This window comes from Natrinema pallidum DSM 3751 (assembly GCF_000337615.1).
Classification (GTDB): Archaea; Halobacteriota; Halobacteria; order Halobacteriales; family Natrialbaceae; genus Natrinema; species Natrinema pallidum.
In genome coordinates, this window is record NZ_AOII01000081.1 from 1 (window position 1) to 54,090 (window position 54,090).

At 66.0% G+C, this 54,090-nt stretch carries 55 protein-coding genes, 1 tRNA gene and 2 pseudogenes; 33 read left to right on the forward strand and 25 right to left on the reverse strand.

From position 1 onward, the window contains the following. The 8 genes and pseudogenes from C487_RS12910 to C487_RS12945 form a co-directional block, all read right to left on the reverse strand. A pseudogene (locus tag C487_RS12910) lies at window positions 1–516 on the reverse strand (hypothetical protein); the annotation flags it as partial. Window positions 517–609: 93 nt separating this feature from the next. Continuing rightward, complete coding sequence (locus tag C487_RS12915; RefSeq protein ID WP_006186230.1) at window positions 610–1,794, reverse strand: fibronectin type III domain-containing protein; 1,185 nt, start codon at window positions 1,792–1,794, stop codon at window positions 610–612. 102 nt (window positions 1,795–1,896) lie between these two features. Further along, the gene (locus C487_RS12920; protein WP_006186231.1) at window positions 1,897–2,661 is read right to left on the reverse strand and encodes a hypothetical protein; all 765 of its coding nucleotides are present in this window, start codon (window positions 2,659–2,661) and stop codon (window positions 1,897–1,899) included. A 3-nt stretch (window positions 2,662–2,664) separates the two neighbouring features. After that, the gene (locus C487_RS12925) at window positions 2,665–5,283 is read right to left on the reverse strand and encodes an alkaline phosphatase PhoX (RefSeq protein WP_006186232.1); all 2,619 of its coding nucleotides are present in this window, start codon (window positions 5,281–5,283) and stop codon (window positions 2,665–2,667) included. Window positions 5,284–5,538: 255 nt separating this feature from the next. Beyond that, window positions 5,539–5,961: a hypothetical protein gene (locus C487_RS12930; RefSeq protein ID WP_049908144.1), complete on the reverse strand. Its 423-nt coding sequence runs from the start codon at window positions 5,959–5,961 to the stop codon at window positions 5,539–5,541. Window positions 5,962–6,091: 130 nt separating this feature from the next. After that, window positions 6,092–7,612 (reverse strand): 2,3-bisphosphoglycerate-independent phosphoglycerate mutase, encoded by a 1,521-nt coding sequence (gpmI, locus tag C487_RS12935; protein WP_006186234.1) that lies wholly within the window; start codon window positions 7,610–7,612, stop codon window positions 6,092–6,094. Between the two features lie 117 nt (window positions 7,613–7,729). Continuing rightward, the gene (locus tag C487_RS12940) at window positions 7,730–9,283 is read right to left on the reverse strand and encodes an HTTM domain-containing protein (protein WP_006186235.1); all 1,554 of its coding nucleotides are present in this window, start codon (window positions 9,281–9,283) and stop codon (window positions 7,730–7,732) included. A gap of 211 nt (window positions 9,284–9,494) precedes the next feature. Then, a complete protein-coding gene (locus tag C487_RS12945; protein ID WP_049908145.1) occupies window positions 9,495–9,773 on the reverse strand; it encodes a hypothetical protein in 279 nt (92 codons plus the stop codon). A gap of 125 nt (window positions 9,774–9,898) precedes the next feature. On the opposite strand from C487_RS12945, the gene C487_RS12950 reads away from it, so the two are divergent. Then, window positions 9,899–11,176 carry a DNA double-strand break repair nuclease NurA gene (locus C487_RS12950; protein WP_006186237.1) on the forward strand — a complete coding sequence of 426 codons (1,278 nt, stop codon included), beginning with the start codon at window positions 9,899–9,901 and terminating at the stop codon, window positions 11,174–11,176. A gap of 76 nt (window positions 11,177–11,252) precedes the next feature. Here the strand turns inward: C487_RS12950 and C487_RS12955 are convergent, their stop codons facing one another. Next, window positions 11,253–11,597, reverse strand: coding sequence for a DUF7113 family protein (locus C487_RS12955; protein ID WP_049908141.1), 345 nt, complete (start codon window positions 11,595–11,597; stop codon window positions 11,253–11,255). Window positions 11,598–12,018: 421 nt separating this feature from the next. On the opposite strand from C487_RS12955, the gene C487_RS12960 reads away from it, so the two are divergent. The 3 genes from C487_RS12960 to C487_RS12970 all read left to right on the forward strand — a co-directional run bounded on the left by C487_RS12960 (window position 12,019) and on the right by C487_RS12970 (window position 15,550). Next, window positions 12,019–12,639 (forward strand): DUF7344 domain-containing protein, encoded by a 621-nt coding sequence (locus C487_RS12960; RefSeq protein WP_049908142.1) that lies wholly within the window; start codon window positions 12,019–12,021, stop codon window positions 12,637–12,639. A 167-nt stretch (window positions 12,640–12,806) separates the two neighbouring features. Next, on the forward strand, window positions 12,807–13,601 hold the full coding sequence (locus C487_RS12965; protein ID WP_006186240.1) for a cohesin domain-containing protein: 795 nt from the start codon (window positions 12,807–12,809) through the stop codon (window positions 13,599–13,601). 56 nt (window positions 13,602–13,657) lie between these two features. Then, complete coding sequence (locus tag C487_RS12970) at window positions 13,658–15,550, forward strand: ATP-binding protein (protein WP_006186241.1); 1,893 nt, start codon at window positions 13,658–13,660, stop codon at window positions 15,548–15,550. 112 nt (window positions 15,551–15,662) lie between these two features. Here the strand turns inward: C487_RS12970 and C487_RS12975 are convergent, their stop codons facing one another. Together C487_RS12975 and C487_RS12980 are read right to left on the reverse strand one after the other, a co-directional pair. Continuing rightward, a complete protein-coding gene (locus C487_RS12975; protein WP_006186242.1) occupies window positions 15,663–16,277 on the reverse strand; it encodes an alpha/beta hydrolase in 615 nt (204 codons plus the stop codon). Between the two features lie 152 nt (window positions 16,278–16,429). After that, window positions 16,430–17,950, reverse strand: coding sequence for a hypothetical protein (locus C487_RS12980; RefSeq protein WP_006186243.1), 1,521 nt, complete (start codon window positions 17,948–17,950; stop codon window positions 16,430–16,432). A 237-nt stretch (window positions 17,951–18,187) separates the two neighbouring features. On the opposite strand from C487_RS12980, the gene C487_RS12985 reads away from it, so the two are divergent. From C487_RS12985 to C487_RS13000, 4 genes are all read left to right on the forward strand, one after another. Further along, window positions 18,188–18,853, forward strand: a complete 666-nt coding sequence (locus tag C487_RS12985) for a hypothetical protein (RefSeq protein WP_006186244.1) — start codon at window positions 18,188–18,190, stop codon at window positions 18,851–18,853. Between the two features lie 101 nt (window positions 18,854–18,954). Further along, a complete protein-coding gene (locus C487_RS12990; protein ID WP_006186245.1) occupies window positions 18,955–19,500 on the forward strand; it encodes a helix-turn-helix transcriptional regulator in 546 nt (181 codons plus the stop codon). A gap of 67 nt (window positions 19,501–19,567) precedes the next feature. Continuing rightward, window positions 19,568–20,404, forward strand: coding sequence for a PspA/IM30 family protein (locus C487_RS12995; protein WP_006186246.1), 837 nt, complete (start codon window positions 19,568–19,570; stop codon window positions 20,402–20,404). A 147-nt stretch (window positions 20,405–20,551) separates the two neighbouring features. Next, window positions 20,552–20,899 (forward strand): CBS domain-containing protein, encoded by a 348-nt coding sequence (locus C487_RS13000; protein ID WP_006186247.1) that lies wholly within the window; start codon window positions 20,552–20,554, stop codon window positions 20,897–20,899. Between the two features lie 60 nt (window positions 20,900–20,959). Here the strand turns inward: C487_RS13000 and C487_RS13005 are convergent, their stop codons facing one another. Then, complete coding sequence (locus C487_RS13005) at window positions 20,960–21,460, reverse strand: FxLYD domain-containing protein (RefSeq protein WP_006186248.1); 501 nt, start codon at window positions 21,458–21,460, stop codon at window positions 20,960–20,962. 216 nt (window positions 21,461–21,676) lie between these two features. Between C487_RS13005 and C487_RS13010 the strand changes: the two genes are divergently transcribed. The 4 genes from C487_RS13010 to C487_RS21075 all read left to right on the forward strand — a co-directional run bounded on the left by C487_RS13010 (window position 21,677) and on the right by C487_RS21075 (window position 24,945). Then, window positions 21,677–22,726, forward strand: coding sequence for a hypothetical protein (locus C487_RS13010; protein WP_006186249.1), 1,050 nt, complete (start codon window positions 21,677–21,679; stop codon window positions 22,724–22,726). 89 nt (window positions 22,727–22,815) lie between these two features. After that, window positions 22,816–23,844, forward strand: coding sequence for a hypothetical protein (locus tag C487_RS13015; protein WP_006186250.1), 1,029 nt, complete (start codon window positions 22,816–22,818; stop codon window positions 23,842–23,844). 302 nt (window positions 23,845–24,146) lie between these two features. Beyond that, on the forward strand, window positions 24,147–24,461 hold the full coding sequence (locus C487_RS22245; protein ID WP_449406435.1) for a DUF7344 domain-containing protein: 315 nt from the start codon (window positions 24,147–24,149) through the stop codon (window positions 24,459–24,461). A 316-nt stretch (window positions 24,462–24,777) separates the two neighbouring features. Further along, window positions 24,778–24,945, forward strand: coding sequence for a hypothetical protein (locus C487_RS21075; protein WP_006186252.1), 168 nt, complete (start codon window positions 24,778–24,780; stop codon window positions 24,943–24,945). A 302-nt stretch (window positions 24,946–25,247) separates the two neighbouring features. Here C487_RS21075 and C487_RS13025 read toward each other — a convergent pair whose 3' ends face one another. The 3 genes from C487_RS13025 to C487_RS13035 all read right to left on the reverse strand — a co-directional run bounded on the left by C487_RS13025 (window position 25,248) and on the right by C487_RS13035 (window position 28,307). Next, entirely contained in the window at window positions 25,248–26,126 is an 879-nt protein-coding gene (locus C487_RS13025) for a hypothetical protein (RefSeq protein WP_006186253.1), read from the reverse strand. Window positions 26,127–26,233: 107 nt separating this feature from the next. Beyond that, the gene (locus C487_RS13030; RefSeq protein ID WP_006186254.1) at window positions 26,234–27,286 is read right to left on the reverse strand and encodes a dipeptide epimerase; all 1,053 of its coding nucleotides are present in this window, start codon (window positions 27,284–27,286) and stop codon (window positions 26,234–26,236) included. 1 nt (window position 27,287) lies between these two features. Next, window positions 27,288–28,307 carry a DUF1611 domain-containing protein gene (locus C487_RS13035; protein WP_006186255.1) on the reverse strand — a complete coding sequence of 340 codons (1,020 nt, stop codon included), beginning with the start codon at window positions 28,305–28,307 and terminating at the stop codon, window positions 27,288–27,290. A 482-nt stretch (window positions 28,308–28,789) separates the two neighbouring features. Here C487_RS13035 and C487_RS13040 point away from each other — a divergent pair, with 482 nt between their 5' ends. The 13 genes from C487_RS13040 (at window position 28,790) to C487_RS13100 (ending at window position 42,430) form a co-directional block, all read left to right on the forward strand. Beyond that, complete coding sequence (locus C487_RS13040) at window positions 28,790–30,226, forward strand: sulfatase (protein WP_006186257.1); 1,437 nt, start codon at window positions 28,790–28,792, stop codon at window positions 30,224–30,226. Between the two features lies 1 nt (window position 30,227). After that, on the forward strand, window positions 30,228–30,653 hold the full coding sequence (locus C487_RS13045; protein WP_006186258.1) for a GtrA family protein: 426 nt from the start codon (window positions 30,228–30,230) through the stop codon (window positions 30,651–30,653). A 93-nt stretch (window positions 30,654–30,746) separates the two neighbouring features. Next, a complete protein-coding gene (locus tag C487_RS13050) occupies window positions 30,747–31,316 on the forward strand; it encodes a YqaA family protein (RefSeq protein WP_006186259.1) in 570 nt (189 codons plus the stop codon). Between the two features lie 114 nt (window positions 31,317–31,430). Continuing rightward, entirely contained in the window at window positions 31,431–32,810 is a 1,380-nt protein-coding gene (locus C487_RS13055; protein ID WP_049908146.1) for an MFS transporter, read from the forward strand. A 56-nt stretch (window positions 32,811–32,866) separates the two neighbouring features. Beyond that, window positions 32,867–34,039, forward strand: a complete 1,173-nt coding sequence (gene coaBC, locus C487_RS13060) for a bifunctional phosphopantothenoylcysteine decarboxylase/phosphopantothenate--cysteine ligase CoaBC (protein WP_006186261.1) — start codon at window positions 32,867–32,869, stop codon at window positions 34,037–34,039. A gap of 115 nt (window positions 34,040–34,154) precedes the next feature. After that, the gene (locus C487_RS13065; RefSeq protein WP_006186262.1) at window positions 34,155–34,793 is read left to right on the forward strand and encodes a DUF7344 domain-containing protein; all 639 of its coding nucleotides are present in this window, start codon (window positions 34,155–34,157) and stop codon (window positions 34,791–34,793) included. A 167-nt stretch (window positions 34,794–34,960) separates the two neighbouring features. Next, the gene (gene hpt, locus C487_RS13070) at window positions 34,961–35,530 is read left to right on the forward strand and encodes a hypoxanthine/guanine phosphoribosyltransferase (protein ID WP_006186263.1); all 570 of its coding nucleotides are present in this window, start codon (window positions 34,961–34,963) and stop codon (window positions 35,528–35,530) included. A gap of 106 nt (window positions 35,531–35,636) precedes the next feature. Then, window positions 35,637–37,283, forward strand: coding sequence for an ABC transporter substrate-binding protein (locus tag C487_RS13075; protein WP_006186264.1), 1,647 nt, complete (start codon window positions 35,637–35,639; stop codon window positions 37,281–37,283). 11 nt (window positions 37,284–37,294) lie between these two features. After that, entirely contained in the window at window positions 37,295–38,242 is a 948-nt protein-coding gene (locus tag C487_RS13080) for an ABC transporter permease (RefSeq protein WP_006186265.1), read from the forward strand. A gap of 2 nt (window positions 38,243–38,244) precedes the next feature. Continuing rightward, complete coding sequence (locus C487_RS13085) at window positions 38,245–39,390, forward strand: ABC transporter permease (RefSeq protein WP_006186266.1); 1,146 nt, start codon at window positions 38,245–38,247, stop codon at window positions 39,388–39,390. Continuing rightward, the gene (locus C487_RS13090; RefSeq protein ID WP_006186267.1) at window positions 39,390–40,493 is read left to right on the forward strand and encodes an ABC transporter ATP-binding protein; all 1,104 of its coding nucleotides are present in this window, start codon (window positions 39,390–39,392) and stop codon (window positions 40,491–40,493) included. Before C487_RS13085 ends, C487_RS13090 begins: the two co-directional genes overlap by 1 nt. Beyond that, a complete protein-coding gene (locus C487_RS13095) occupies window positions 40,490–41,830 on the forward strand; it encodes an ABC transporter ATP-binding protein (RefSeq protein ID WP_006186268.1) in 1,341 nt (446 codons plus the stop codon). Before C487_RS13090 ends, C487_RS13095 begins: the two co-directional genes overlap by 4 nt. Window positions 41,831–41,902: 72 nt before the next feature. Beyond that, window positions 41,903–42,430 carry a hypothetical protein gene (locus tag C487_RS13100; protein ID WP_006186269.1) on the forward strand — a complete coding sequence of 176 codons (528 nt, stop codon included), beginning with the start codon at window positions 41,903–41,905 and terminating at the stop codon, window positions 42,428–42,430. A 190-nt stretch (window positions 42,431–42,620) separates the two neighbouring features. Here the strand turns inward: C487_RS13100 and C487_RS13105 are convergent. From C487_RS13105 to C487_RS13115, 4 genes are all read right to left on the reverse strand, one after another. Beyond that, window positions 42,621–42,695: transfer RNA gene (locus tag C487_RS13105), tRNA-Met, on the reverse strand. 66 nt (window positions 42,696–42,761) lie between these two features. Then, complete coding sequence (locus C487_RS13110) at window positions 42,762–43,208, reverse strand: GtrA family protein (RefSeq protein ID WP_006186270.1); 447 nt, start codon at window positions 43,206–43,208, stop codon at window positions 42,762–42,764. Continuing rightward, window positions 43,201–43,323, reverse strand: coding sequence for a hypothetical protein (locus C487_RS21720; RefSeq protein ID WP_275039945.1), 123 nt, complete (start codon window positions 43,321–43,323; stop codon window positions 43,201–43,203). Before C487_RS21720 ends, C487_RS13110 begins: the two co-directional genes overlap by 8 nt. 80 nt (window positions 43,324–43,403) lie before the next feature. Next, complete coding sequence (locus C487_RS13115) at window positions 43,404–43,682, reverse strand: HAH_0734 family protein (RefSeq protein ID WP_006186271.1); 279 nt, start codon at window positions 43,680–43,682, stop codon at window positions 43,404–43,406. A 146-nt stretch (window positions 43,683–43,828) separates the two neighbouring features. Here C487_RS13115 and C487_RS13120 point away from each other — a divergent pair, with 146 nt between their 5' ends. The 5 genes from C487_RS13120 to C487_RS13140 are packed head-to-tail and all read left to right on the forward strand — an operon-like array spanning window position 43,829 to window position 46,039. After that, window positions 43,829–44,110 carry a 50S ribosomal protein L44e gene (locus C487_RS13120; RefSeq protein WP_006186272.1) on the forward strand — a complete coding sequence of 94 codons (282 nt, stop codon included), beginning with the start codon at window positions 43,829–43,831 and terminating at the stop codon, window positions 44,108–44,110. A gap of 5 nt (window positions 44,111–44,115) precedes the next feature. Continuing rightward, entirely contained in the window at window positions 44,116–44,289 is a 174-nt protein-coding gene (locus C487_RS13125; protein WP_006186273.1) for a 30S ribosomal protein S27e, read from the forward strand. After that, a complete protein-coding gene (locus C487_RS13130; RefSeq protein ID WP_006186274.1) occupies window positions 44,286–45,086 on the forward strand; it encodes a translation initiation factor IF-2 subunit alpha in 801 nt (266 codons plus the stop codon). The genes C487_RS13125 and C487_RS13130 overlap by 4 nt, the downstream gene beginning before the upstream one ends. Then, a complete protein-coding gene (locus tag C487_RS13135) occupies window positions 45,086–45,265 on the forward strand; it encodes an RNA-protein complex protein Nop10 (RefSeq protein ID WP_006186275.1) in 180 nt (59 codons plus the stop codon). Before C487_RS13130 ends, C487_RS13135 begins: the two co-directional genes overlap by 1 nt. 6 nt (window positions 45,266–45,271) lie before the next feature. Further along, on the forward strand, window positions 45,272–46,039 hold the full coding sequence (locus C487_RS13140) for a proteasome assembly chaperone family protein (RefSeq protein ID WP_006186276.1): 768 nt from the start codon (window positions 45,272–45,274) through the stop codon (window positions 46,037–46,039). Between the two features lie 117 nt (window positions 46,040–46,156). On the opposite strand, the gene C487_RS13145 is transcribed toward C487_RS13140, so the two are convergent. Beyond that, entirely contained in the window at window positions 46,157–46,936 is a 780-nt protein-coding gene (locus C487_RS13145) for a DUF7839 domain-containing protein (protein WP_006186277.1), read from the reverse strand. Window positions 46,937–47,066: 130 nt separating this feature from the next. Here C487_RS13145 and artA point away from each other — a divergent pair, with 130 nt between their 5' ends. The 3 genes from artA to C487_RS20830 are packed head-to-tail and all read left to right on the forward strand — an operon-like array spanning window position 47,067 to window position 49,160. Further along, the gene (gene artA, locus C487_RS13150) at window positions 47,067–48,143 is read left to right on the forward strand and encodes an archaeosortase A (RefSeq protein ID WP_006186278.1); all 1,077 of its coding nucleotides are present in this window, start codon (window positions 47,067–47,069) and stop codon (window positions 48,141–48,143) included. Then, window positions 48,136–48,852: a metallophosphoesterase gene (locus C487_RS13155; RefSeq protein WP_006186279.1), complete on the forward strand. Its 717-nt coding sequence runs from the start codon at window positions 48,136–48,138 to the stop codon at window positions 48,850–48,852. The genes artA and C487_RS13155 overlap by 8 nt, the downstream gene beginning before the upstream one ends. Then, window positions 48,849–49,160 carry a hypothetical protein gene (locus tag C487_RS20830; RefSeq protein WP_162471317.1) on the forward strand — a complete coding sequence of 104 codons (312 nt, stop codon included), beginning with the start codon at window positions 48,849–48,851 and terminating at the stop codon, window positions 49,158–49,160. The genes C487_RS13155 and C487_RS20830 overlap by 4 nt, the downstream gene beginning before the upstream one ends. A gap of 109 nt (window positions 49,161–49,269) precedes the next feature. Here C487_RS20830 and C487_RS13165 read toward each other — a convergent pair whose 3' ends face one another. The 5 genes and pseudogenes from C487_RS13165 to C487_RS13185 all read right to left on the reverse strand — a co-directional run. After that, a complete protein-coding gene (locus C487_RS13165) occupies window positions 49,270–50,625 on the reverse strand; it encodes an NAD(P)/FAD-dependent oxidoreductase (RefSeq protein WP_006186282.1) in 1,356 nt (451 codons plus the stop codon). A gap of 137 nt (window positions 50,626–50,762) precedes the next feature. Then, entirely contained in the window at window positions 50,763–51,482 is a 720-nt protein-coding gene (locus tag C487_RS13170; protein ID WP_006186283.1) for an ABC transporter ATP-binding protein, read from the reverse strand. Beyond that, on the reverse strand, window positions 51,482–52,210 hold the full coding sequence (locus tag C487_RS13175) for an ABC transporter ATP-binding protein (protein WP_006186284.1): 729 nt from the start codon (window positions 52,208–52,210) through the stop codon (window positions 51,482–51,484). The genes C487_RS13170 and C487_RS13175 overlap by 1 nt, the downstream gene beginning before the upstream one ends. Beyond that, window positions 52,207–53,364, reverse strand: a complete 1,158-nt coding sequence (locus C487_RS13180; protein ID WP_006186285.1) for a branched-chain amino acid ABC transporter permease — start codon at window positions 53,362–53,364, stop codon at window positions 52,207–52,209. Before C487_RS13180 ends, C487_RS13175 begins: the two co-directional genes overlap by 4 nt. After that, window positions 53,357–54,001: pseudogene (locus C487_RS13185) on the reverse strand (branched-chain amino acid ABC transporter permease); the annotation flags it as partial. The pseudogene C487_RS13185 and the gene C487_RS13180, both read right to left, overlap by 8 nt. Window positions 54,002–54,090 lie beyond the last annotated feature (89 nt).

A 54,090-nucleotide genomic window follows, 5' to 3' on the forward strand; every position in this document is an offset into this window, starting at 1 on the left:
GGCGTGGAACGCAGTCGTTCCTGCTTTGGCCTCGTTGTAGTAGAGGCCGTCTGTCTCGTCTTCGTCACCGTAGTAGGGCCGCAGGTGGAGGGCAGCAGCGACCTCCACCTGCTCAGGGAGGGTTTCGAGAACATCCTGTTGGAGGAGCGTGTTCCCGGTAGATTCGACGGTTTCGAGGTCGAACTTGGTCCGGAGATGATGAAGAACACCGTTGCCAGAGGGAGCGTCTTCGCTCTTCTCGCAGAGGGTGGATATCGAGGTCCCGTCGGCGGTCGCGCCGACGAGGACCTCGAAGATGTCCTCTGGGTCGATTTCTGCGTTCTCACCAAGATCTAGCGTGAATGCGCTGGNCCCGTCGGCGGTCGCGCCGACGAGGACCTCGAAGATGTCCTCTGGGTCGATTTCTGCGTTCTCACCAAGATCTAGCGTGAATGCGCTGGTGAGAACGTTGACGAGAAAGTTAAGGAGCTGGTCTTCGTGGATTTCACTGTCCGCTTGCTCTGTTTGTTTGGTCACAACTCAGCAAGCGGACTTCTCAACTAACGGCTTTGTGAAGTACTGANCTTCGTGGATTTCACTGTCCGCTTGCTCTGTTTGTTTGGTCACAACTCAGCAAGCGGACTTCTCAACTAACGGCTTTGTGAAGTACTGATACTGGATTGTGACGGTCGCCGCGTCGGCACCGCCGAGAGCGACCAGATCGCCGGCGACCGTCGCCGACTCCTCGTCAACCCCGACGACGCCGCCGGTCTCGACGACGGGATCGGCGATCGTCTCGACCGTTTCGATCGCACCGACGGCCGAATCGCCGTCGGCCGCCTCGCCGACGATGCGGAACTCGTAGTTCGTTCCTGGCTCGAGGCCGTCGACGGTCGTCCTGACTCGGCCCGCGGACCCGCTGTCGACCGCCTCGGTCGTCATCCAGTCGGCGGCACCGAGCCGTCGGTACTCGAACCAGGCGGTCGCCGAGGCCGCGTCGCCGAGGGCAACGATATCGCCGGTCAGCGTCGCGTTCGTTTCCGTCACGTCCGTCGCCGTGCCGGTCTCGACGGCGAACCGGGGCTCCGTGGTGAACCGCTCGTACCCGGTTGACAGCCCGTGTTCTTGCTCGGTGCGAACGTGCGAGGTGAACTCGTACTCGGTTCCGGGCTCGAGACCGGTCACCTGCCGGGTCGCCGGGCCGGTCGCGGTGACCGTCCGCGTCGGCGTCTCGGTCCACTCCGAGAGCGGTTCGGAGTCGGCGGTCGGACTGTACGAGAACCACACCTCGGCTGACGGCTCGCCGCCGAGATCGGTCACGTTCGTGCCGAGCGTCGCCTCGGTTTCCCCGACGGCCGTCGCCCCCGTCGTCGTCGCCTCCGGTCGATCGGCCGGGGTTTCGATCGTTCGGACGTCACCGCGGTCGACGCCCACCGCCGTCTCCGCGACGGCGCGGTACGCGTACACCGTGCCGGGCTCGAGACCGGTCAGATTGGCCCTGAACGCGCCCGTCGAGCCTGTCGGTTCGGCCGCTGTGGTCGACCACGCGTCGCTCGAGTCGTTTTGGCGGTATTCGAATCGGACGGTCGCGTTCGTCGCGTCGCCGAGAGCGGTAAGATTCCCGGCGACGATGACGGCGGAATCGGTGAGCACGTCGGCCCAGGTGGTGTCGACCGACGGTGCTCCTTCAGTCGCCGAGTCGGTCGCCGCCACAGCACCCGTGGCGGGCACGACTGCAGCGGACAGTACGAGGACGGCGACGAGACACGTCCACGATCGCGTTCGAACGTCGGCTGAATCAATAGCAGTTCGCATGCGGAATTTCGTTCACAATCTCATAGTAATAACGTTACCATGATTCGAAACCGAACCGACCGGCACGCCGAACGCCGCGGCGGGCCGACCGCGCCGGACGGGTCAGCGGGACCGTGCGAGCAGGGCCACACCGGCGGCGATCGCGACGAGTGCGGCTCCGCCCGCGAAGCCGGGCACCGAGTCCGAACTCGAATCGGCGTTCGAGTCGCCGGAGTCGGTGCCGTCGCCTCCCGCGGTCGCCGATGGGGAGCCTCCCGTCCCGTCGTCGACGGTGAGCGTCCCCGCCTCGAGCGCCGGTTCGATGCGGGACCCGCCGTCGGCGTCGACCTGCAGGTCCGTTATCTCGAGGGTCGTCGAGCCGGTATCCGGTCCGGTCACTGCGACCGTCGCGAGCGTGACGTCGGTCGCACCGGGCGTCACCTCATCGGTGAGATCGGCGGCCTCGACGGTCACCGACTGCCCGTCGTCACTCACGATCGGGTCGGACGTCTTCCCGTACACCTCGGGGTAGCTGGCGTTCGAGATCGTCGCGTCGTCGGTCGATAGCTCGAGGGTGAGCTCGAAGCCGGCGAGCCCGTTCGGGGCGTCGGTGAGCGCGAGGCGATGGGTCGCCGTCTCCCCGGGTTCGACGGTCGCGTCGGCGACGACGAGGCTACTGTCGGCCCCCGCGGTGGTCGTGACCCCGGTCACGAGGGGCGATCCACTGCCCGCAGTTGCCACCGCGATCCCCGGGCCGACCGCCACACCGACCGCGAGGGCGACGACGGCGACCGCGACGATCGTCCGCCGCCACGGTCGCCCCCGGCGATCCACTTCTTTCGTCCGCGTTCGCGCCACGGGTTCCGAATCGGCGTCGTATCGATCCATCGGTCACTGCTCGTCGTACAGTTCGTCGATGTCGTCGTAGTCGATGCGACCGTTATCGTTGAAGTCGTAGGCGTCGGCGTTGAGCGTGACCGAGTCGTCCTCGATGTGTTCGAAGAGGAGAGTCACGTCGTCGTAGTCCAGCCGACCGTTCCCGTTGAGGTCCTCGAAGTGCCCGTCGTTGTCGGGGTCGGTCGGCGCTCCGCCGCCGGAGCCGCCGCCGATCGGTGGCGGGCCAGTGACGACCACGCCGGGCCGCGGGTGGGCTTCGATCGCGATGCCCTCGTCATCATCCAAGGCTTGCACGTCGGTCACGATGTCGGTCGTCCCGCTACCCACGCCCTCGATTTCGACGGTCGCCAGCGTGACATCCATCGCGCCGGGTTCGATCTCGTTTTCGATATCGGCGAACTGGAACTCGACCGTCGACCCGTCGTCGCTGATCGTCGGGTCCGCGGTGAGTTCGAGCGCGTCGTGATAGCTCGCGCCCGTGATCTCGGCGACAGCGGTGTGCTCGAGGGTGACGGAGATGCGCCCGCCTGCGAGGCCGTCCGGAACCGACGAGAGCGTCAGTTCGGCTTCGCCGGTCGCCTCCTGGCTGACCGCGACGGAGTCCACGTGCAGCGATGTCGGCGGTTCGTAGACCCACAGCGCGTCGTTGGTGTACGACCGGCCGAAGTTGCCCTTGTCCTCACAGAGGAGGACCCGACCGTCCTTGAGGACCAGCACGTTGTCCACGTTGATCGGGGCCGCGTCGACGATCGATTCGCGGTCGGTGGCGTCGGGGCCGACAACCACCGGCTCGAGCGTCGAGACGTCGTAGTCGGACTCGAGTTCGGCGCGGTAGACGACGCCGCCGTCGACCCGCTCCATTCGGACAGCGCCCTCGTCGTCGGCCATCCCGTCGTTGAGTTCCGAAATGCCGACGTAGAGGAAATCGCCCGGCTTGGCGTCGTCGAGCGAGTCGATCCCCTCCGCCTTGCGGAACTCGATGCTGGCACCGATTTCCTTCGCCGCGGCGCGCGTCTCGAGGAACGGGACCCGGCGCAGGTCCTCGTCGACCCCGTCGGGACCGTGGGTCTCGTACTGCCGGGCCCACTCGAGGATCTCCGCGTCGGTGATGTAGTCCTGATTGCCGTTGATCGCGACTTCCTCGTCGGCCTCCGCCAGTGCGGTCTCGAGGTCCGCCTGCCAGTCGGTTTCGGCGTGGGTCTCGAGGTAATCGACCTGCGTCACGTCGTCGTACTCGGCGATCCAGGACGCGACCTCGGCGTTGCTCGCGCTGCCGAGTTCCAGCCACTCGATCTCGAGGTCGACCTCGGCCGGCGGCTCGTTCGTTGCGGCGTCGTCGTTCGTGACGCGGGCGGCGTGCAGGGTTCCGCGGACGTCCATCCGGTCGTCGTAGCTCGGGATCGGCTCCTCGGCGACGAACTTGTAGAGCCCCTTGCTCGAGCCGTCCGAAGCGAGGTAGACGGTCCGTTCGTCGGGCATGAACTCGGGACACTCGAAGGCGGCCCGGCCCATGACGTAGTGTTTGACCGGGATCGGCTCCTCGCTGGTCGGCTCGGTGATCTCGACGATATGGCCGTACCGGTAGCGGTTGGGATACACATCGCCGAGCGGCTCCGTCGTGTTGGTGGTGCCGTCCTGGTCGACCGGCTCCGCGCCGAGGTAGTAGGCCTGCATCTCGACGCCGCCCAGGGCCCACGTCCCCTGCGGGTACCAGCTATCCTCGAACAGGTCGCCGAGTGCGCCCTCGATCGCGGTCGGATTCGGCCGGTTCCAGAACGCCGACCCGCCGCGGAGCCCGACGCCGCTTTCCGCGTCGGCCATGTCGCTTACCGTCGCCGATCCCGACACGCGCGGGTGGCTGTAGTCCTCCTCCGATGACATCGGCGTGTCCCAGGGGCTCAGATCGCCGTAACAGTTGATCCGCGTGCCGCCGAGTTCGCGGAAAGCCGGTTGGTTCTCGAGGTTCATCGCGGCCTCGTGGTCGGCGGTCCAGCCGTCAGCACCGCGGCTGAGCGGCGTGCGCGTGATGCTGCCGGGGCTCGTCTCGTTGTTCGTGAACAGATACCCCTCGAGTCCCTCGTCGTCGGTCGGGACGAAGAAGTTCATGTCCGGGTTGGTGCCGACGTCGCCGTACCGGCTGCCGGCGAACTCGGCGATATCGGTCCCGTCGGGCGTCTCGGGGTGGCCCCACTTCGCGTCGCCGCCGTCGATCGGATCGCCTTCCTGGACGAGAATGTCGTACTCGCCGCCGGCGACCTGGACGCGTCCCTGTGCCGCCTTCGACCGCGGGGCCTCGAGTTCGTCGAACTCGTCGTTTTGGCCGTTGAAGTCGAACCGATGGCCGGCGAGAACGCCGACCGCGGCCGTGTCGTAGGGCGCTGGATTGTCCCGGCTCGGGTGCTGGAGGCTGAACAGCACTTCGCCGTTCTCGAACACGAACGGGCCGGTGACCTCGGCCCCGCGAGCCGTGGTCGCGAGCCGTTTGAGGTCCCCACGTACCGTCGGTGCCCCCGGCGTGTCGGTGTCCGCCGCACTCGCCGTCCCGAGCGCTCCCATCCCGATCGCGGCCGCCGCCGACGATGCCATCAGCTTCCGCCTGGTGAATTCATCCATGCGAGCGATTCAAGCTACCGCCACGAAGTTATATTTTATAATATCTATACCGAGAAGAATATGGTGGTTAGAGGGGTATCGAGGGCTCCTAGAAAAACGAACGATATGTGCGATACATACACAGACGTTATCCCCTCGAACGGACCGCGACGACGGCGACACGACGGTTCCCGGGCCTGATTCGAAACGCGTCCCCGGCCGATCGGTCGTCGAGAAAAGCGCGGGCGGTTCGAGAGCGAGTCGACGCGTCGCGGCCTACTCGAGGTCTCGTTCTGCGACTCGAGACCGGACCTCCGCGGCGCGGTCGCGAACCCACGTACAGTATCGCTCGATGTCTTCCGGCGTCGTCCCGTAGAACGAGGCGACCCAGTTGACATCCGCCCACGGGCAGGTCACGAGGTATGCGGCGAGGGTGTCTTTGCCGGCCTGCACGACCTCCGGCGGGACGCCGCGGCTGCCCGTGTTCTCCTCGACGAAGCCGTTGACATCGAAGTAGACGGCCGCGTAGAGACGAGCGTCCTCGAGATCGTCGAACGCGATTTCGGTGTGGTTCGGTGCCTCGAATCGGTAGCGGGACTTGTCGCCGTCGCCCGCATCACTCTCGACGATCCGGACGCCGAGGACGTATCCGTCGACGACCGAGTCGTCCGTCTCGGGGGTGGGAGTGGACTGGGACATGACGAAGGTGTCGTGTCCCACCTCTCGTGTCGACTCCTTGAATGTTCGTATGTGGTGTATATAGCGCTCCGAAATCACCCGGGCCGGTACCGAGGCACACCGGCTCATCCGGACCCGATCGCTCTCAGCCTTACTCGAGCAGCGATTTCCCGGTCATTTCTGGGGGCTGCTCGAGGCCGATCACCTCGAGGATCGTCGGTGCGATGTCCGCGAGCGTTCCGCCCTCGCGGGCCGTCCGGCCGCCGCTGGTTCCGGCCGGGTCCAGATAGACCAGCGGGACCTCGTTGTACGTGTGCGCCGTGTGGGGGTTCTCCTCGGTCCCCATGTCGTCGGCGTTGCCGTGGTCCGCCGTAATGAGGACGTGCGCGCCGGCGGCCTCGAGCGCGTCGACGAGCCGACCGAGTTGGGCGTCGACGGCTTCGACGGCCTCGATCGCGGCCTCGTAGTCGCCGGTGTGACCGACCATGTCCGGGTTGGCGTAGTTGAGCACGAGCACGTCGGGGTCGTCCGACTCGATCGTCTCGATCGCCGTGTCCGTGACCTCGGGGGCGCTCATCTCGGGTTGCAGATCGTAGGTCGGCACGTCGGGGCTCTCGACGATCTTTCGGATCTCGCCGTCGAACTCGACTTCGCGGCCGCCGTTCAAGAAGTAGGTGACGTGGGCGTACTTCTCGGATTCGGCGATCCGGAGCTGCGTTCGGCCGGCGTCGGCGAGCACCTCGCCGAGCACCTGTTCGGGCTGGTTCGGCGGGTAGGCGACGGGGAGGTCGAACGTCTTGTCGTACTGGGTCAGCATCACGACCTCGGCGTCGGGCGGGCTGGTCGCGAACTCGTCGGCCCAGTCTTCGGGCCGGATGTCGGCGAGCAGCCGGGTTAGCTGGCGGGCCCGGTCGGAGCGGAAGTTGAACCAGACGACCGCATCGCCGTCCTCGAGCGCGGGCCGGTCCCGCACCAGCGTCGGTTCGACGAACTCGTCGGTCACGTCCCGATCGTACGAATTCTCGACGGCCTCGACCGCCGACGCGGCGCTCCACTCGGCCTCGCGGTTCACGATGGCGTCGTAGGCTCGCTTCGTCCGCTCCCAGTTCTGATCGCGATCCATGGCGTAGTACCGGCCCGAGACCGTCGCCACGTCGCCGGTGCCGTGCTCGTCGACGACATCCTCGAGCGTCGAGAGGTAATCCCGGCCGCCGGTGGGCGACGTGTCCCGCCCGTCCGTAATCGCGTGGGTGACCGCTTCGACATCACGGTCGCCGGCCAGTTCGATCAGCGCGTGTAGGTGTTCCTGATCCGAATGGACCCCGCCGTCACTGACGAGGCCGACGAAGTGGACCCGCCCGTCGTTCTCGTTGGCCCGGTCGAAGGCGGCGTTGATCGCGTCGTTTTCCCGGAAGGAGCCGTCCGCGATCGAGTCCGAGATGCGGGTGTACTCCTGATAGACGACCCGCCCGGCACCGATGTTGAGGTGGCCGACCTCGCTGTTGCCCATCTGGCCGTCCGGGAGGCCGACACGCCGGCCCGCGACCTCGAGCCGACCGTACGCTCCCGCGTCCGCGAGCCGGTCGAAGACCGGCGTGTCGGCTGCCTGAACCGCATCTCTGCCGCCATTACCGAGTCCCCAGCCGTCGAGGACGATCAGCGCAGCTTCCATACGTACTCGGTTTCCAGCGCGGCCTAACTAGCTGTCGTTGTTCGTAGGCCGGATCCCCAATTCGGCCCACATCACCCCCGGCTCGAGGGCGGAGAAACGCGGGGCTCCCGAGCGTCGTTACTCGCGTTGGATGAACTCACCCGAGCAGTCGTACTCGTGCAGTTCGTACACGCCGATTCTGGCCTTCTCGTACGGGGCCGCCCGGTCGGTCAGTCCGTAGAGCGTGACCTGCTCGACGCCGGTCTCGTGAGTGGTGTTCCAGCGATTACACAGGTAGTTGGCGAAGTAAGAGTGGTGGTTCTCGTTGTCGGCGTACCGCGTGTTCAAGGCGTACTTTCGCCACCGCGCGGTCTCGTATGCGTCCTCGACCGACGGTGGCCTGTCCCAGCTGACTGCCGACCCGTGGAAGACATCGGTTCGCGTTCCGTCCTCGAGTTTGCCCGGCACCACGAGCCAGCGTGCGTCGGACGCCGGGTCCGGCGCGAACATCCGCCAGCTCTGGTCGGCATCGGCCGTATCGAGGACGTTTTCGCCGGGATCGGGAACCTCGGTATAATCGACCGCACTGGCGTTCGAGAGCACGACGAGGACGAGGAGGAGCCACGGGACGACGGTCGAGAACAGGACGCGGCTGCGTGTCCTAACGGTGGGGAGGACGGGACGGTCTACCTGGGTCGCAAAGAAGTCCCGGATCGAACGCCGTGGCATGCTTCGTTGCAGTCGGTCCAGCCCCCGGCGGAGCGGGGTCGTGATCCCGATTCGAGTCGCCAGCGTCGTCATTCTGTCCCAGACGACTGGGGGGTAGAACAACACCAGTCCGGCGACGGAGATCAGCGGGAAGAGCCCGATCTTGAGCGTGACCAACATGCCGAGGTGCATGCCGACGAACAGGGTCGTGATGATCGCCCGTCGGTAGCCGGTCAGAACGATGAGAAGGGGCGAGAGCAGGATGAGCGTCATCCAGACGTACGAAAAGGCACGCAACAGGAAAAACTGCTCCGCCAGCACGTTGCCGAGCAAGTACGTGAGGTGATCGGCCTGAAAGATTTCGACGAGTGCGTCACCGCTCATCCACACGTCGCTTCTGGTCTTGTGGATGGAGTTAGTCACGTACATGAGCAATATCTGCAAGAGGACGGCCATCGTTCCGACCGAAGCCACCGTCGTACGGTCTCGGTCAGTCCGGCGGGCATCGATCGCCCAGCGCTCTCCCAGGGGGAGGAAGATCGCCCACAGGAACAGCATTCGAAAGAGGGCGTCGCCCCCGTTAAGGACCATCGGATTCCGGGCATGCAACGAGAACAACAGCAGCCACGAGACTACCGTCGCCAGCCGGGTCCGATAGCCGACGATCATCGCGACGGCGAAACAGCCGGCGACGAAAAACAGGAGCGCCTGTACCCACGCCTCGCCGGAGATTGCGTGGAGAGAGTAGACCGACGAGTAGTCCGAGAACAGCGCCTCGAGCGGGAGGACCCCGTCGTCAGTGTAGAACGCCGTGAGGTTTCGCGACCGGAGCAGGAGATCGACGATCACCAGCGTTCCGAGCGCGATACGGAACGCGGCGAGCGCTCGCAGGTCGATTTCGAACCGGCGGACGAACCACTCCGAGGCGGTATCGAGTGCGGTCAGTAACCGATTCCGTCCGTTCGTGAGGAGGGCTCGAGTCATCGTACACTCTATATTGATTCGCTTCTCCCGGTTTCGTATCAAACGTCATAAGCTTGTTGTAAGCTGAAGTGTTTATTTTACCGACTTCGACAGTCAGGACCGAAAACGAAAAACGAGCGATCGTCGACCACAGCGGTAGTCGCAGTGTGTACGGACGACCATTACTCAAAAATCCGTTTCTTCCCCCGTCTCCCACCGCTCCCTCGGCGGCTCAGTGCGACGGCTCGGTCGCGTCCTCGTCGTATTCGAAGGTCGCTCCGCAGTCGCCACAGACGGTTTCCTTCCCGGGCTTGACTCGCTGTGCAAACACCGCACCGCAGTCCTCACAGATCATAAAGAGACGGTGTTCCGGCGCGATGCCGGCCTCGAACTCGGCGTGGATCCAGGCGTCAGCAGTGCCCTCCTCGTAGAGGGTCACCCCGGAACTGGTCCGTCGCCAATTGATCGCACGGTCGTCGCGGGCGGTTACGGACGATTCTCGCTCGGACATCGAGATACTCCGACTCTCGGCGCGACCATACATACGCTTTCTGATAGTAATTTACCCGCCCTCGAGTTAATCGCGTCGTTCCGGCGATCACTGGCTTTTTGCGGGTCGGGTCGGTGCCCCCAGGTATGACCCTCGATCCGGTCCACTTCGACGGGATTGCGCGGCTCGCGAGGCGGATCGACCACGGGACCGACGAGCGGGACCGGCGCGCGTTGGCCGAAACCGTTTGGGAGGCGTTTCTCGATCCCCTGCGCCACGATGAACGATCGGTCCTCGAGCCGGTCGACGAGCAGGCGCGACGGCTCGTCGACTGCGAGGGGGTCGCCCTGCGGGACCGCGAGTTCCCGAGCGAACACGGCCTGGACGCGGGGACGATCAACCCGACGACGTTCAAAAACGGGCTGGTCGTCGACATCGCACAGGCGGCGATGAGCGCGACCCCGAGCGACCTCGATCTCCATCGGTCGCGGACGACCGTGATGACGGTCCACTCGAACGACGAGACGATGATGGTCGACGAGACCTGGGGCACGTTCGACGCGGGCTACAGTCAGAGCCGCGCGGTCAAAATCCCGCCGTTGCCCCGATTCGCCGAGGGGGTCGTCCACGCGCTAGCACTGTATCTCGCCGAGAGCAAACACGCCCGCGATCACGCCGACACGGTTTCGGACCTGCTCGTCCTCGACGGCCCGCTCTACCCGCGGGGGCTGCTACGCTGGGCCGACCAACATCCCGACCTCGCGGATTTCCTCCTCGAGGACCCCCGTCCCACGACGGTGCTGGAGAACTACGTGCGGTTAGTCGAGGACTTCGTCGAACGCGACGTTCCGCTCGTCGGCTTCGTCAAAAACCCCGCGACGCGCGTACTCACGCGGACGCTGCAGTCGAAACGGGATGTCGACATCAGCGTCCCCTGGAGCGACGACTCGGCGCTGTTCACCCGCCTGCTCGAGCGCGGCGAGTACGTCGATGATGTCGACGGCGAGCGCTGGGAACGGGACACGTCGTCGCTCTCCTATACGAACTGGTTCCGCTCGCGAGGCGGCGTCGATCGACCGCTGTCGGCCGAGGGCGACGCGCTCGGCGTCGAGCGCCGCCTCGATCGCGAGGCCTACGAGGTCACCTTCTTCGTGATCTACGATCCACGCGACGATCTGCTGTACCGGATCGAGGCCCCGTACGCGTTCACCAGGGACCCCGAACGCCGCGAGCGACTGACGATGCAACTGTTACAGGACGTCGCTATCGCCCACGGTCCGCCGACGATCGTCGCGAAAGCCGACGAACTCGCCCGGATCAGCAACTCGGAGAAGGCGTCGCTCCGCGAGACGCTCGAGGAGCGATTCGACGCGGCCCAGGACCGGACCTACGACGACCATCGGTGGGACGACCAGCCCTATTAGCTGCCCCCATCGTAGCAACTGACAGTCAATGCAGACCTGATCGCACGGCGGCGTTGCGATCAGTGTGTCAATCGTTTCAGGTGCTACTATAGCCGTCGCTTTTTTCGACCTCGAGCGAAACGTCGTCGGGATCGATGCCGATCCGCGCGAACTGCGTTCGGACGTGCTCTTTGGCCCCCTCGAGCGCCTGTTCGCGGGTGTCGAAACCGCGTGGCATGGGTGACTCGAACGCGAGGTTGACCTCGCGACCGTCGACGAGTTGCGTCGTCCCGCCGCTGTCGACTTCGTAAAATTCGTCGCAGACCCAGACGTACGCGGCGTCTTCGTCGGGTGCACCGCTGAACGTCGGGGCTCGCTCACCCCGTTCGTACAGCGTCCCAGTGAGCTCCGTCCCGCCTGCCCGACCGCGTACCATAAGCATACGCTATCGTACGTCTCGCGGACGCAAAAATGCCGTGGCATCGGCCAGCGAACGGCAATACCGTACTCGATCAGTGCCGACGGGTGTGTCCTCCGCCCACCCCACCTCTCTCAGCCGCGGAGCTATCGATCGGTCACGCGAACTAGTTGAAATATTGAACTATGTCGCTATCGAACGGGACATTCAACCGACCGGAACCGCGGAAGACGACGACACACATGATCTCGCTGGTTCTGTTCGATCATTCTCAACTGCCATCGGAAGCCGGCCGCCAACCACCATTTCCAAAACCAATTGCCGTATTCTATCGATTGCGAGCGCTTCAGCGTGTTACGGAGGCATTATCGAAGTAACGATCTCGTTTCCGGCCCAAATCGTTTTGGAAACGATCTTATCCCCATTGCAGGGGTTGGTCTGTGTAATGAGTTCGGACGCTCACCTCGGCGGCAGCATGCCCGATCCACTCGAACCCGTTCCGACGGAGTGTTACGAGATTCTTCGCCATCCTCGCCGACTTCGCGTTCTCGAGGTACTCGGTTGTCGACAGACGCGACTCTCCCTGTCTGCACTGACGACGGCACTGATCGACGAATCGACGGGCTCGAACGGCCACACGCGCCACGACGTCCGGACCACCCTCGTTCACAACCACCTCCCGAGACTCGAGGACTACGACATCGTCGACTGGGACGACGACGGCGTCACACTGGTCGACGAACCACCGGTCCACCCCGCCGACCTCTCCGTGCTGCTCGATCTCTGTGAGAGCGAGAACGCCCGAACCCTGCTCGAGACACTCGTCGACCCCGTTCGGATGCGACTGCTCACCGTTCTCGAGGCGGGCGATCGACCGCTCTCGCTCGAGCACCTCGCCGAGCGACTCAGCGCTCACGAGAGCGATCCGTTTGCCGACGCCGAGCGCGCGACGGTGGCGCTCCACCACTCCCACCTGCCCGCGATGGCCGACATCGGCGTCATCAGCTACGAGCAGGAGTCCCGCCTCGTCACGCGCTACGATCAGGTCGTCTCGATCGACGAGTAGCCGTCGACCGCTCCAGCCGCCGTCCGCCGACCCGATCCGCTCGCGATGCACCGATGTCCGGTTCGGCCGTCCCCATCGCTGGCTGCCCTACAATTGGCGGCCGGTGAGCGTCCGCCAGATCGACAAACGGTAAGACCGTGCCGTCCGTCAGTGGAAGACAGCGCGACATGGATACCACAAGACGCGATGCCGGCGCTCGCCCGCGCGACGGGTCGGTATTCGACAGTTACCGCACCGTCGTTCGCATCGGTTTCGTCGTCTGTCTCGCTTTTGCCCTTTCGGTCGCGCCCATCGCGGGGACGGCCGCCGCGATCGATCAGGTCGCGATCGTCTCGCCGGACCGGACGCAGATCGAGGCCGCTCCCGGCGAGACGGTCGCGATCGACGTGACTCTCCGGAGTCAGGGCGGTCACGGCGGGGGCGGCATCGACGCGGTGACGCTCGTCGCCCAGTACCACCCCGACTACCTCGAGATCGAGGATGTCGACCGCGGGTCGTGGCTCGAAGGCCCCGATACGACGATCCGAACCGCTGAGACCCTCGCGGACGAGCGGGGCACCGCGCTCCTCGAGCAGCGCCGCGAGCCGGCTGGCGACGGTGCGACCGGCGCGGGGACGATCGTGACGCTGACCGTTCGGGTCGCCGAGGACGCGCCGGCCGGGACAACGACGCTCTCGTTCGACGAGACCGAGGTCGAGACCACCGGGGACTGGCCGATCGCCGTCGTCGACGACCCCGCGACGATCGCGATCGACGGCGGTACCGAACCGCTCGAGTCGTTCGACCATCCCGATCCCGACGAACTGGCGCGGGACTCGACTCCCTCGAGCGAGGACGAGGCCGAATCGGCGGCGACCGACGGTAGCGAGTCGGTGCCGGGATTCACGGCCGGGCTCGCGATCGCAGCCATCACGTTGGGAATCGCGCTTGTAGCAGCCGCCGCTGACCGTCGCGGGGGATAAACAGTCCGCCCGACTGGAGGGAAACGCGTTTGTGGGATGGGCCGGATGGGGTTTGTATGAGCGATCTGGGAGACTTCGGCGATTTCGATGCCGATGCCGGTACCGACGACGGCTCGGCGGCCGACGCGGCGGGTTCGTCGCCGTCGTCTTCGGGTTCCGAGGGCACGACGGCCGCGACGACCGACGAGGTAACGGATGATTTCGACGCGACGACTGTCGAACCCAGCGGCGAGGACGCCGGTATCGGAACGATCTGCGTCTCCCAGGGGCTGCGGGTCGCCGAGGACGGGGACGAGACCACCCTCCGGGCCTACGTCACCCGCGGCAACCGGTCGTCGGTCCGCATCGGGAGCTACCTGCTCGCGCCCTATCCCGACGGCGAGACGCTGTTCTGTCGCATCACCGGCCTCGAGTACGCCCAGCAGTATCACGCCGACGACGCGACGGAGATACACGCCCGACGGGCGATGCGGACCGACGAGATCGACGAGGCCGATTACAAGTTCGTCGCCGAACTCGAGCCGATCGCCGTCCTCTACGACGACAGCGCGGAGCGAAGCTCCGCGAGCGGCCGGACGCAGTCCGACGACGACGGCGAGCTGAAACGGCGGATGACCGACCGCGTGCCGAAGCCACAGACGGTGATCCGGCAGGCCGACGACACCGAGGAGATCAAGACCGGACTGAAGATTCCGGACGACGGGGTCTTTCTGGGCCATCTCTCGGTCGGCGGCGAAAAGGTCCGGACCGCCGCGTCGCCGCCAACGATCGATTACCGGCTGAAGGACGACTACGACGCGGGCGATCCGCTCGTCTTCCGCCACTCGCTGATCGCCGGCGGGACGGGATCGGGGAAGACTCACGGCGCGAAGAACATCCTCCGTCAGTACCTCGCCGCGGAGCGAACCTATCCGATGGCCGACGGCCGCGAGGTTAGCCCCGCCGTCGTCCAGTTCGACCCGCAGGACGAGTACGCCCAGATGCACGACGACAACCCCGACCTGGACGACGAGTTCGCGCGCCGCCTCGAGCGCGAGGGGATCGCCTACGGCGGCCACGACGATACGACCGCTTTCATCCCGAAAGTGGGGTCGGCGTCGTACGCGGCGGGCCACCACCGCGCGGAACAGGTCGAGTTTACGATCCCCTTTTCGATGGTCCACGACAACCCGTGGCTGGTCGCGGGCAGCGGGTTAAACGACAACCAGTACGGCGCGCTCACGACTGTCCTCCTGCCGCGGTTCCGGAAGCAGTACGGCAACGGTGGAACGTACGAGGAGTTCACGACGTTTCTCGACGATCCGGCCCTGCGCGAGGAACTCGACGAGTCGGGGCGGGTCCACGAGGCGACCTTCGACGCCGTTCGGCGGCGCGTGCTCGGCTTCGGTCACGTCTTCGACCAGGACGCGCGCCCGATCACCGATCTCGTCCACGACTTCGTCCGCCCCGGCGGGCTGACCGTGGTACCGACCTATCACATCACCGACAGCCGGGCGACCGAGGCGATCGTCCTCGCGGTCTCCTCGCTGCTCATCGATCAGAAACTCTCGAACGACCCGGACTACGACCGAATCAAGGAGACCCCGCTCGTGCTGGGGATGGACGAGGCCCACAACTTCCTGACCGACGCCGATTCGGTTCAGGCCGGGAAGGTCATCACGAAATTCACCGAGGCCGCGAAGCAGGGCCGAAAGGAACGGCTCGGCCTCTTTCTCATCACGCAGGACCCACAGGACATCCACGATGCCGTGTTCAAGCAGATCAACACCACCGTCGTGCTCAACCTCGGTGACGAAGACGCGATCAAGAGCGTGAACATTCCCAGCAACCTCGAGTCCAAGGTGCCCTACATGGAGAAAGGTCAGATGGTCGTCTACTCGCCCGACAACTCGGAGCCCGTCGAACTCATCGGGCTTCCGCACTGTCTGACTCGGCACGGACGGGACTGACGCTTCTAGTGAACCGCCTCGGGGACACGTCCCGAGGCACTCGGCCTGCTCCACCTGTCGATGTCTGGTCGGTCGGCGTGCAGTGCTCGAGAGTGTCTTCGCGGCCGACGGCTCACGTCGACGCGAGCAGCGTCCGTTCGAAAAACGATCCGACCGTCGCCGCGATTTCGTCGTGTTTCCCGAGGAAGAAGTGATCGCCCGCCAGCGCGGTGACCTCGTCGCCGCGCTCTCGCGCGCGCTCGACCACCGGTTCCCAGTCGGCGGTCGTATCGCGCTCGCCGTAGAGGACGCACACCGGGACCTCGAGATCGGCGAGCGCCGCGGCGGCGTCGAGATCGGCCTCGAGTCGCGCCGTCGGAGCGAGGGCGGCGACGGCGTCGGGCGGCGTCGCTGCCGACGCGAGCAGGCTCTCGGACGCGCCGAAACTGTAGCCGAAAACGCCGACGGGGAGCCCGTCGGCTCCGTCGTACTCGCCGCGAGCCCATCGGATGGCGTTGCGAACGTCCGCCCGTTCGCCGCGGCCCTCGTCCCACGACCCGTAATCGAAGCGCAGGCAGGCGATATCCGCCGCGACCAAGGCGTCGCTGACGGCGACGAGCCGCGGATCGCTTCTCGAGCCGCGGTGTTGGGGGTGCGGCGGGCAGGCGACGACGACGGCCGCCGGATCACCGTCCGGTTCCGAGAGCGTCCCGCGGACGTCGCGTCCGCCGGGGAGTAGCACTGTCATAGCGGACGTTGCCGACGGCCGATAATGAAAGTCCGCTTGTGGCGGGCCGATCGAACCGGCAGCGATCCGGTCTCGGAAGCGAAACGGAGGGCGGTTGCGTCAGCGGAGACGCGACGGCAGTGGGATGGGGCGGCAAAGCAGCGAGCGCGGGTCTACTCGGCGACGCTGATCTCGAAGCCGTCGTCAGCGTCGCTGATCGTGACGTTCCGGCTCACGACGAACGAGCGCGTGATCGTTTCGTTCTCGAGATCGACGGTCAGACTCACCGAGGTCGTCTCGGCCGCCGGCGGAGCCACCTCGACGGTCACCGTCGCCGGACCGTCACCGGTCGCGTCCGTGACGGTGGCGGTCAGTTCGTCGGGATCGTCGAACCGGTTTTGGACGGTGTAACTCGCCGCGTCGTCGCTGACGACGAGGTCCGCGATCAGATCGCGATCGGCGGCGGACAACGCGTCGGTCCCGTCGGTCACGGTGACATCGACGCCGTCTAACTTCGGGAGGCGACGGGTGACCGTAACCGTCTCCGCGTCGAGATCGACCACTGCGACCGCGTGGGGCAGTCGGCCGTCGATCGGCGTAACGCGAACGGTCGCGGTATCAGCGGGTGTGAACGTGTCGGTGTCCGCGTCGAACTCCCGATCCCGTCTGACGCTCATCTCGACCGCGTCGAACCCGTCGAAGTGTGTCCGGACCTCGTCGGTCGCCCAGACGCGTCGGGCGACCGTCTCGAGGTCGCGTTCCGAGAGCGAATCGCGGTACCCGCGGAGGGAGGCGGTCACACCGTCGAGTTCGACGGTCGTTTCGGTCTCGTTTATCGGCTGGGCCTCGACCGCGACTGTCCCCGTCGAATCGTCGGCCATCGTCACGGTGTCGACCGAGATTGATTCGCTTTGGTTTTGATGGAGGACGTACGTGCCGTTCCGGTCGGGGCTCGCATCGACGGTGCCGGAGATGGAGTCGCTCTCGTGTACCGTGATTGCGCCGGAAACGCGCCGGTCGTCGACGGTTTCGGTCGCGAGATCGACGGTCGCGCGGACCGCGGGCGAGTCGCCGTCGGACCCGGTGAGGGCGACCGTAACGTGGTCGCCCTCGCGGTCGACGACGGACGCGTCGACGGCGTCCGGTTCGTCGAGCAGCGTCTTGATATCCCACTCGATATCGGGATTGTCGAGGAGAACCGTCTCGAGCCGGGTGCGTTCGTCGTCGGTCAGTCGATGGGACTCGTCGCCGAACGCGATGTCGACGTCGTCGATCGAGTGAAACCCCGTCTCGAGCGTGACCGTTTCCGCGTCCAGGTCGACCATCACGAACGCGTACGGGAGTCGCTCGTCGGCGGGCGAGACCTGGACCCGAACCGCGTCGTCGGCGGGGACGAACTCGCCGGCGTCCTCGTCGTAGATCGTGCGTTCGGAGACCTCGAACGTGAGAGCGTCGGGCTCGTCGAAGTAGCTGCGCACGTTCTCGTTCTCCCAGACGAGGTGTGGGAGTCGCTCGCGTTCGGCGGCGGTCAGCGCGTCTTGGTCGCCGAGTAGTTCGACATCAGTATCGTCGAGCTGTGCGTGTCGGGTGTCGTCCGTGCTCGGCTCACCCGTGACGACGAGGACCCCCGCTGCGAGGGCCACGATCGTCGCGAGTGCGAGCACGTACATCGCGTACTTGTAATCTCGTTTCATAGGGACCACGTTCTGGGCGGCGATCCGAGCGCCCCGATCGGGGCCGCACGTCCGTCTCGGCTCGGGACACCGGATCGCTCCGGTCGTCCGTTGGGAGAAAGCCCATTTCAAACCCCGTTGGAAACGGCCGCGAAACGCGTTCCGAACGCGTTTCACGCGTGTTTCAGCTCCGTTTCAGTCGTTCCAAACGGTCTCGAACCGGAGTTTTCATAGTTCGGTACACGTGTCACCGGGACGATGGTCGCCGCCGATCCGGCTCGAGTCGTCCTGGTCTCGTCCCTGCTCGTCCTCGGACTCAGCGTCGCCGCGTTCGCGAACGTCGCCGGCGTCACGTCGGCGATGACGACCGATACCGCCGGGACGTTCGCGGTCGACGACGGAGCGCTGACGTTTGCGCGGGGCGACGGGACGGAGACGACGATCGTGACCGACGTCCGTGACCTCGAGCGCATCGAGATCACCGACGGGAACGGCGGGGTTTCCGTGACGACGGAGCCCCGTGACACCCCGACGTTGAGCGAGCACCACCGGCGACTCGCGAAGCGAACCGTCCTCTCGAACGAGACGATCGCCGACCGCTTGGAAACGACCGGCGGAGCGACTCTCACCGTACTGCCGATTCGGGTGGGCGAACGCCCCCGTGATCGGACGACGGTGGCCGCGATCGCTCCCGAACGGGATCGACGAGCGCGAGCGGACGGCGTCGGTGACCCCGTGTTCGAGACGCGGTCGAACGGCTCGAACGGAGCGATCATGGTCGCTCGGAACGCGTCGGCGATCCGTGACGATCTCGCGCTCGTGATCGTCGAGCCCGTCGGCACGAACGCGGCGTATCGGACCGTGATCGATCTCGAATCGGAGTCCGTCGACCGCATGCTCCGGTTGGAGGTCGTCGCGGAATGAGACGCCTCGAGACGCGTCCGAAGCGAACGCGCACCGTCCCCGGGCGGGCCGCGCGACGACAAACCGATGATACTTAGATGCAGACACCTCGTCGTTGATCCATGTTCCCCCGAGCCCTCCGCGATACGCGACTCATCACGGCGACCGTCCTCGTCGCGTCGACGGTCGCCCTCGTCGGACAGCTACTGAACCCGCCACAGCTCGTGGTCGCTGCGAGCGGCCCCGGTGCCGACGTGACCACGGTCGGCAGCTACTTCACGTATCGGGAAGTTGGCATCGTCGCCGTGGCCGCGTGTCTCCTCGGCGCGAGCGGGACGGCCCTGCTACTGGACGGCCGATCCGACTCGAGGACCGATCCGGATCGGCCGCGGGTCGCGACCGACGGGAGTTCGGACGGCCGGGGAAGCGACGAACTCCTCGAGACACGGCGACGGGAGTGGGAGGAGCACGCCGACGAGTTGGGGGCCACGGAACGCGTCGTCTACGAGGCGGTCCTCGACGCCGACGGCGTCCGACCGCAACGGGAGATCGTCGACGAGACCGACCTCTCGAAGGCGACCGTAAGTAGGACCCTCGATAGCCTCGAGAGCAAGGCCCTCGTCGAACGGAAGCGACGCGGAACCGGGAACGTCGTCATGCTCCTGTGAGCGACGCGAAGCGACCGACTGTTGCCGAAGTGATGTTTTTAAGGCCGGGGAACGATACGTAGCGAGTATGGGCATCCTCTCTCGGGCCTCCTACGTTATCCGATCGAAGCTCAACTCGGTGCTCAACCGGGCCGAGGATCCGACCGAAACGCTGGACTACTCCTACGAGCAGATGCGCGACCAACTCCAGCAGGTCAAGCGGGGTATCGCCGATCTCACGACGCAGAAAAAACGCCTCGAGATGCAGAAACGCCGGCTCGAGGAGAACGTCGAGAAACACAACGATCAGGCACGAACTGCCGTCCAACAGGACCGCGAGGATCTGGCGCGACGCGCCTTGGAGAAGAAGAAGACGAAGATGAACCAGATCGAGGACCTCGAGCGCCAGATTTCGGACCTCCAGAACCAGCAAGACCGGCTGATCGAACAGAAGAACGAACTCCAGAGCCGGATCGAGGAGTTCCGGACGAAAAAGGAGACGATGAAAGCCCGCCACGAGGCGGCGAAGGCCAGTTCAACCGTCTCGGAGGCGATGACGGCGACCGGCGAGGAGTTCGAGGATGTCGGCCGCGCCATCGAGCGCGCCGAGGAACAGACCGAGGACATGGAGGCTCGCGCCGCCGCCATGGACGAACTCCACGAGTCCGGCGCGTTCGACGACGTGCTCTCGGACAAGGACAACATCGATCGCGAACTCGAGCAGCTATCGACCGACAGCGGCGTCGAGGCCGAACTCGAGACGCTCAAGTCCGACGTCGGGGCCGACACGGAGGCGGCGTCCGGCGGGGATGCCGAGGCCGACGCGGCGGCCGAGGTCGACGAGGACGAACTCACCGACCTCGAGAACGGGGAGCAGGACGAAGTCGAAGCCGAACTGGCGGAGCTCCAGGACGAAGAGAACTAACTCGGGGCGGCCGAATTACTATCACACGAAAGTCACTTCGATCGCGGTCTGAGGCCCGTGTACTGATGCGGTGGACGCGAACCGATCGGCGGTGAGCGATCGAATGGAGGAGAAACGGTTACCACCATTCATGATGAAGTATCCGGTATGAGTGACGAGTCACCGGTCGAATCCATCCCGCTGACCGCCCAGGTCGTCCTGCTCGGTGTCGCCGAACTCACCCACGAGGACGAGACGCCGGTCCAGACCCACGACCTCCGCCGGCACTGCCAGCAGCAACTGCCCGCGGTCGACACGGAGGTCGTCGGAACGATCACCGAAGCCGATGTCATTCGCTCGCTCTACCGACTCGAGGACGAGGACTTCGTCGAGGAGGTCGATCCGGCCGAGACGTCACCGACCGGCAAGGGACGGCCAGCGTACACGCTCGCCGTGAGCGTCGAGACCGTCTACGACGGGGTCGCGGACGAACTCCGCGACGAGGCGGCCGGTTGACCGGATCGGTCCGGTCGCCGCTCACGCTGGCCGCAGTCCCACGGTCGACGCTCGCACCGATCACGATGGGGTTCCCAGAACGGTGATATCGTAGCTGGCGACGTTCGACGGCGACTCGAGGACGATGACCTGAAACGCCCACGCCGAGTCCCCGTCGAGGTCGCCGGTGCTGGCGAAGTAGCGCCCGAGGAGGGTGCCGCCGTCGTCGTAGACGCGCGTTCGTACTTCGACGACTTGGATTCGATCGGCTCCCGTATTTGCGACCGTTCCCTGGATCGTCGAGCCCAGATAGCCGTCCTCCACGACGAACTCGTGGGTCCGTAGCTCGAGGGGATCGAGCGGCGTCACCGAGTTGGTCGGCTGTTGCTGTGCGAGCGCTGCCGCCGTGGACATCTGGGTCGCGTTCCTGCTGGTGGCGTTGCCGACGGTGACGCGTCCCTCTTCGTAGGTCGGCTGGCCGCCGAGTCCGTCGCCGCCGAGACAGCCGGCGGCCGTGGCCACGAGTCCGGTCCCGAGCGATGCGAGTAGCCGCCGTCGGCCCGTCGGGTCCGATCGGGTCATCGACGGCGAACGGGTGGCCGGACATCGGTTCCCTCACTACTCATGTCCCGAATGACACCGCCGATACATTTCAGTGTGGGCCTTGAAACGGCCGTTCGCCGCCGACGGGTCGCTCGAGCCGGTTGGTCGGTGAGGGCGGCGTCGATCCGGTGCGTCCCGCTGGGAACGGTGTATGCAACGCAGGCCCTTATTGCTGGGTCGGTGGACGGTACCGCCATGGGTTCCGCCGAGACCGACGAGACGCTCGAGTCCTACGGGGCCGACGTTGGGAGGCAGACAGGGCCGTTGACGCGGTTCCACGAGTGGTTCCTGATCCGGGGCAACCGGTTGGCCGTCACGGCGTTGCTTTTGGTTGTCATCCTCGCGCTGCTCGTCGGCCTCTACGAACTCGGCGTCGTCAACTTCGTCAATCCGAGCCCCGTCACGCGCGTCGCGAGCGGCATGATCGCGGGCACGTTCTCGCTCGTGACGCTGGTCGTCTCGGTCAACCAACTCATCCTCTCCCAGGAGTTCAGTGCGGCGGGGAAAGCACGCGACCGATTCGAAAGCGTCGTGGCGTTTCGTGAAGCCGTGGCGGACGAGGCCGCCGTTCCCGCGACACCGACCGCGCCCACGAGGGTGCTCGAACTGATCGTCGAATCGATCCGGCACGACGCCGTCGAACTCGCGGCTATCGTCGCCGATCACGACGACGACGTTCGCGAGACGGTCGTCAGGTACACCAACGTCGTCCAGGAGCGGGCCGACCGGGTCGACGAGACGCTCGAGCGGTCGGCGTTCGGGACGTTCGCGGCCGTGTCGGCGGCGATCAACTACGACGAGGCCTGGCAGCTGTACGTCGCGACCCATCTGCGTAACACCCACGACGAGTCGCTGTCGCCGGCTGCAACGGACCAGCTCGACGAACTGATCGACTCCCTGAAACTGTTCGCCGTGGCCCGGGAGCAGTTCAAGACGACGTACCTACAGCGGGAACTCACCCGGTTCTCGCAGCTCACGATCTACTGTGGGGTGCCGTCGATCCTGTCGGCGATCCTCGTCGGACTCCTCTACGCCGACATCACCGGCCCGAACGTCAGTACGGCCGCGCTCCCCTACGTCGTAAGCGCGTTGATCGTCGTTGTCCTCTTGCCGCTGGCGCTGCTCGTCTCCTACATCCTCCGGACCGCGACCGTCACGCGCCGCACCGCGTCGGTCGGCCCGATGATCCCACAAAAAGACCCCGACAAAGGGCCGTTCGACGTGACCTACGGCGAGGATCGGTAGCCGCTCCCGGTCGGCGACCCTGCCGTTCGGTCGGCCCGCACTCCCGCGTGGGTATTTTATCCGTCGTTGTCATCCGTATTGCACACGCAATGAGCGATTCGGACTCGAGCGGCGTGTTGAGTCAACGGACCGGCGTCGGCGGTCTGCGGCTGTGGGTGTTGCTCCGGATGGGGCGGTGGCTGTTTACGGCGGTCGTGTTGGTGGCCGTCTTCGCCGCGCTGGTCATTGCCAGTCGATTCGGGTTGACGCCCCTGCGCGTCATCGTCGCCCGGCACAACGGTACGTTCTGGATTTTCTCGGCGTTCATCGGTGCGATCATCACGGGGACATCGATCGTCGTCACGATCAATCAACTGGTGCTGTCCCAGGAACTCGGGGCGGTCGGCGACCAGCGAGAGCGCATGCAGGCCGCCATGGAGTTTCGCGGCGATACCGAGACCGTCCTCGACGACGAGGCGGTCATCCCGCCCGAACCCGCGGCCTTCCTCTACGAACTCGTCGACGGTATCGAACGGGAAGCGAACGCGTTCGAGTCGACGGTGGCGGCCGATCACGGCGACGCGGTTCAGGCGACCGTCGCCGACTACGTGGACGATGTCACCGAAAACGCACGGGTAGTCAAGGCCGACCTCGAGAACGCACAGTTCGGCTCGTTCGACGTGATCTGGAACGCGCTCAACTTCAACTACTCGCGGAAGATTCACGACGCACGGAAGATTCGCGCCGACTACGGCGACGAACTGTCGGCCGAGGCCAACGACGAGATCGACGACGTGATCGAGGTGTTGACGTTCTTCGGTCCGGCTCGCGAACACTTCAAGACGCTGTATTTCCAGTGGGAGCTGATTAATCTCTCGCGGGCGCTGCTCTATATTTCCGTGCCCGCGCTGGCGGTGATGGGGGGCTTGATGATGTACATCGACGGCACCGCGCTCCCCGGGACGCTGCTGGGTATCGACAATCTCGTCTGGCTGACCAGCGTGGGGTTCGTCGTCGGCCTCGCGCCGTTCGTCGTCTTCATCGCCTTCATCCTTCGGATCGCGACCGTCGCCAAACGGACCCTCGCGATGGGGCCGTTTATCCTCCGGGAGTCAGAACGCGACCAGGACCTGGGCTGAGTCGGCTCCGCCGCCGGCCGCCGGTCGCTCCCGCGGTCGCTGGTTCGGCGGCAGTACGCTCCCGTCGGGCCGACAGACGAATCGCGACGGTCCCGGCTCGCTCGAGTGCGCGATCCGGGGCGGACTCGGGAAACTACATCCTGCTTTTCGGTGGCGCGAGTGTGACGGTGTCCCCGGTCGAAATGTATTCAGGGACGATGCGGCCGCCCGGCTACGTATGGCTGCTGTCACCCAGTTAATCAAAAGAACCAGCCCAAGTGAATATGTTTGATATTTAAGTGGGTGAGGAGACATAAGGGTGCATGTCCAGTGTAGATAGATTTTTCCAATCAATTGTGAACGTCCATCGGCGTCGATTGTTGATTCACATGTTATCTCACAACCCGGAGGATGAATCAAAACTCTACACTGGCGATATTGAGACGACCGATATGGAGGAGGCAAGGTTGCTCACCGAGATGAAACATACGCATCTGCCGCTGTTAGAGGACTACGGGTTCATCGACTGGGATCGGGACACCCACGAGGTAACGAAGGGGCCGAACTTCGACGACATCAGACCGTTCTTGGAGATGATCGTGGCTCATCAGGACGAACTCCCGGATGACTGGTTGTAGTACTGGAATCGGCCCGTGTAGTGAGGGCTGAAGTGGGGTGCTGATCTCGGCGGAGACGACTCGCTTTCACGGAAGTAACAGTAGATATAAGTTAGTATAGGACAACGATTCGGACGGAAGCGGGTCTCCAGAAGCAGGGGACGTATCGAAACGTCCCGGGTGCTGGAACCACCCGAGACTTCGCTTCCAAACCCCGGCGAGGGGATTGCAAGCATGATTGCGTACATTCTACCGGGATATAAACATCCCGCACGACAGCCGAATCGCCCGACGCGAGTAGCCTCGCTGCTGTCATGGCGTGCGAGTGGTGGGTGCGATGGGTAGCGACGGGGCGGCGAGTGACGACGCCGCGTCGTCGGCACCGCCCGACTGTCCGCGCTGTGGTCGGCGGATCGCGTTCCTCACCGTCTCCGGCCCGATGACGGCGTCGGTCAGTCCCTGTGGCTGTTCGGTGCCGCCCGCGCTCGTCCACCGCGAGGATTAGCCCGGGGCTCGCCGCGAGTCCCGTCGGGTAGCCGACCGGTCGGTCCCGCCGTTCGAAATCACCACCACCACCCAACCGACATCGGTCGCCGGGCGGTCGGTCCGGAAGCGGGCCTCGTGTCGGGTCCGAGGCGTCGACTCAGTCGAACCGTCGGCGCGTAGTTTTCCGTGGCGAGGTTCTGCGGCGGATCGACAGCGCCTGCTCGGTGCGATCGGCCGCTTTCGTGTGGTGTCGGCGCCGCCCACACCGTCCCATCGCGCGGCTGTCAGCGCGCCGCGCGAACCGCGGTCGTGGCGCGGCCGTTAGCGGCCGAACTCGAGCCCGAGCGGGGCGGTCGGGGAGCGATCGCCGGGCAGCCGATCGGGGACGACCGCCTCCGGCAGCGCGTTCCAGTCGAGGTCGTCTTCGCCGGGGACCGCGTCGGTATCGAACTCGGGCTCGTCCGCGGGCGGCAGGTCGCGGTAGTCGTCGGGCGGCGCGTCGTGCGCGTAGACGCTTTCAGGGTGGTCGACCCGCCAGACGTGAAGCATACAGGGCGTTCGGCAGGGGAACTCGAGGAGGCCGTCCGTGGACGCCTGCTCGTAGGTCTGCCGATAGAACCACCACGCGAACCGGCCGGGAAGGCCGGTGTGGGCGTGCCACGGCGAACACCGTTGCTCGTCGTCGTCCGCGCCGTACACCGCCGGCGGTTCGACCGGCTCCCCCTCGTTCGTCGCGATGAACATGACGCCGAGGGACCGCCATGACTGGTTGTCGACGAGAACCGACTCCGGCCGGGTGGGGTCCAGAAGTTCGTCGTCACCGATGAATGTCGGGTTGAGCCAGTGTGACCAGCTATCGTCGCCCATCTCGAGCGTGTCGAAGTACGGTTTGTACCCCGCGTCGAGCAGCGCGTCCACGTCGGGATACCGCGTCTCGAGGGCGTCGGTCACCGCCGACCGGAGGGCCGTCGTCGCCGGGTGATCGTCCGCACAGCCCTCCATAGTCGCCCCCTCGCAGTCGGTCATGCTGGGCTCGAGGGTGGCCTCCGGACAGTCGTCGTCGAACTGTGACGCGCCTGTGGCGTCCCCCGTCCCCCCGGTGGCGTGCGCGCTGCCGATACCCGAAAGCGCGACCGTCCCGGCCGATGCCCGGAGCAGCGCCCGTCGGGACACGTTTCGCTCGCCGTTACTGTCGTCCATCCCAGCACGAACCACATCGACCGTCGGTAAGAAACCCCGTTGCCGCTCGGACTGAGAGTCGCCGAAGCCGACATTCGTCGCGGGGTCGTGCGTGGCGGAACGGCGCGTCAGTCGCCTGCCGACTCGAGGACGGCACCCGTGCCCGGGCGCTCGAGGCCGCCGAGGTCGATCCGGCCGTCGGGCATCGGAACGCCGTCGGCGGGGTCGTCGGCCAGCAGCAGCGAGCCGTCGAGGTCGGCGTAGTCGAGCAGCGGCGCGAGGTGACAGGCCGCCGCGATCGAGGCGTTGGATTCGGTCATACAGCCGCACATTACGTCGAGGCCGTGGGCGCGAGCGGCGCTGATCATCCGTCTGGCCTCCCGCAGGCCGCCGCATTTCATCAGTTTCAGGTTCGCGATGTCACAGCGGTCGGCGATCCGGGGAATGTCCGCGAGCGTGATACACGACTCGTCGGCGGCGATCGGTAGTGCCGACCGCTCGAAGACGAACCGCAGTCCCTCGGGGTCCTCGGCCGGGACCGGCTGTTCGACGAACATGAGGTCGAACTCGGCGAGCCGGTCGATCTTCGCGACCGCTTCGCGTGGCGTCCAGGCCTCGTTCGCGTCGACGAACAGTCGCACGTCGGGCGCGACCGACCGGATCGTCCGGACGATCTCGAGGTCGCGGTCGGTGCCGAGTTTGACTTTCAGCGTGTCGTACCCTCGGTCGACGGCCGTTTCTGTCTTCTCGCGCATCGTCTCGAGGTCGTCCAGCCCGATGGTGTAGGACGTTGCGGGGGCGTCGTCGGGATCGAGTCCCCAGTATCGGTACAGCGGGACCTCGAGCCGTTTCGCGACGAGATCGTGGAGGGCGATGCTCACTGCGGTCCGCGCGGCCGGATTCCGCCGGACCGTGTCGCGCATGCGACGTTCGATCCGCTCGAGTTGGTGGGGGTCGCCGACGTCCTCGACGACCGCGAGGAGGTCGGGCAGGACGGCCGCGACGGTGTCTGCGGTCTCGCCGTAGTGAGTCGCCGGGGCGGCAGCGCCGAGGCCCGTTGGTCCGTCGTCGGCGTCGATCCGGACGAAGAGCACCTCGGTCTCGGTCGTCGTTCCCCGGGCGATCCCGAACGGGAACTCCAGGGGGAGCGAGCGGCGTTCGACGGCGGTCTCGAGGCTCATCTCAGCACAGCACCTCGAGCAACTCCTCGGTCCCGAAACGGATCACGTCGGTCGCGGGGCGACCGAGCGCATCGGCGTACTCGTCGACGGCCTCGCGGGCTTGCTCGTCGCTCTCGAGGCCGGCGGTGTTGAGCGCGCCGGCGACGACCCGACTGTCCGCGACCGGCGCGGCGATGCTCTCGTAGAGATCGATGTAGGTCTGCATCGACGGCAGCGGGACTGATTCGTAGCCGTGGATCGCGTCCTGTCCGGCGTTGTGACAGAGGACGAGCGTGTCGGCCATCGACCCGTGGAGGATGCCGAGCGTGACCGCCGAGTACGCTGGATGAATGATGCTGCCCTGGCCCTCGACGAACAGGTAGTCGTGATCGTCGCCCTTCTCGAGGATCAACTCCTCGACCGCGCCCGCGGCGAAGTCGCTGATGACGCGATCGATCGGCGTGCCCCAGCCTTCGATCATGATCCCGGTCTGGCCGGTCGGGATGACGGCGGCGTCGTGTCCGGCCGCGCGGGCGTCGCGGGCGAGTTCCATCGTCGTCGTCATCTTGCCGACCGAACAGTCGGTGCCGACGGTGAGGATCACCTCGGCGTCGACCTGGTCGGCGACGCCGTCGGCAACCGTGAGATCCGCCGGCGGGTTCCGAACGTCGCGAATCTCGCAGTCGTTGTCGGCCGCCAGCCGAGCGAACTCCGCGTCGTCCGCGAGGAAGTAGTGCAATCCGGAAATCACGTCACAGCCGTTCTCGAGGGCCGTCCGCACGTCCTCGCGCCAGCTCTCGTCGAAGCCGCCGCCGATCGGCGCGATCCCGATCAGCAGGGCATCGACGGCGTCGGGCTCGAGGTCGGCCATTCCGGAGACGATCGGCGCGTCCTGAACGTCGGGAACGAGGTCCGCGACGCGTCGGTCGTCGTTCGCTCGATCGAGGACGGCGACGACGTCGTGATCGGCGTACCGGAGGACGCCGAGTGCTGTCTTGGCTCGGTCAGGGAATTTCTCGTGTGCGAGAATTGCGACACGCATACCCGGAGAGAGATGAAGCGGCCACTTATACTATTGGCGGCCAGTCCGGGAACGCGCCGAGAGACCTGTAGTCGAAACTGAACGGCAGCGAACACCTGATCGCACGACAGCGTTGCGATCAGTGTGTCAATCGTTTCGGTTGCGACTATCGGTTCGGTAACCAATGAGTGTCGTCCGGCGAAGGGCACTGATCGGACCGGGCGGCGATCGGCGGCGAACGACGAGTGGTTAAAAATCGATTACGATATATAATTGAATTAAATATATCAGGGCTCGAGAGCGAATGCTATCAAGAAGTTTTTACTATTTCGTGGATACCGAAACTCTCATTCCGGTTACCACCCGATTCGACCACAACTTCGTGTTCCACCAGTTCGGACGAGTCGGTACGGGGCCGATTCGCGACGGTTCTGTCGATCTCGTTCAGTGGGGCCGAATCAGTACGTCGAACTGACATTGCTCGGCGGGAGTGCTGGAGAGAAATGACATCCGATACATCGGTTTCGAACGTCGTGCTCGTCACGGTCGACTCGCTGCGGGCGGACGCGATCGGTCCGTACGAAAGCGACCGCCACACGCCCGTCATGGATTCCCTCGCCGACCGCGGGACCGTCTTCGACCGGGCCTTCGCGACCGGTAACTGGACGCCCTTTTCGTTCCCGTCGATTCTCTCCTCGCGGCCCGTGTTCGCCGACAACGGACGAATCGGCGTCGAGGAGTCCCCGACGCTCGCCGAGACCGTTTCGGACGCCGGCGTCGCGACCGGCGGGTTCAACGCCGCAAACGGGTTTCTCACGACCCACTGGGGGTACGACGACGGGTTCGACGAGTTCGACTCGTTCGTCGCGAACGTCGGCTCGAGCGTCTACAGCCGCTATCTCGCGACGCATCCGACCGTCGAGGCCTGGCTTCAGTTGGCCGCCTCGCCGATCCGCCGCGCGGGCTCGTGGCTCCGGGGCGAGACCGACGATCGGCCGTTCCTCGATACGTCCCGGCTGTTCGACATCGAGCACGCCGCAAGCGAGTTCGTCGCGGAGACGTCGTCGCCGTTCTTCCTGTGGGTTCACTACATGGACGCCCACACGCCATACGTCCCCGCTCCACGCTACATCCGCGAGGTCTCGGACGACCGGGTCGGGACCCACAGAATGCTGCTCGCCCACACCCGGACCGGACTGGGGTTGGGCGTCAGCGATCGCACCCTCTCGGACCTTCGAACGCTCTATCAGGCGGCGGTCCGACAGGTCGACGCGAGCATCGGGCGACTCCTCGAGACGCTCTCGGCGAACGATCTCGCCGACGACACCGCGGTCGTTCTGGCGGGGGATCACGGCGAGGAGTTCCAGGAACACGGCCATCTCGCCCACTATCCGAAACTGTACGACGAACTGATTCGGGTCCCGCTCATCGTCGACGTTCCCGGTGCCGAGGGGGGCCGAGTCGAGGGGCAGGTCGGACTCGATTCGATCCCCCCGACGGTGACCGATCTGCTGGACATCGAGGCCCCGGCGTCGTGGACCGGCGACACGCTCGTCCCCAGCGTCGTCGGGGACGAGTCGCCCGCCGACGACCCGGTCGTCTCGGTCACGGTCCGGGACGACTCGGTGACGGCCCAACCGATTCCGCGCTCGCTTGCGGACGGTGACCTCCTCGTCAGCGCCCGCAATCGAGACTGGACCTACATCGAAAACGTCGCCACCGGGGAGCCCGAACTGTACTATCGGCCCGACGATCCGCGACAGCAAACGAACCTCGCGACGGAGCCGACGCCGGAACAGCGGGACGTGATCGAATCGCTCGCGCCGGTCGCGACGGCGCATGCGAACACGCTCCGGGACCCCGACGACGAGGCGACGGCCGACGACGAGGGCGTCGACGAGGACCTCGAGGCACGGTTGTCGGCACTCGGCTACCGCTAGCATGATCCGATCATTCCTTCGCAGTCTCGTCGACGGCCCGTTCGCGCGCCAGTTGCGGCGGTTCGTGATCGTCGGCATCGTGGCTGCGGGGGTACAGATGGGGTTGCTCTGGGCGTTCGTCGACAACGTCGGCCTCCATTATCTGCTCGGGGCGGTGATCGCCATCGAGATCACGATCGTCCTGTCGTACGTGCTCAACAACGCCTGGACCTTCGAGGCGTCACAGAACACCGGAACAACCGAGTATCTCGTCGGCTTGCTCAAGACGAACGTCGTCCGCGGGACGGCGATTCCGATCCAGCTCGGCGTCCTCTTCGGCTTCGTCGAATGGGTCCACCTGCCGTACCTGCTGGCCAACGGGATGGCCATCGCGCTCAGTGGCGTGTATCGGTACGTCCTCGACGCGCGATGGACGTGGGGGTCGTGATGGTCGCACAGTCCCTCTCGGCCATGTCCCGCCGCACCCAACGGCCGATCGGTCGACCGACCGGGCGTTGACCGCCCGAGCAACTGATCAGCCATGAACGGCATACTTCCGCTCCCATCGCTTCTCGTGTTCGACGTGCTGTACGGACTCCTCGTCGGGAGCGGCGAGGCCATCGTCGAATCCGCGACCGGTTGGGGCGGCATGGGAATCGTCTTCGTCTACTCGTTTCTGATCGCGTTCGTCCTGCCGGGCCCCAGCGAGGTCGTCCTCCTCGCGCCGCTCGAGATCGGCCTGCCCCCGTGGCTGCGACTCTCGAGTATCATGCTCGTCAGCGCGACCGGAAAGATGGCCGGCAGCGTGTTCGCGTTCCACCTCGGACAGGAGGTCAAACACTCGGGACCGATAACGCGGTGGCTCCGCCGGTCCCGGTGGGACGTGCTGGCGTGGTCGGAGAACCGCACCGTCCAACTGGCCCAACGGTACGGCTACGGGGGCCTCGCGATCGCCCTCTCGGTTCCGTTCTTCCCCGATACGATCTCGATCTACGCCTTCGCCGTCCTCGAGACGGATTACCTAAAATTCGCGCTGGCGACGTTCGTCGGAAGCCTCGGCCGGTTCCTCGTGACGCTCGGTCTCTTCGGCAGCCTCGTAACGGTGTTCTGATGCCGGCGGTGATCCCGTCGCCGGTTCGGGTCGGCCGGCCGTTTCGGCCACGGGGTCCGATGGCTCGGTCCGAATATCACCACGGTTTATCAGTTCGCGTCCGAGGTGACGGTAATCACTGATCGCTGGCTCACCGCCTGGGGACTCGGCTCGATCGCCTTCGGTGGTGCATCGCTGTTAGTCCCGCTCTACCTCGTCTTGCTCGGTGCAACGCCGGTACAGCTCGGAGTCCTGGCGGCGACGGCGGCCGTCGTCGGCGCACCCGGTGCGATCGTATTCGGGCGAGTCGCGAATCGAGTTGACAGTCGTCGACCGCTGGTGCTCGGAACCCTGATCGGCGTCGCCGCGTCGCTCACCGCGATTCCCTTCCTGACGTCGATTACGGCCGTCATCGTCGCGAACGCGGTTCTCTGGCTGTTCGTCTCGTCCGTCGGGCCCGTCCTGACGATGCTCGTCGTCGACGACGCGCCGGAGTCCGCGTGGAGCGAGCGGATCGGCCTGGTGAACAAGTACCAGGGGTACGGCTGGGCGGGCGGGCTCGTCCTCGGGACGGTCTGGCCGTTCGTCGGCGGCCGGCTGCTCGCGGCCGGCACGGTGACGCGGACGCTGTTCTGGGTGCTCGCGGCCTGTGCCGGCGCGGCCGCTGTCCTCGCGGCGCGAACGCTTCCCCGGCCCGCGCCGTCGGCACACGTCACCGACGAGCGCGCCGCCCGGCGGATCGGACGGCTCCTCGCGGACTCGGGCCGCGGTATCAGAGGCGCGACTTTCGCCCTCTCGCCGAACCGGCTCTACTGGACGACGCGTGGCATCGACCCGCGACGACTCGCCGACCGATTCGATCCGGCGCTGACGACGTACTTCGTCGCCGGCCTCTTCTTCTTTACCGGCTCCGCGGCCTTCTGGGCACCCCTTCCGCTGTTCCTGACCGACGCTGGCTTCGACTCGAGTCGGGTCTTCGCGCTCTATCTGACCTCGAGCCTCGGCTCCGCGGTCTGTTACGAAACCGCCGGGCGGCTCGCGGCCCGGTACGACGTTCGCCGTCTCCAGTCGGGCGCGCTCGCTGCCAGAGGAGCGCTGTTCCCGTCGCTCGTCGCCGTCACGGGACTGGGTGCCTCGCTCGCGTTTGGCGCTGCCGGCCTCGTGCTGGCGCTGCTCGGGGTCACGTGGGCGGGGATCGCCGTCGTCGGGACGGCGATCGTCACTCGACTCGCGCCGGCCGGCGCCCGTGGCGAGATACTCGGCGCCTACGTCGCACTGGGCGCGGTCGGCGGCGGACTCGGCGGGGTCCTGGGCGGGTGGGCCGCTACCGCCGGTTACTTCGTCGCCTTCGCTGTGTCCGGTGCACTCGTCCTCGTCGGTGCCGGTCTCGTCGTCTCGCTCGAGGCACTCTCTCGCGACGACCGCGTCGCGACCCCGTCGGAGCCCGCGGCGGCATCCGGGTCCGACGACACGGAGATGGGATCGACGGCAGCGGCGCGCCCGCGACGCGACTGACGCTCGGTCGCCGATGGCGGTACTGATAAACCGGCCACGCGTGAACTGCGAGGTGAATGCTCGAGGGAGTCAACGTCGCGCTCGGGGTGACCGGTTCGATCGCCGCCGTCAAGACAGTCGAACTGGCCCACGAACTGCGACGGCAGGGTGCCGCGGTCCGCGGGGTGATGACCGACAGCGCACAGGGGATCGTCCACCCCTGGGCCGTCGAGTTCGCGACCGAGAACGCGGTCGTCACGGAGATCACGGGCGGCGTCGAACACGTCGACCTCTGCGGATACGACGGCTGGGCGGACGTGCTCCTGATCGCGCCCGCGACGGCCAACACCGTCGGCAAGATCGCCGGTGCCGTCGACGACACGCCCGTCACCACGTGCGCGACGACCGCGCTGGGTGCCGACACGCCGATCGTGATCGCGCCCGCCATGCACGAACCGATGTACGACCACCCCGGCGTGCTCGAGGCCATCGACACCGTCTCCGAGTGGGGCGTCGACTTCGTCGATCCCCGCATCGAGGAGGGGAAGGCCAAGATCGCCAGCGAAGAAGCGATCGTCCGCGATACGGCCCGCGCGGCGGGCGATCGGCCGCTCGAGGGCGCACACGTCGTGGTCACGAGCGGGGCGACCAGCGAGTCGATCGACCCCGTTCGGGTTATCACGAACCGCTCATCGGGGAAGATGGGCCGGGCCGTCGCGACGGCCTGCTACGTCCGCGGGGCGGACGTGACGCTCGTCCACGACGGTCCCGAGGTTCCCTACGCCGATGTCCGCACGGTCGAGAGCGCTCGGGACATGCTCGCAGCCACGCGCGAGGCCTGCGACGACGCCGACGCGCTCGTCTCCGCCGCGGCGATCGGCGACTACACCGTCGACACGAGCGCGGAGAAGATCCGTTCGGGCCAGGACCTTACGCTCGACCTCGAGCCGACGCCGAAGCTGATCGACGAACTCCGCTCGGCCCATCCCGACCTCCCGATCGTCGGTTTCAAGACCGAGACCACCGGCGACGAGGACGCGATGATCGAACAGGCCAGGACCACGCTCGAGCGGGTCGACCTCGCGTTCGTCGTCGCGAACGACGCGAGCGTGATGGGTGCCGAGCGGACCAACGCCCTGCTGGTCCACGCGAGCGATGCGGCTCGGTACGAGGGGACGAAAACCGGACTGGGTGGCGAAATCGCCGACTCGATCGCGGCGATACTGTCGCCGAACGTGACAGATAGTTAATTGTAACTCGAGTCCGTCAGGACAATTATATGGGTGGGGTTCATCCGACCGGCATAATGGATAGACGATCGGAGTTGGAAGGGAAGGGATCACCGGCGTCAGCCGGCGCTTCGAGGTGATCGAGGTGGTACAGCGACAGCGAACTGACGAGACCGATACCGGTGATGGGGGGGCCGACGACGCTGCCGAGGACGCCGTGACCGACGACCCGCTCTCGAAAGGTGAAATATTCGAAGTCCTGCGGAACCAGCGGCGGCGCTACGTCCTGCAGTATCTCAAGCAGGACGACCGACCGGTCGAACTCGGCGATCTGGCCCAGCAGGTCGCCGCCTGGGAGTACGAGACGACGTTAGAGGCGGTTACGCCCGAACAGCGAAAACGGGTCTACACCACGCTTCAGCAGACGCACCTCCCGAAGATGGACGGGTCCGGCATCCTCCGGTTCGACTCCGACCAGGGCGTCATCGAGGCGACCCAGCGCACGCGCGATATCAGCGTCTACCTCGAGATCGTTCCCGGTCGGGAGTTCGCGTGGCGGGAACTGTACCTCTCCTTGGGTGCGATCAGTTGCGCGCTCGTCGCCGCGCTCTGGCTCGAGATTTATCCGCTGGTCCGACTGTCGAACCTGGCGTGGACGGCCATGATCGCGGTGACGTTCACGCTGACCGCGGGCGCACACATTTACCACGAGCGGAACATGCGCCTCGGTCACGGAGACCAGCCGCCGGAACTCAGCTACAGTACCGACGAGTAGCGATCGGTGTGCCGGAAGGGCCGGCTAACGTGCTCGAGGCGACGATATGGGTGTTTCGACCGACCGAACGGTCGGCTGGACCGGCGCGCTGGATGTGAGACGTTCGCATCTGTCGGGCCGCTCGCTCGTATCGTCAACTTTTACTCCGCTACCGTCCCACCGACGACATGGATCAGTTGAAGCAGTCGCTCCTGGAGGCGCCGATCATCGAGAAGAACGGCTATCACTACTTCGTCCATCCGATCAGCGACGGCGTTCCGAAACTCGACCCCACCCTCCTGCGGGAGATCGTCATTCGGATCATCCGGAAGGCGGAACTCGACGAGGTCGACCGGATCGTCACCCCTGCAGCGATGGGGATTCACATTTCGACCGCCGTCTCGCTGATGACCGACATTCCGCTGACGGTCATCCGGAAGCGCCAGTACGGACTCGACGACGAGGTCGCGATCTCCCAGAAAACGGGCTACTCGGAGAACGAGATGTACATCAACGACGTTCGCGAGGGCGAGCGCGTGCTCGTCCTCGACGATGTCCTCTCGACGGGCGGCACGCTCGCCTCGGTGCTCACCGCACTCGACGAGATCGGTGCGGAAGTCGTCGACACCGTCGCGGTCATCAAAAAGGTCGGCGGGGAGAACGAAGTCGCCGACACCGACTACAACGTCAAGACGCTGATCAACGTCGATGTCGTCGACGGCGAAGTCGTCATCATCGACGAAGAAGGCGATCAGTAAGTAGCGTCGGTTACTCGCCGGTTTTCGAGCGATATTCCCGGTCGCTTCACTTGTCCGTGTACACCTATCACAAGGAATATGTCGCTACGATTTGAATTACATACCGATGCCAGGAAATAGCGTCGGATCGCGCGAGCGGCGACCGATCCGGCGGCGTTCGCTCTTGACGAGCGTGGGTCTGGTGGGAATCTCCGGGTTCGCCGGCTGTATCCGCAGTAACAGCGTCGAAGCCGACGGGCCGGCCGAGGAGCTGATTCAACAGGGGTTCGCGGCGACCGATACCGACCCGCCGTTCGAAACGACGATCGTCGTCACAGAGGGTACCGAGCGAAGCCGCGTTGCGACGCTCCTCAAGTCCGAACTCGAGGACACCGGCTTCTTCGAGATATCGATCGAGGAATACAAGTGGACGACGCATCTCGATCTGTTGACCACGGCGGCCGACGAGAACAAAAACGCCCTCTTCATCGTCAGTTGGACCGGCGGCTGGGACCCCGACGACTACGTCAACATGCTGTTTCACTCGGACAGCCACCCGCCCAACGGACTCAACGTCAATCAGTACGCCGACGAGACCGTCGACGAGTACATCGAGACCGGACTCGAGGAAACGGTCTTCGACGAACGGGTCGAGATCTACCGGCAGTTACAGGAGCGACTGGTCGCCGACGCTCCGGTATCGTTCGTTCGATTCGGCGAGGTGACACACGTCTGGGATGCCGACGCTGTCAGCGGGTGGCAGGCGTATCCGCTCGAGACGGGAGCGTACAACGCGGTCTACGCCCCCTGGGCCGACACCTTCACGAAACTCGAGGGGAGCACGGAACTCGTCGGCGACCTCGGAAGCGATATCTCGACGACCGATCCCGCGTCGATGAACGACACCGCCTCGAGCCAGGCGACGCAACTCGTGTACGAGGGGCTTACCGGTATCGACTTCGACGGGACGGTGCAGCCTGTTTTGGCCGACGAATGGAAGCGGCTCGACACCACGCGGTATCGGTTTTCCCTCCGGGAGGGCGTCCAGTTTCACAACGGCGAGGAACTCACCGCCGCCCACATCAAGTGCTCGTTCGAACGCTACGAGGGCGAACCGCGCGAGGCCGACGTCTTCGATTGGTACGGTGACAGCGAGATCGTCGACGACTACACGATCGACATCGACTGCCGACGGGAGTACGGCCCGTTCGAGCGGCGACTGTTCGACGTTCCGATCGTCCCGATGGCGGCGATCGACGGTGATCTCGACCTCGAGTCGACCCCGATCGGAACCGGCCCGTATCGGTTCGTCGACTACCAGGCGGGCAACGACTGTCGGCTGGAACGGTTCGACGAGTACTGGTTCGAGGGCTCGGAGACGGTTCCGGCGACGGCACCGGTCGAAACCGTTCGTCTCGAGGTGATCACCGAACCGGCGTCACGACAGGGCGCACTCGAGGCCGGGAATATCGACGTCAGCTACGGCGTCCCGTCGGCGAGCCTTGCGGACCTGACCGCCGACGACGCCTACGGCGTCGACCGCCACGTCGGCGGCGGGTTCGATATGCTGATCTACCCGCTCTACCGCGAGCCGTTTTCCAGCGCTGCCGTCCGCCGGGGCTGTAACATGTTGCTTCCGCGCGAGCGGATCGTCGAGGAGGTGTATAACGGGGTCGGCCAACCGGCGTACACCCCGATCTCGCCGCTGCTCGAGGCGTACGCAGACGAGGAGTTTCAGGAGCGGATCGCCGACGAATACGTGCGGTCGCCCTGACTACCCCATCAATGTCGCTCGGACGCTACGTCCTCACGCGGATTTCGGTCGCGGTTCCAGTCCTGCTCGGCGTCACCGCGCTGACGTTCTCGTTCATCCACGCGCTCCCGGGCGACCCGATCGATGCGCTCGTCGGGTTCCGGAGCGTCAGCCCCGCCACTGAGGCCTCGATTCGGGCCGAATACCACCTCGACCGGCCGATCTGGGAACAGTACCTGCTGTGGGTGCGGAACGTGCTGGTCCTCGAGTTCGGCGAGTCGCCGATCACCGGTCGGAACGTCGCGGCGACGGTCGGCCGCCGGCTGCCCGCGACGCTCGCCCTCGGCGGGGCGGCGTGGCTGCTCGCGCTCGCGATCGGCGTTCCCACCGGTATCGTCGCCGCAGTCCGGCGCGGCGGGCCGGCGGACGAGCTCAGTCGGCTCGCCGCGCTTGCCGGGATCGCGACGCCGAACTTCTGGCTCGGACTCGTCCTCCTGTTGATCTTCGGCGTGCGACTCGGCTGGGTTCGCGTGATCCCGCCGGACGCGCCGCTGGCGAGCCTCGCGATGGCGAAGTTCATGCTCCTGCCAACGATCACGCTCGGAACGGCCTCGGCCGCCTTCGTCACGCGGCTGCTGCGGTCGTCGATGCTAGCGGAACTCGATGCGGCCTACGTTCGGACGGCGCGCGCGAAGGGGCTGCGCGAACGAACGGTGATCCTGAAACACGTCCTGCGAAACGCTCTCCTCCCGGTCGTAACGATCACCGGGCTCCAACTCGCGTTTCTGATCGACGGTGCCGTCGTGGTCGAACGGATCTTCTCCTGGCCGGGCATGGGACGACTCCTCGTCCGGTCGATCCTCCAGCGGGACTATCCGGTCATTCAGGCCGGCGTCCTGCTCATCGGCGTCTCGATCGTCCTCGCGAACCTGCTCGTCGACATCGTCTACGCGGTACTCGATCCACGCATCCGATACTAACCATGAGCGACCGACAACCCACCACCGACCGCGGCCGGATTCGCATCGTCGGCTTCGACGACGCGGACTCGGATCGACCCGGCGACGCGACCTCGAGCGATGACGGCGACGGGTCACTGGCTGCGACTGCCGAGCCACCGGCCGGGCGCACCGATCGACCGACCGCCGACACGCAGTCGCGGACGGGCCCGACAGCGGGGGCGAGTAGGTCCGGGACCGCACTCGAGGGACCCGGATCCCGGTCCGCCGGGTCGTGGCAGCGGTTCCGCCGGGATCGGACGGCGATGGCCGGGCTGACGATCATCGTCGTCATGGCAGTGCTCGCGGTCTTCGCCCGCCCGATCGAGGTCTCGACGGCGGAGTACACGATGACGCTCCAGCCCGTGTCGCTGGCCCCGTACGATCCCGCGCAGCCGTTCGTCGGCCCGGCGAACGCGCCGCCGTCGTGGGACCACCCCTTCGGCACCGACTGGGCGGGCCGCGATCAGTTCTCTCGAGTGCTCGTCGGCGGCCGCTACACCCTGACCGTCGGCCTCGTCGCCGTCTCGCTGGCGTTGGGCGTCGGGATTCCCCTCGGCGCGATCGCCGGCTATTTCGGTGGCTGGGTCGACGAAATCATCATGCGTCTCGTCGACGTCCTGTACGCCTTTCCGTTCCTGATTCTCGCGATCGGAACCGTCGCGATCCTCGGACGGGGCTTCTGGAAACTGGTGGTTGCGCTGGTCGTCACCGGCTGGATCGGCTACGCCAGGCTGTTGCGCGGCGAAGTCCTCTCCGTCCGCGAACGGGAGTACGTCACGGCGGCCAGAGCGCTCGGCATCCCCGACCGAACGATTATCCGTCGCCACGTCGTCCCGAACGCGATCACGCCCGTCGTCGTCCAGGCGACGCTCAACGTCGGCACGGTCGTTCTCACGGCGGCGGCGCTTGGCTTTCTCGGGCTCGGCCTGGAAGCCGACACCGCCGAGTGGGGCGCGATGCTCTCTCGAGGACGGGACTCGCTGCTCCAGGGCCACTGGCACGTCACCGTCTTCCCCGGGATCGCGATCTTCCTGTTCGTGCTGGCGATCAACCTCGTCGGCGATGGCGTCAACGACGCGCTCGATCCCCACCGGGACGCGAGCGACGACCGGAGGCGGATGCGCTGATGGCGCTGCTCGAGGTCGACGATCTCGTCGTGCAGTTCTACACCGACGATGGCGTGGTCCGTGCCGTCGACGGCATCAGCTACGAGATCCGCGCGGGCGAGACGGTGGGACTGGTCGGCGAGAGCGGGGCCGGCAAGAGCGTCGCCAGCCTGGCGCTCCTCCGTCTGCTCCGTGACCCCGGCGAGATCGTCCGCGGGGAGATCCGGTTCGACGGCCGCGACCTCCGCGAGTGCTCGGCCGCCGACCTCCGGGAGATCCGCGGCAACGACATCGCCATGGTGTTCCAGGATGCCGACGCCGCGCTCAATCCGGTCTACACCGTCGGCGAACAGATCGCCGAAGCGATTCGCGCCCACGAACCCGTCACCGATCGCGAGGCCCGCGAGCGGGCGATCGACCTCCTCGAGCGGGTTGGGATCGCGGACGCGACAACGAGATACTCCGACTATCCCCACGAGTTCTCCGGCGGCATGCAACAGCGGGCCGTCATCGCGATGGCGCTGTCCTGTGACCCCGCCCTCCTGATCTGTGACGAACCGACGACGGGACTCGATGTCACCGTACAGGCCGGCATCCTCGAACTGCTCGCGGACCTCGCCCGGGAATCGGAGACGGCGATTCAGCTCGTGACGCACGATCTCGGCGTCGTCGCGGAACTCTGTGATCGGGTACTGGTCCAGTACGCCGGCGAGATCGTCGAGCGCGCGCCGGTCGAGGACCTGTTCTACGACCCGAAACACCCCTACACCGCCGGGCTACTGGCGTCGATACCCCGACTCGGCGACGATCGGAACCGCCTCGCGACGATCCCCGGGACGATGCCGAGCCTGGTCGACCCGCCGACGGGCTGTCGGTTCCATCCGCGCTGTCCCTTCGCCGAGGACGCGTGTGCCCGTCGGAACCCGTCGCTCGTCGGGGCCGCCTCGGGGACCTCGGCCGTCGACGCCGGCCCCGACGCACACCTCGCTGCCTGCCTCGAGTACACCGGCGATCTCGAGGCCGGGCTGGACTACGAAGTCCAGGTCCGAGACGGGAGCGAGACAGGAGCGGACGATCCATGTCGCGAACGGAATCCGGGGACTCGGCGGGGTGAGACGCGGTGACGACGGCCGAGGACGCCCCGCTCCTCCGGGCCACGGGGCTCGAGACGTACTACTCCACCGCGGACGGGCTCCTCGATCGATTGCTCGGCCGCGGCGAGACGGTCCGAGCGGTCGACGGCGTCGATCTCGAACTCTACGCGGGCGAAACGCTCGGACTGGTCGGCGAGAGCGGCTGTGGGAAGACGACTCTCGGCCGAACGCTCCTCGGACTGCGGGAGCCGACCGGCGGCTCGGTTACGTACCGCGGCACCGAACTGACGGACCGCTCGCGATCGGCCCTGCGGGAGCTCCGGACGGAGATCCAGTACGTCTTCCAGAACCCCACGGCCAGCCTCGACCCGCGACTGACGATCGGCGAGAGCATCGCTGAAGCCCTCACGGCCCACGATATCGTTCCCCCCGACCGCCGCGACGAGCGCGTTCGAGAACTGCTCGAGACGGTCGGGCTGCGGGCCGGCCACGCGAGTCGGTATCCCGACGAATTCTCGGGCGGGCAGCGCCAGCGGATCGGGATCGCCCGCGCGCTCGCGGTCGAACCCGAACTCGTCGTCTGCGACGAGCCGGTCTCCGCGCTCGACGTCTCGGTCCAGGCCCGCATCCTCAACCTGCTGTCCGACCTCCAGGACGAGTTCGGCCTCTCGTATCTGTGTATCGCCCACGATCTCTCGGTCGTCGAGCACATGGCCGACCGCGTGGCCGTCATGTACCTCGGCGAGATCGTCGAAACCGGACCGACGGCGGCCGTCTTCGACGATCCGTCCCATCCGTACACGGCGGCGCTGTTGTCGGCGATTCCCGAACCCGATCCCTGCTGGGAAAGCGATCGGACCGTTCTCGAGGGGTCGGTCCCGTCGCCGACGGAGCCGCCCGCCGGCTGTCGGTTCCATCCCCGCTGTCCGAGAGTCGTCCCGCCCGCGGCCTACGAGTTCGCGGACGACGCGTTCCGCGCCGTGATGTCGTTACGGACCCGTCTTGCACAAGCGGACGCCGACGCCGGACTCGAGGCATTGCTCTCCCGTCCCGATGCTCACGCGGACGTCGCGGCGGCGCTCCGGGACGCCTACGGGATTCCCGATCGGCTCTCCGATCCGGATGCGGACGCCGTTCTGACGGCCGCGCTCGAGACCGCCGCGGCCGGCGACCTCGACGAAGCGCGACGGCGTCTCGCGTCGGCGTTCGAGACGCCCTGCGAGACGGCCGCGCCGGTGTTGGAACCGGGGACGGCCGACCACCCGATCGCCTGCCATCGGTTCGACGACCGAATCGCGGGCGACGCCGAGTCGGACGGGAGCGACACGAATGCCGGCGGCGTTCAACGGGGACCCGACGATGACTAGCCGGACTACCGACGCACCAACCGGATACAGAAAGCGGCCCGCGCGGGCGGCCGACCGACGAGAGGTTACGCGATGAGACGGATCTACGAGTCTCGCGCGCTCGAGCGAACGAACGACGACCCGTTCGCCCCCGACGAAGACGAGTCGCGAGACGGGCCGCGGACGATCGACTGGGCGGCGTTCAGCCACGCGTTCACGCCGACGGCGCTGCGCCACCGGGCGATCGAGGTCGGCGTGTCGACGGACGCGCGGCGGTACGAGCCCGGCGACCCGGTCGACATCACGGTCACCTTCCGCAACCGACTCCCGTTCCCGATTCGGCTTCGTACGGAGTCGCCGAACCGCTGGCTCTGGACCGTCGACGGGCTGCAAGCGGCGTCGAAACTGCCGCGTGCGGTTCCGGACCGGCCCGCCGCGTTCTCCTTTACCCGCGGCGAACGCAAGACGTTCCGACGGCAGTGGCCCCAGCGCATCCAGGTCGCCGACGACGAGTGGGAACCCGTCGATCCCGGCACCTACACGATCGCGGTCCGGGTCGCGCGGGCCGACGCGGCCGATCGCGGACTCGTCGACAGCACGGCTATCGAAATAACGGAGTGACGGCCCCGGTTTTCTCGCTCGAGCATCGATGCCGGGACACCTCACTCCTGGCCGTGCTCGTCGGTGACTCCCCGAAAAGTACGTGAAAAGTACGCGAGCGGGTTGAACCACGGTCACAGCGAAGCCGCTTCCCGGTTCAAACGACTGCCGTGCTATGGATGACGGTCACGGATTCGTTCGCGCCAAAACATAGCGGGAGGTAGATTTGAACTACCGGTCTGCGGGTTATGAGCCCGCCGGAATCTCCTGGCTATCCCATCCCGCTATCACATCATACCCGAGTGCACTAGTTAAGGGTTGTGATTCGGGTGCCGTATGCGGGTTTTTATCGCTACTCCTGGTGAACCTGCCAGGTGTAGAGGCTCTCACAGGTATAGTTGACGAAGAAGCCGACGCCGATCCCGATCACGTTCGCGGCCACGTACCAGACATCGAACTGTTGGACCAGGACGCGCAGGACGGCCAGCGTCACCAGAAACCCGCCGAACCGGACGCCGTTCGAGCGGAGGAACCGCCTCACCAACGGTCCCAACCCGACCTGCCCGTACTCCGCGAACGTCCACCGCTCGTTGATGGCGAAGATAATCATAATCCCGAGCTCCCAGGAGAGGATCTTCGCCACGACCGGTCCGAGAAACGTCGCCTCGACGAGCGCCACGAGCACCACCGTGTCGACGGTGGCACCGACGGTCCCCACCCCGACGAACTGGGTAAACCGCGACGTCGAAAGCAGCGCACGAACCCGCGTCCGGATGGCCTCTGATAGGGAATCACTCATCGTCGTGTTCGCTCTCGAGCGGCTCGATCGTCGTCCCCCGGATCGCGATCGGAGTCGTCGAGCGACGCGTCGTTCCGAACGGGTCGGGAGACGGGTAGCCACTCGCGGGACCCATTCGTCCGCATGCCAGCCGCGGGAAGAAAAACGTTCTGAGACGGCTCGGGGAACGGGCCGACGACCGAGCCGCGACGACGCTCAGACCGCGAGATCGCTCTTCGATCGGACGACTTCGACGTCGTCGGCGTCGACGCGGTCGACGTCGAGGAAGTGGGGCGTGAAGTTTCGTTTCTCGTAGTCCTCGTATTCGTCTTCGCTGCCGACGGTACACCAGAGCTGGACCCGATCGGGACCGTGATACTCCCCGTTTCGATTGATCCCGAAACAGACCACCTCGGAGTCACCCTCGTCCCCCTCGTACCGAACGATGGCCCCGTTGCGGATTCCGGGATCGCCGTGAATGATGAGCTGCTTCATGGACGGCCGTTCACAGGAGAGCGGATTAAACGCTTCGGACCCGGGAGTAGCCGTCCGGATCGAAACGACAGCCGGCAGTAACGAGCGACGACGAACCAAACGGGTTTTAAACAGCGCTATCTTAGGCCACGGCAAGTGAGATAACTATGCAGATGCCACGCCGATTCAATACGTACTGTCCGCACTGCAACGAACACCACGAACACGAAGTCGAGAAGGCCCGAACCGGTCGCTCCTCGGGGCTGAAATGGGACGCTCGCCGAACCCGGCGGAGCACCTCGAGCATCGGTAACTCCGGTCGCTTCTCGAAGGTGCCGGTCGGCGAGAAGCCCACCAAGAAGACCGATCTCAAGTACCGCTGCGGCGAATGCGGCAAGGCCCACCTCCGCGAGGGATGGCGCACCGGCCGACTCGAGTTCCAGGAGTGATTCCAATGGCAGGAAATTTCTACAGCGTTCGATGCGGTGACTGCGAGAACGAACAGACCGTCTTCGGCAAGGCCTCCTCGGAGGTCGCCTGTGCCGTCTGTGGCACGACGCTCGTGCGGCCGGCCGGCGGGAAAGCCGAGATCGAACACGAGATCGTTGAGACAGTCGAGTCACGATGAAGTACAGCGGCTGGCCCGATCCCGGCGAACTCGTCGTCGGCAAGATCGACGAAATCGAGGACTTCGGTGTCTTCGTCGATCTCGAGGAGTACGAGGACAAGCGCGGTCTGATCCACATCTCCGAAGTCGCGAGCGGTTGGATCAAGAACGTCCGCGATCACGTCCGTGAGGGCCAGATCGTCGTCTGCAAGGTCCTGGACGTCGACGAGGGGTCCCAGCAGATCGATCTCTCCCTGAAAGACGTCAACGACCACCAGCGCTCCGACAAGATCCAGGAGTGGAAAAACGAGCAGAAGGCCGACAACTGGATGGAACTGGCCTTCGGCGAGGAGATCGCCGACGAGGACTACACCGCGATCGCCAACGAACTGATCGCGATCCACGGTGGGCTCTACGAAGGGTTCAAGCAGGCCGCGATCCACGGCGACGAGGCCCTCGACGACACTGATCTCGACGACGACGAAATCGCATCGATCGTCGAAACGGCCCGCGAAAACGTCTCGGTACCGTACGTCAACGTCACCGGCTACGTCGATCTCGAGAATCCGACCGAGACCGGCGTCGACGGCATTCGGGAGGCCCTCGAAGCGGCCGAAGGCAACGGCGAGGTGCCCGAGGAAGTCGATCTCGAAGTGAGCTACGTCGGCGCACCCGAGTACCGAATTACGGTTCGAGCGCCCAACTACAAGACCGCCGAATCCCAACTCGAGGAGAGCGCACAGCGGGCAGTCACGGCGATCGAAGGCCACGGCGGGACGGGCGAATACCATCGCGAGCGCCGGACCGACGACGAGTAATGAAATCCGACATTCGGGTGTGCTCGGCGTGGCGCGAGGCCCACGACAGCCCGGTGTATACCCTTTCGGATAGCTGTCCCGACTGCGGCGCGGACGCGGAAAACAGCGCGCCGGCACCGTTCGATCCGAACGACCCACACGGGAAGTACCGACGCGCTCTTAAACGTCGCCGCCGCTGATACGGTATGGACGAACTCGAGATCGACGCAGTCGCCGAGGTCGAACTGGACGACCCCGTCCTCGTCGAAGGGTTGCCGGGTGTCGGACACGTCGGCACCCTCGCGGTCGAGCACTTACTCGAGGAACTCGAGGGTGAGAGCACGCTCGTCCGGCGGCTTTACTCTCGGGAGTTCCCGCCGCAGGTCAGCGTCGAGGACGGCGTCTCGGAACTGACCTGCGCTGAGATTCACGCCGTCGAGGTTCCCGAGGGCCGCGATCTCCTCCTGCTGACCGGCGATCATCAGGCACAGAGCAACGCGGGCCACTACACGCTGACCGACGCCTTCCTCGACATCGCCGAGGCGTTCGGTGCGACCGAAGCGTACGCGCTCGGCGGCGTCCCAACCGGCGAGCTCATCGACGAGTACGCCGTCGTCGGGGCCGTCAACGACGAGTCGCTGCTCGAGCCGCTCGAGGACGCGGGCGTCGAGTTCCGCGAGGACGAACCCGCCGGCGGCATCGTCGGCGTCTCGGGACTCCTGCTCGGACTCGGCGAGCGGCGCGGCTTCGAGGCGACGTGCCTGATGGGCGAGACCAGCGGCTATCTCGTCGACCCCAAGAGCGCCCGCGCGGTGCTGGAAGTGCTCGAGGACGTACTCGGCTTCGACCTCGCGTACGAGTCCCTCGACGAGCGGGCCGACGAGATGGAGGAAGTCATCGGCAAGATCCAGGAGATGGAGCAACAACAGCAGATGGACGTGCCCACGGACGACGATCTGCGATACATCGGCTGACGGCAGCGACCGGCAGCGCCGGACGGCGGAGCACGAGTCCCTTTTCGAAAGCCGACGCGCCGCGAGAGCCCTCGCTGTCGTATGTCTCGAGTAGCTCCCGGAGTACGGCCGGTCGACTCAGCCTTCGAGCACTTCGTAGGAGATGTCGGCGTCCCGGAGCGCGTCGGTGACGCGGCCGACGGCGTCGGTCGTGGCCACGGCGGTGACCTCGAGTCCGTGGTTCGCGGCGTCGGCCGCGACCTCGCCGACGGCGAACGTGACGTCGGGATCGGCGTCCGCCTGTCGGCAAGCGACGATGGCTTCGACGCCGGCGGCGACTACGATATCGGCACCGTCGCAGGCGTCGGTAACCGTTTCGTCGTCGATCGCGCGGCTGCCACCGGTGCGGATCGAGGGGACCTGCAGAACGGTGACGGAGCCGGGAACCAGGTCCATGACGCCTTCGAAACTGGTGACGCCGACATCGGTTCCGGCCTCGGCGTCGGTCGTCGCGATGCCGGTCGCGGGACCGTCGCTGTCCGGCGTGGCGTGGAGCAGTCCGTCTTCGACCGTCAGCGAGACGGTCTCGCCTTCTTCGATGTCCGCGGTCGCGATGTAGGCGTCTTCGCTCATCGCGCCGAGCACGTCGCCGGTGACGTGGTCGGCGAACCGGCGGACGTCGTCGGCTGCCCGGAAGAGCCAGTCGACACCTTCGCGAGTGACGCGATAGCGCGATCGGCCTTCCTTCTCGACCAGGCCGTCGTCGACGAGTTCGCGGATGTACTCGCTGACGGCCTGGCTCGTCACGCCGACTTCCCCGGCGATCTCCCCCTGGCTGACTGCGGGCTGGCGCTCGGCGATCTGGACGAGAATCCGGAACCGCGTCGCGGCCCGCTTGTTATCGAGGACGTCGACCATGTAGCTAGCGTTTTCTCGAGCGACGGAAAAAGGTACGCGGTCGGCGGGTCGGCCGCCCGGACGCTCCGCCCGCCCGAGCGTTCCGAGGCGTCAAGTTGATAGCGGGAGAGTTCGTCGGGTTCACGTGAGTATGTCGGCCCTCTCAGCGACGACCGCCGCAACCGTGCCGGCCGCCGATTTCGTGGCGACCGGGACCATGTCACCCATTCCGGCAGTCGTCGGCCAACTCGGACTCTCCGACTGGGTCGCCTGGATCGCGATCGGGACCTTCGTCGCGGCGATGGCGCTGCAGTGGTCCGGTGCCGTCGATCCGGCGCGATACGTCGCCGCAGCGGCCTGGTCGGTCTTCGGCGTCTACTGGCTCATGCTGGTGCCGTACTACTACGGCCACCTGCAGAGCCCACTCGAGACGCTGTTGGCACTCGCCGCGCTGCCGCTGTGTCTCTACACCGCCTACCTCCTCGTCACGGGCCGGGAGTCGCTGCTCTTGCTCTCGAAGGCCGTCGCGTTCATGGGACTGCTCTACCTGCCCGCCGAGACGATCCCCGTCGTTCGCACGTGGTTGATCGAGACGACCGCGGCACAGACCCACTTCGGGATGGAGTTGCTGGGGCACAGCCCCGGACTGACCGAAGGTGCGGACGGGTACATGAGCAAGTTCGACTTCGACCCCGAAAAGACGGTCACCGGGCGGACGACCTACATCATCATGGCCTGTACCGGGATCGGTAGCATGGCCATCTTCGGCGGCCTCATCGCCGCGGTCAACGCACCGCTCAAGCGGAAAGCAATTGCCTTCACGAGCGCGATCGGCATCATCTGGCTCCTCAACCTCTCCCGGAACGTCTTTATCGGGCTGGCCTCGCCGTGGGGCTGGTTCCAGCAGGACGTGTTCGTCTACATCGCGAGCGACTTGATGGGTGCTCCCGTGAGTCGCACGTCCTATCTCGTCGCCCACAACTTCATCGCCCAAACGCTGTCGATCGGCGCTCTGCTGGGCATTACCTACCTCGTCGTTCGCATCCTCCCCGAAGTCCTCGAGCCACTCGAGGATGTCCTCTTCGTGCTGACCGGCTCCGAGTACGATCTCGCGGCCGCGCTCGGCGAGGAAGGACACCCCGGCGGCGGTGCGGAGACGTCCCGGTCCGACCAGCGGTCGGCGGTCGACTCCGACGCCGCGTCCGGCTCCGACTCCGACGATGACTGACCACACGGCCGTCGACATCCCGTTCACGATCCACGACCGCGCCGTGTTCGTTCCCGCGGCCGAGACGCTCGTCGTCGCCGACATCCACCTCGGCAAGGCGGCCGCCTCGAGCGTCGAGGCACCGATCGATGACGGACGCGATGTCGTCGAGCGGCTTCGAGGACTCCTCGCGGAGACCGAACCCGCCACCGTCGTGGTCGCTGGCGACCTGTTACACTCGTTTTCGCGGCTTCCGCGGGGCGTCGAGCGTGACCTCGAGCGACTCGTCGCGACCGTCAAGGCGGCCGGTGCCGAGCTGATCGTTACGCCCGGCAACCACGACACGCTGCTCGAGGACGTGTTTTCGGGCACGACCGTCGGGGAGTACCGGCTAGCCGACGGTGACACGGTCGTCTGCCACGGCCACGAGCGCCCCGACGCGACGGCCGACCGCTACGTCGTCGGCCACGACCATCCGGCGCTGTCGATCGAGGGCCGGAAACTGCCGTGTTTCCTCTACGGGCCGGCGTGTGACGAAGACGCGGACGTCCTCGTCCTGCCGGCGTTTACGCGCCTCGCCGCCGGGGCGACGGTCAACGGGATGTCCGGCGTGGATTTCCAGACGCCGCTGGTCCAGTCCGCCGACGCGTTTCACCCCGCGGTCAGGGACGACTCGAGCGGCGATGTCCTGTGGTTCCCGCCGTTGGGGGAGCTACGACGGGTACTGTGACTGTCGAGGGACCCTCCCACCAGGTGGACGACGTTCGATGGCAGCGACTCTCGAGTTCACTGGCCGACGGCACGATCACGAGCGACAGCGCGCCGACGCGACCGGCGTTCGAGTCGGCGGCCGCCACCAAATTTTTGAAGAAATCGCTGAACGTGAGCAGCAAGACCGCGGCGGTGATGATCAAGATGAGGAACGCGAAGAATATGATCGCCGCTTGTCGCCCGGTCAGCGTCGTCCCTTCGAGAAAGTCGTCCATTGCCATGTCGGTTCCGTTCGTCTCCCGAGGGGACGGGACGAGGCGAAGTTAGTAGTTTCCCGCTCGCCGATGGCTGTCGTCGGCCGAAGCACGTCTCGGCGCGGCGGCGACACCGGGACGCCGCGGTTCCCGGTCGCCGACCGACTCGGACGAGAGTGCGGTCACCGCGACAGATCGTCGAGCACGGCTTTGGCTGCCTGCCGACCGCTCTCCATCGCGCCCTGAATCGACGACCACTGCGTGTAGTCGCCGGCGAGATAGACCGGCCCGGCGGGCGCGCGAACGTCAGGCAGCCGGTCGTAAATCCCCGGCGGCTGGTCGAACTGCGCGAACGGGACGCGCTCGGTGTGGAGCGCCTCGAGCGCGGCGAACCGTCGGTCAGGATACCACGACTCGAGGGCGCGTCGCGTCCGCTCGACGAGGGCGGCGTCCGACGCGTCCGGGCCGCGGTCGGCGTCGCTCCCGGTCGAGGACCCGGTGCCCTCGAACTGCTCGTCGAGGTAGGTCGCGCTGAGCAGCGTCGCCCCGTCGGGGGCGTACTCGGGCGCGACCGCGCTGTGTGGGACGACGTGGTTCGGCCCCCGATCGGTCGCGTTCAACAGGAGTCGCCGGCCGGTCTCGAGGTCGACCTCGGCCGGCAGCGCGTAGTATTGGGTGACACACCCCCGCCCGTCGGTCGGGATCGACGGAACGCCGGTGAGGTCGCGAGCGGTCGGCGGGTCCGTCGCGACGACGACCGCGTCGGCGTCGATCGATCCGCCGTCGGCCTCGAGCATGACACGACCGTCCACGCGCTCGGCACCGCTCGAGTCGGCGTCGGTCGCTGTGACCGACTCGACCTCGACGCCCGTTCTGATCGTGCCGCCGGCCTCGCGAACGCGGGTGGCGAGTTGGGTTGGGATCGCTTCCATACCGGTCGCCGGAACCACCGTCTCGCCGGCCGCAAGCGTCCGGAAGGTGTACTCGAAGACGCGTCTCGAGGTCGCGAGCGATCGGTCGAGCGTGATCCCCCCGTAGAACGGCGCGATGAAACCCTCGATGAACGCCTCTGAGAAGCCGCGGTCGCGGAGGAACGCGTCGATTCGCTCGTCGTCGCCGGCGAACAGGGCGTCCGGCTCCGTCCGCCGGAGTTCCCACCAGAGCCGGGCGACCCGGAGCGCGTCGCCAGCGGAGACGTACGGACTGGCCAGCGTCGATGGGATCGTTCCGGGCTCCCGAAGCGGGTCCGCCAGCGTCGATCGCCCGGTCGGACCGGCGACGGTGGCACCCGGGGCGAACCGCCGGAGGTCCAGCGCCTCGAGATCGAGTTCCGTCCGGACCGCCGGATAGGCGGTAAAGAGCACCTGAAAGCCGCGGTCGAATCGATAGCCGTCGCGCTCGAGGGTGCGGACCCGCCCCCCGACCGTCTCTCGGCGTTCTACCAGCGCCACGTCCACGCCGCCGGCGGCGAGGTGGCGCGCGGCGACCAGTCCGGCGAGTCCGCCACCGGCGACGACGACCTGCGGAGTCGAGCGCATGGGTGACCATCCGGCCGGCGGCGAATAAAATGGTCGACCCAACAATGCAGGCGCGTCGACGACAGTCCGGCCGGTCGTCCCTCGAGAGTGGCATCTACTGCCGGCGGACGCGTCGGAAACGGGCCGGGAAAGCACCGTCAGTGGACGCCGACGTACGCTTCGCGGACGTACTCGTTGTCGTGGAACTCCCCGTGGGTCCCCGACAGTTCGATCTCGCCGGTTTCGATCAGCGAGAGTCGATCGGCGTGGTTCAGCGCGAACGTCGCGTTCTGTTCCGCGAGCAGGATCGTCAGTCCCGTTTGTGCCTGCAGCGTCTCGAGGGCCGCGCCGATGTCCTGGATGACGACCGGGGCGAGGCCGAGCGTCGGTTCGTCGAGCATCAACACGTCGGGATCGCTCATCAGCGCCCGGCCGACGGCGAGCATCTGCTGTTCGCCGCCGCTCATGGTCTCGGCCTCCTGCTCGCGGCGCTCGTCCAGCCGCGGGAACAACTCGTAGACCATGTCGAGATCCGCTCGGACGCCGTCGCGGTCGTCGCGGAACTGAGCGCCCATCAGTAGGTTCTCGTGGACCGAGAAGTACGGGAACAGGTCCCGATTCTCGGTACAGTAGACCAGACCGTCCCTGACGATCCGCTGTGGGCTGACGGCGGCGAGATCGGCCCCGTCGTAGCGGATGGTGCCGTCGTAGTCGACGAACCCGGCGATAGCGTTGAGCATGGTCGTCTTTCCGGCCCCGTTTGGCCCGATCACGCCGTAGATCTCTCCCTCGTCGATCGACAGCGAGACGCCCGTCAATGCGTGTGACTTGCCGTAGTAGACGTCGAGGTCGTCGATCTCGAGTATCGGTTCGGTCATCAGAGTCCCTCCCCGGCGAGGTATGCCTCCTGGACCGCGTCGTTGTCGGCGATCTCCGCGGGCGTTCCCGCGGCGAGGAAGTCGCCGTTGTTGAGGACGACGACGCGATCGACGAGTTCCATCAGCCCGCCCATGTTGTGGTCGACGACGACCATCGTCATCCCGTCCTCGCGGAAGCGTTCGATCTGGGCGGCGAGTGCCCCGATTTCGGCCTGGTTCATCCCGGCGAACGGTTCGTCGAGCAGCATGAGTTCGGGCTCGGTCGCCAGCGATTTGGCGATCTCGAGCCGTCGAACGTCCGCATGCGGGAGTTCGCTCGGCATCTCGTGGAGTTTGTCTTCGATATCGATGCGTGCGGCGTACTCGCGGATCTCCTCGTCGCTCGCGCCACCGTGGAGCGAGCGGATACTGTTCGGGAGCGTGAACAGCCTGATGTTCTCGCTCACGGAGTACAGGTCGATCGGGTTCGACTCCTGTGAGACCCGCGAGAGTCCCTTGGTGACGATTTGGTGGGTCGAATCCGACGTGATGTCCTCGCCGTTGAACCGTATCTCGCCGTCAGTCACGTCGTACAGACCCATGATGCAGTTGAACACCGTCGACTTCCCCGACCCGTTCGGGCCGATCAGTCCGACGATTTCGCCCTCGTCGACTTCGAGCGAGAAGTCGTCGACGGCGACCAGTCCACCGAACGTTTTCGTGAGGTTGTCGACTTCCAGAACGCTCATTCGGACTCACCTCGAACGGCACCGAGACGGTGCCAGATCGCCCTGAACAGCCCGTCGCGTGCGAACACGAGCACGAACAGGACGATTAGCCACAAGAAGAGATACCTGACCGGCGTCGAATAGCCGTGGAGGACCTGGTGGTTGAGAACCTCGAAGAGGAACGCGCCGCCGAGCGGCCCGAGGATCGAGCTCATACCGCCGATAACGGCGATCGCGATCATCTCGATGCTGTTGTCGACGACGACGAACGTACTCGGGTCGACGTTCCCGGTAAAGCCGACCAGGAGGACGCCGCCGATCCCCATCGGCACCGAACTGAGCACGAACGACCAGAGCTTGAACTTCGTCGGATTGAGCCCCGCGGCGGACACCGCCGGTTCGTTTTCGCGGATCGCGATCAGGATCATTCCGAGGTTCGATCGGGCCATGAACGTCAATGCGAGCGCGATGAGCAGCATCGGAATCGCCATGTAGTAGTATCGCACCATCGGGTCCCAGGTGAAGACGTCCGGCTGGCCGAACCCGGGAATGCCCCCGAGCAAACTGAACGCCGTCGTCAGCCTGTAAAACAGGAGCACGGCGACGAACGTGATCAGCGAGAAGTACGGCCCCTCGAGCCGAAGCGTAGGCAGCGCGATTAACAGCCCGACCACGAGCGCGGCCAGCACCGACACCGATCCCGTGACCCAGATCGACAGCGTCGGATCGACGTGTACGATCAGGAGGGCCGTCGTGTAGCCGGCCGCGCCGGACAGCGCGGAGTGGCCGAAGCTGATGTAGCCGGTGTATCCGCTCTGGATGTCCCAACTCATCGCGAAGATGGCCCAGATACTGGCCAGCGCCAGCGTTCGCAGAAGGCCGCCGCCGAGGAGCGGGCCGACCATCGGAGCCCAGGTGCCCGCGGTGAGGAGTCCGGCGACGCTGACCGCGATCACGCCGAACTGCAGTCCCGACATCTCGCCGAAGTACGGCCCCAGCGATCGGTTGTACCCGTCTGCAACCGGATCGAGGACCCGGTCGATCGGTGCCAGCAGCCGCTCGAGCGTTCGACCGATCGGCCACAGAACCTGTCGCCGTAGCGTTCCGGCGACGCGACCGATTCGACCCGTTACCGTCGAGCAGACCGTTCCGAGGAGTAGTATCGTACTAATCATGGGCGAACTCCCTCCCGTAGAGTCCCTGCGGCATGAACAGCAGGAAGGCAACGAGCACGACGAGCGAGAGGATGCCTCGGAACCCGTGCCCGACGAACGTGACCGTGAACTGTTCGAGGAATCCGATGACGTACGCCGCGACGACGGACCCCTTGATCGACCCGATACCGCCGATGACGACGATCATAAACGCCAGCGCGAGCGGGTTGAGCCACATGAGCGGCGTCGCCCCGCCCGTCGAGCCGAGGATGATACCCGCGGTACCGGCGAGTGCGCCGGCGATGAGCCACGTCTTCGACCGGACCGAGTGAAGGTCGACGCCGGTCAACTGCGCCCCCCGCTCGCTCATCGAGGCCGCGAGGATCGACCGGCCGTCGTCGGTCTTCGTGATATAGTACCACAGCAGCCCGATCGCGATCCACGAGATGACGAACCCGACGAACTGAACGATACGGGGCCGCGCGTTGATCCCGTAGGGCTCGAGGTTTACGGCTCCACTGACGAGCGTCATGCCAAGCGGCGAGCTACCGAAGCGAATGAGGATGACTTCCGTCGCCGCGACCGCGACGATGACCGTCGCCAGAAACGTGATGACGACGTTTTCCTCGACCCAGCGGACGAGAATCTGATAGAGCCCCCGAGCGTGTCATAGAAAGCGTCACGTACGAAGCAGCAGGGTGCGGAAAGTGTGTCCAGCACAACCGCGACCCTGCAAGACGTTGCTTC

Excerpts from the sequence above, each read along its gene's own strand:
- C487_RS13110 (WP_006186270.1), bottom strand. The coding sequence starts at position 43,208 with ATGAGTGATTCCCTATCAGAGGCCATCCGGACGCGGGTTCGTGCGCTG.
- C487_RS12960 (WP_049908142.1), top strand. The coding sequence starts at position 12,019 with ATGAGTTCGGACGCTCACCTCGGCGGCAGCATGCCCGATCCACTCGAA.
- C487_RS13075 (WP_006186264.1), top strand. The coding sequence starts at position 35,637 with ATGCCAGGAAATAGCGTCGGATCGCGCGAGCGGCGACCGATCCGGCGG.
- C487_RS13145 (WP_006186277.1), bottom strand. The coding sequence starts at position 46,936 with ATGGTCGACGTCCTCGATAACAAGCGGGCCGCGACGCGGTTCCGGATT.
- C487_RS13085 (WP_006186266.1), top strand. The coding sequence starts at position 38,245 with ATGAGCGACCGACAACCCACCACCGACCGCGGCCGGATTCGCATCGTC.
- C487_RS13125 (WP_006186273.1), top strand. The coding sequence starts at position 44,116 with ATGGCAGGAAATTTCTACAGCGTTCGATGCGGTGACTGCGAGAACGAA.
- C487_RS12925 (WP_006186232.1), bottom strand. The coding sequence starts at position 5,283 with ATGGATGAATTCACCAGGCGGAAGCTGATGGCATCGTCGGCGGCGGCC.
- C487_RS13090 (WP_006186267.1), top strand. The coding sequence starts at position 39,390 with ATGGCGCTGCTCGAGGTCGACGATCTCGTCGTGCAGTTCTACACCGAC.
- C487_RS12995 (WP_006186246.1), top strand. The coding sequence starts at position 19,568 with ATGGGCATCCTCTCTCGGGCCTCCTACGTTATCCGATCGAAGCTCAAC.
- C487_RS13140 (WP_006186276.1), top strand. The coding sequence starts at position 45,272 with ATGGACGAACTCGAGATCGACGCAGTCGCCGAGGTCGAACTGGACGAC.
- C487_RS13025 (WP_006186253.1), bottom strand. The coding sequence starts at position 26,126 with ATGGACGACAGTAACGGCGAGCGAAACGTGTCCCGACGGGCGCTGCTC.
- C487_RS13130 (WP_006186274.1), top strand. The coding sequence starts at position 44,286 with ATGAAGTACAGCGGCTGGCCCGATCCCGGCGAACTCGTCGTCGGCAAG.
- hpt (WP_006186263.1), top strand. The coding sequence starts at position 34,961 with ATGGATCAGTTGAAGCAGTCGCTCCTGGAGGCGCCGATCATCGAGAAG.
- C487_RS13015 (WP_006186250.1), top strand. The coding sequence starts at position 22,816 with ATGAGCGATTCGGACTCGAGCGGCGTGTTGAGTCAACGGACCGGCGTC.
- C487_RS21075 (WP_006186252.1), top strand. The coding sequence starts at position 24,778 with ATGGGTAGCGACGGGGCGGCGAGTGACGACGCCGCGTCGTCGGCACCG.
- C487_RS13000 (WP_006186247.1), top strand. The coding sequence starts at position 20,552 with ATGAGTGACGAGTCACCGGTCGAATCCATCCCGCTGACCGCCCAGGTC.
- C487_RS13115 (WP_006186271.1), bottom strand. The coding sequence starts at position 43,682 with ATGAAGCAGCTCATCATTCACGGCGATCCCGGAATCCGCAACGGGGCC.
- C487_RS21720 (WP_275039945.1), bottom strand. The coding sequence starts at position 43,323 with ATGGGTCCCGCGAGTGGCTACCCGTCTCCCGACCCGTTCGGAACGACG.
- artA (WP_006186278.1), top strand. The coding sequence starts at position 47,067 with ATGTCGGCCCTCTCAGCGACGACCGCCGCAACCGTGCCGGCCGCCGAT.
- C487_RS12975 (WP_006186242.1), bottom strand. The coding sequence starts at position 16,277 with ATGACAGTGCTACTCCCCGGCGGACGCGACGTCCGCGGGACGCTCTCG.
- C487_RS13030 (WP_006186254.1), bottom strand. The coding sequence starts at position 27,286 with ATGAGCCTCGAGACCGCCGTCGAACGCCGCTCGCTCCCCCTGGAGTTC.
- C487_RS13080 (WP_006186265.1), top strand. The coding sequence starts at position 37,295 with ATGTCGCTCGGACGCTACGTCCTCACGCGGATTTCGGTCGCGGTTCCA.
- C487_RS22245 (WP_449406435.1), top strand. The coding sequence starts at position 24,147 with ATGTCCAGTGTAGATAGATTTTTCCAATCAATTGTGAACGTCCATCGG.
- C487_RS12985 (WP_006186244.1), top strand. The coding sequence starts at position 18,188 with ATGGTCGCCGCCGATCCGGCTCGAGTCGTCCTGGTCTCGTCCCTGCTC.
- C487_RS13050 (WP_006186259.1), top strand. The coding sequence starts at position 30,747 with ATGAACGGCATACTTCCGCTCCCATCGCTTCTCGTGTTCGACGTGCTG.
- C487_RS13175 (WP_006186284.1), bottom strand. The coding sequence starts at position 52,210 with ATGAGCGTTCTGGAAGTCGACAACCTCACGAAAACGTTCGGTGGACTG.
- C487_RS12955 (WP_049908141.1), bottom strand. The coding sequence starts at position 11,597 with ATGCTTATGGTACGCGGTCGGGCAGGCGGGACGGAGCTCACTGGGACG.
- C487_RS12940 (WP_006186235.1), bottom strand. The coding sequence starts at position 9,283 with ATGACTCGAGCCCTCCTCACGAACGGACGGAATCGGTTACTGACCGCA.
- C487_RS12980 (WP_006186243.1), bottom strand. The coding sequence starts at position 17,950 with ATGAAACGAGATTACAAGTACGCGATGTACGTGCTCGCACTCGCGACG.
- C487_RS12970 (WP_006186241.1), top strand. The coding sequence starts at position 13,658 with ATGAGCGATCTGGGAGACTTCGGCGATTTCGATGCCGATGCCGGTACC.
- C487_RS13005 (WP_006186248.1), bottom strand. The coding sequence starts at position 21,460 with ATGACCCGATCGGACCCGACGGGCCGACGGCGGCTACTCGCATCGCTC.
- C487_RS13035 (WP_006186255.1), bottom strand. The coding sequence starts at position 28,307 with ATGCGTGTCGCAATTCTCGCACACGAGAAATTCCCTGACCGAGCCAAG.
- C487_RS12920 (WP_006186231.1), bottom strand. The coding sequence starts at position 2,661 with ATGGATCGATACGACGCCGATTCGGAACCCGTGGCGCGAACGCGGACG.
- gpmI (WP_006186234.1), bottom strand. The coding sequence starts at position 7,612 with ATGGAAGCTGCGCTGATCGTCCTCGACGGCTGGGGACTCGGTAATGGC.
- coaBC (WP_006186261.1), top strand. The coding sequence starts at position 32,867 with ATGCTCGAGGGAGTCAACGTCGCGCTCGGGGTGACCGGTTCGATCGCC.
- C487_RS13155 (WP_006186279.1), top strand. The coding sequence starts at position 48,136 with ATGACTGACCACACGGCCGTCGACATCCCGTTCACGATCCACGACCGC.
- C487_RS13180 (WP_006186285.1), bottom strand. The coding sequence starts at position 53,364 with ATGATTAGTACGATACTACTCCTCGGAACGGTCTGCTCGACGGTAACG.
- C487_RS13170 (WP_006186283.1), bottom strand. The coding sequence starts at position 51,482 with ATGACCGAACCGATACTCGAGATCGACGACCTCGACGTCTACTACGGC.
- C487_RS12950 (WP_006186237.1), top strand. The coding sequence starts at position 9,899 with ATGACCCTCGATCCGGTCCACTTCGACGGGATTGCGCGGCTCGCGAGG.
- C487_RS12915 (WP_006186230.1), bottom strand. The coding sequence starts at position 1,794 with ATGCGAACTGCTATTGATTCAGCCGACGTTCGAACGCGATCGTGGACG.
- C487_RS13100 (WP_006186269.1), top strand. The coding sequence starts at position 41,903 with ATGAGACGGATCTACGAGTCTCGCGCGCTCGAGCGAACGAACGACGAC.
- C487_RS13120 (WP_006186272.1), top strand. The coding sequence starts at position 43,829 with ATGCAGATGCCACGCCGATTCAATACGTACTGTCCGCACTGCAACGAA.
- C487_RS13010 (WP_006186249.1), top strand. The coding sequence starts at position 21,677 with ATGGGTTCCGCCGAGACCGACGAGACGCTCGAGTCCTACGGGGCCGAC.
- C487_RS13135 (WP_006186275.1), top strand. The coding sequence starts at position 45,086 with ATGAAATCCGACATTCGGGTGTGCTCGGCGTGGCGCGAGGCCCACGAC.
- C487_RS12965 (WP_006186240.1), top strand. The coding sequence starts at position 12,807 with ATGGATACCACAAGACGCGATGCCGGCGCTCGCCCGCGCGACGGGTCG.
- C487_RS13045 (WP_006186258.1), top strand. The coding sequence starts at position 30,228 with ATGATCCGATCATTCCTTCGCAGTCTCGTCGACGGCCCGTTCGCGCGC.
- C487_RS13165 (WP_006186282.1), bottom strand. The coding sequence starts at position 50,625 with ATGCGCTCGACTCCGCAGGTCGTCGTCGCCGGTGGCGGACTCGCCGGA.
- C487_RS12990 (WP_006186245.1), top strand. The coding sequence starts at position 18,955 with ATGTTCCCCCGAGCCCTCCGCGATACGCGACTCATCACGGCGACCGTC.
- C487_RS13040 (WP_006186257.1), top strand. The coding sequence starts at position 28,790 with ATGACATCCGATACATCGGTTTCGAACGTCGTGCTCGTCACGGTCGAC.
- C487_RS12945 (WP_049908145.1), bottom strand. The coding sequence starts at position 9,773 with ATGTCCGAGCGAGAATCGTCCGTAACCGCCCGCGACGACCGTGCGATC.
- C487_RS12930 (WP_049908144.1), bottom strand. The coding sequence starts at position 5,961 with ATGTCCCAGTCCACTCCCACCCCCGAGACGGACGACTCGGTCGTCGAC.